Below are 57,671 nucleotides of genomic sequence, written 5' to 3'. Positions count from 1 at the left end.
GCGCAACAGTGATGCCGCCTTCAGAAGCAACGGACCAGCCAGGAATATCCTGAGAACGGATCTCAACATCTTCTGACGTAATCGGGATAACGGTGCCGTCTGCAAGTTTCAGTTCAAAGACATTGCGTTCAATGGCAGTAATATCTTCTGCACGCAATTCAGCAATTGCATTGCCGATCTCTTTCAGTTTCGCGCCGTATTCTTTTCCTAATTTTTTAAAATTAGGTTTGATCGTTTTAATAACAACGCCGGAAGTATCCTCAATATATTCAACTGCTTTGATATTCACTTCATTTTTAATCAGATCTTCTACCGCCTGGATCTGTGCTTTCAGATGCGGCTGTAAGATCGGGATGAGAATTCTGGAAAGCGGCTGACGAACCTTAATCGTTTGTGCCTTGCGGATCGAGTGTACCAGCGAAGAGATGCGTTGAGCCAGGCTCATACGTTCTTCCAGTTCTACGTCTAAAAACGCTTCATTCACTTTCGGAAAATCGGCTAAGTGAACAGATTCAACAGCATTCTTTTTACTGACCTGATTTAAGTCGCTGAATAATTTATCCATGTAAAACGGAGCAATCGGCGCACCTAATTTGGCAACCGTTTCCAGACAGGTATATAATGTCTGATACGCAGCGGTTTTATCTGCATTGTATTCGCCTTTCCAGAAACGTTTTCTATTCAGACGTACATACCAGTTACTCAAATCATCAACTACAAAATCCTGTATCGCACGCCCGGCTTTCGTCGGCTCGTAATCACTGTATGCATCTGCAACATCTTTAACCAGTGATTGCAGTTTCGATAAGATCCAGCGATCGCTTTCGGTACGTTGTGCCAATGGAATCTCTGCTTCAGCAAACGTGAAATTATCTAAGTTCGCATACAAGGCAAAGAATGAATAGGTATTCTGAAGCGTACCAAAGAAACGGCGCTGCACTTCGGTGATACCGTCTAAATTGAATTTCAAATTGTCCCATGGCGGTGCATTGGTAATCATATACCAGCGTGTTGCGTCCGGCCCATATTTATCAATCGTTTCAAACGGGTTCACTACATTGCCTACACGCTTAGACATTTTGTTTCCATTCTTGTCCAGTACCAATCCGTTTGCAATTACATTTTTGAATGCAACTTTATCATACAGCATGCCGGAGATTGCGTGCAATGTAAAGAACCAGCCACGTGTCTGATCCACACCTTCTGCAATAAAGTCTGCCGGATAATTATTGTTGAATAATTCTTTATTTTCAAACGGGTAATGCCACTGCGCATACGGCATCGCACCGGAATCAAACCACACGTCGATCAGGTCCAGCTCGCGTTTCATCGGCTTGCCGGAATCACTTACCAGAACAATGTTATCTACGTATGGCCTGTGTAAATCTTTAATATCTGTTGCCGTTTCGATGCCTGCTTTTTGTGCTTTTGCAATTTCAGTTTTCAATTCTTCAATCGAACCGATGCATTTCTCTTCAGAGCCATCTTCTGAACGCCAGATCGGCAGCGGTGTTCCCCAATAGCGAGAACGCGAAAGGTTCCAGTCAACCAGATTTTCCAGCCAGTTGCCGAAGCGACCAACGCCTGTAGATTCAGGTTTCCAGTTAATGGTTTTATTCAGTTCAACCAGACGTTCTTTTTTTGCTGTTGTTTTGATGAACCAGGAATCCAATGGATAATAAAGCACCGGCTTATCTGTTCTCCAGCAATGCGGATAACTGTGTTCGTATTTTTCAACCTTGAATGCACGGTTCGCTTCTTTCAATTTAATTGAAATACGTTCATCCACACTCAGGTATTTATCTCTGCCTTGTTTAACACGTTCCGCTTCTTTTTCTTCATCGGTTAGGTACGCTTCTTTTACATATTCGCCTGCGAAGTCCGTTACTTCTTTAGTAAACCTGCCGCGCTTATCAACCAATGGATATTCGTTTCCGCGGTCATCTTTTGTAACGATCGAAGGAATGCCGGCAAGTTTAGCTACACGCGCATCGTCTGCACCAAAGGTAGGCGCAATGTGTACAATACCTGTACCATCTTCCGTACTTACAAAGTCGCCCGCGATTACACGGAACGCCGGTGTTTCAGGCTGCAGGTACGGCATCAGCTGTTCGTATTCAATGCCAACAAGATCTTTACCTTTATAGCTTTGAAGTATTTTAAAGGGAATCAGTTTGTCTCCATCTTTATATGCTTCTAAAGAAAGGTCTTTCGCTTTTTCAGAAAAATATTTTCCGAGCAAGGCTTTCGCAAGAATTACCTGAACGGGCTTAAACGTGTATGGGTTAAATGTTGAAACCAATACATATTCAATATTCTCTCCTACAGCCAATGCACTGTTAGAAGGCAATGTCCATGGTGTTGTTGTCCATGCAAGGAAATAGGTGTTGTCTGCAAACTTCGGATTTGCTTTCAGCTTGAATTGTGCTACCGCACTTGTGTCGCGCACATCTTTGTATGTACCCGGCTGGTTTAATTCGTGTGAACTCAAACCTGTACCTGCAGCAGGCGAATACGGCTGGATCGTGTAGCCTTTATATAAAAGTTTTTTCTGATGAAATTCTTTTAACAGGTACCAAACCGATTCAATATAGTTGTTCTCAAACGTGATGTATGGCTTTTCAAGATCAACCCAATAACCCATCTTCACGGTAAGTTCATCCCACTGCGATTTGTATTTCATTACCGCTTCGCGGCACTTTTGATTATACTGCTCTACCGTAATTTTCTTCCCGATATCTTCTTTGGTAATACCAAGTTCTTTCTCAACCTGCAATTCAACAGGCAGGCCGTGTGTATCCCAGCCGCCCTTGCGTTTTACCTGAAAGCCCTGCATGGTTTTAAACCGGCAGAAAATATCCTTCACCGTACGGCCCATCACATGGTGAATACCAGGCGTGCCGTTTGCAGATGGCGGACCTTCGTAGAACGTGAATGTTGGATTGCCTTCACGTGTCTCTACAGACTTTTCAAATATTTTTTTATCATTCCAAAACTGTTGTACTTCCTTTCCAACTTCAGACAGTTCTGTTTTCTTTTCGTTATACTTCACGGCTCTCCTCGTTTCTAGGTGTTTTGATTTCTAAACGCTGAAGATCGATTTCCATATCGTCATCTTCAGTGTGTATTTTTTCGTGTTTATCTTTAATGATCGGGTACAGATTAATTTTTTCGCCGCTGCTGAATGTTAACAGCAATGCCGGCAAAACAATTAAGTTGGTGAACATAGCAAAGAACAATGTTAAAGACGTTAAAATTCCCAGGGCAATCGTTCCGCCAAAATCAGAAAATGCGAAGATCAGGAAACCGCAGAATAAAACGATCGATGTATAGATCATGCTCACGCCTTCTTCTTCCAGTGATTTTACTACTGCCTGCATTACACTTCCTTTGTAATGCTTTAATTCCTGCTTGAACTTGCTCAGGTAATGGATTGTACTGTCGATCGAAATGCCGAATGAAATGCCAAAGATCAATGCTGTACTTGGTTTCAACGGAATGTTAAACAAGCCCATAATGCCTGCTGTCATTAAGATCGGGATCATGTTCGGGATCAATGAAATGATGATGATCTTAGGATTGGTGAAAATGAATGCCATCATCAGCGAGATCAATGCAAATGCCCAAACCAGCGACTCAGATAAATCGTTGATCAGATACTGATTTCCTTTTAAGAATAATAATGTTGTGCCTGTAATATGAACCTTTTGTGTAGAGTCCGTAAATATTTCTTTTGTTTTAGGTGTGATATTTTTTTCAACCAATGCTGCCATCTTTTCTGTTCCCATATCCGCAACCTTGCAGGTAAAACGTACATACTGTCCGGTAGAATCAACAAACGAGCGCATCAATTTGTCTTCTGACTTATCATTTGTTTTCATGAACGACGACAACGAAACCATTTCCTGCTTGCTCGGTATTTCATAGAAATCCGGCAGGCCGTTATAATAAGCCTGCTTTGCACCTTTTATAATATTCAGTACGGAAAGCGGTGGCGAAACATTGTTCAGTGATTTTAAATAGGTTTCAAGCTCGTCCAGTTTTTTCAAATTTGCCGGAATCCGTATCCCTTTTTTCTTGCCTAAGTCAACCACAATCTCCAGCGGCATTACGCCTTTGAAATGCTGTTCGAAGAATGCTAAGTCCGTTTTAACTCCGCTGCTCTTCGGAAGATCATCCACCATGTAGGAAATAACCTGTATGCGGTAAATACCAACAATCGAAATAGCGATCAATAAACCGGTGATGATATATACTACGGAACGGTAACGTAGTACAACGTACTGGATCATATTGTTCACACGCCTTAAAAAACGCAGGTCCAGGTGTTTTAACTGCTTGTCGCTTGGTGCAGGCAGGTAACACAGCATGGTCGGTATTACAACCAGCGTAATCACAAACGTTGCGGCGCTTATCAAGCCAGCAACCATGCCGAATTCTTTAATGATGATGATGTTGGTGAAATATAATACCAGGAAACCAACGGCAGTATTCATGTTGGTCATAAAGGTCAGGAAGCCGATCTTCTCTACAATCCGGCTGATCGCTTTGATTTTGTTTCTGTGCTTGCGGTATTCCTGATGGTATTTATTGTACATATAAATACAATTCGGAATGCCGATCACGATGATTAATGCCGGAAGCATTCCGGTAAGCAGGGTGATCTTATAGCCAAGTAAAACGATGGTACCCATTGTCCATACAACTGTTACAACAATTACAAGGAAGGTGAAGAATACCGCGTAGAGGTTTCTGAAGAAGAAATATAAGATCAATGAGGTTACCAAAATAGATAACACCAGGAAGAACTTGAATTCTGCCTGTACATCGCGAACCATGATGGTACGTACATAAGGCAATCCTGCAAAGTGTGTTTCAACGTTTGTTTCCTTTTTAAATGTTGCTGATAAATCTAAAATATTTGAAACTACTTTTTGTCTGTTGTTTGAATTCAGTTGTTTTGAATCAATGGATACAGCGATCAATGCTGCATTGGTATTAGGATTTACAATTAAGCCTTTATAGAACAACTGGTCGTTTGCCAGCTGTATCATCGAATCAAGTTCATGCTGTGTGACAGGTTTTCGTGTAAATACCGATTTAACATCCAGTTTGGAATTCACCGTGTCTTTCGTTAACATTTTTAATGTCGGTAACGAAATAGCGTCGTTTACACCTTCCGATTTCTGGATCTGATAACACAGATCGTAAAATTTATTGAATGTTTCCAGTTTGAAAAGTTTCGGGTCCTGCACACCAATAACCATGATGTTGCCGTCTTCACCAAACATTTTATAGAATTCCTTGAAATAGACCATATCGGCATCATCCTGCGGAACAACTTTCAAAAAGTCGTATGTGATCTCAATTTTTGAGGCCTTGTACCCCATGAACACTGTAATTGAACCTGTTACAATTAAAAGGATTAACCGATACTTAATAATGAAACTACCTAACTTTACCCACATATTCTGCTTTACAAATAAGGTGGCTAATTTAAGCAAAATTGCTGATATGTGTGCTGAAAAACATGCGGAGATTATCAATTTAATGATTTGAAAATCTGCTTATTGCGTGGAAATGTACGTATTTTCTAAAAGTCGTGTTAAAAGCGCGAAATCAATTGTCGCTTTATGTTCCAAATTATCAGGTATTTTAATAATTCATTGACATAAATTTTAAGCAGTTTTTATACCCGAATGTGTCTGCGATACGTTTAGATTTCTAAAATAGACCCCGTATGATTCAGATTAAAAATCCATGCGACGCTGACTGGCAAAAAATGACTCCTGATACTGCCGGAAAATTCTGTTCCTCCTGTGAGAAAGTAGTGGTTGATTTCAGTAAGATGAGCGACACTGAAATAAAAGACTATTTTATTGTTCATTTCCAACAAAAAACATGCGGTCGGTTTTTAACGTCACAGGTTGACAGAGAATTAAAAACAGATTCGAAAAATTATTTTCATTTACTGTTTAATACATTTTCCGGAATGAGTGCTGTCCGGTCTGTTGTTCTTCTGCTGGCAAGTTCTTTGATCTGGCTAAGCAGTTGTGTTAAAAAACATTCGCCTGCAACGCTCGGAGAGCCGGCTTATACAGGTCCTGATTCAGAGAACCGGTTAATGGGAGATACTGTTATTATGGATGTTCCGGAAGATACAACCGCATTGATACCTCAGGAAGATACGCTTGAAATGCATGCTGTAGGAATTGTTGCGCCCATGATTACCGGTAAAGTCCGTATGACCGACACAATCACTCAGCGCATTAAAAAACGAAAATGATTTATTTAAAATTATAGCAAAATGCCGAGTTCAGCTACTTTCTGTTTCCATTTTTCAACATGCGTATTAAATACATTTCTATATTCCTCAATAATCAGAGCATGCCGTTCATAAAAATCGATATTCATTTCATAGTTATACATATAATCCCGGAACACCGTTTCAAAATTAAAGACATTCCCAACCAGGTCTCTGTAGTCCTTTAACAGAGCGGATGCTGAAGGGTCATCCAATATCGGTTTGATCTCGTTTTCATAAAATTCAGAAGCCGTATCGTTTACAGCAAGACCTTTCTCTAACCAGGCGTACAATAAACTATCTTCTTCGTATTTAAAAAAATCAGTTACACATTTATTTGCAAACCAATACGGGAAAATAACATTGGGTTTTACAGGTTCATCCGTTTGCATGTCAAAAAATTCCAGCTGGGTGTTATTTAAATACGACGTGTTAAATAAATACCACTCTGCATCCATCAATAAATAAATTAATTTTTTTGTTTTGATCCTGTCCAGCCAGGCTTTATAAGGCACGGGTCCTTCCGGAAAAAGTACCGGATCTATTGCCATCTTTACAACAGCACCTTCTTCTTCCACTAAGATAACAGGCGCTACATGATAGCCCCAGTCAATTTTTCCTGTCGGTGAAAGTTTATTCTGATCGGTAAACGAAATAACCCTTCTGCTGGATGCCGTATAAATGCCGGGCGTGAATGCCCAGATCTTTGCAAGCGTAATATTCTGTGCTTTTGCTAACAGACAAATGTAATGTGCAATGTTGTGACAGTTTGCCTGGTGATAGCCGAAAGGAATCCCGTCATTCTGTATCTGAGTAAACAGAATAGCTGCGGAAGCGGCACTCACTACAGTAGCCTTTCCGTCGGTAAGCAACGGATGTCGTTTGAGCGTTGAAATAATTTTTTGAAGAATCTGTTCCTGCCGGATTGCCTGAACAACTGTTGATACAAAAATACATTATTTCATGTAATTAAAATATTAAGAAATCTTTTTAAACATGTAATAACACAGATTCATATACTTTTCGCTGCGCAAGTTGTATGATTAAATGAATAAATAGGATTTAAACTTTTGCAGTTAAAAAATATTTTTCCGTGCCTGCTCAAACTCTTCCCAGATATCCGTTATTACAGATGCTGCAGGCTTCACGGCTTTCAGCTGCGCGCTCACTTGCCCGATCTCTAATTCGCCTTCGTTGAGATCGCCTTCAAAAATTCCTTTCTTCGACCTTCCTTTGCTTACTATATTTTTCAGATCTTCTGCTGAAGCACCATTCGTTTCTGCTTTTTTTATCTGTTCATAAAAATTGTTTTTTATTAACCGCACAGGTGTCAGCTGTTTCAAGGTTAAGATTGTTTCACCTTCAAGGGCTTCAACCACGCGTTGTTTAAATATATGGTGCGCGGAAGATTCTTCGCTTACAGCAAAAGCAGAACCGACCTGTACACCTTCTGCTCCTAAGGCAAATGCTGCAAGCATCGCACGCCCGGAAGCAATGCCGCCAGCAGCAATAACCGGAATACTTACTGCATCTGCTACAGATGGGATCAGACATAAGGTAGTTGTTTCTTCTCTTCCATTATGCCCACCCGCTTCAAAACCTTCTGCAACAATAGCATCAACGCCAGCCTGTTGTGCTTTCAAAGCAAACTTTGTACTTGATACTACATGCACAACCGTTATACCTGCTTCTTTTAATCTTGCTGTATAGGTAGCCGGATTGCCTGCGGAAGTAAAAACAATTTTTACTTTTTCATCCAGCAACACCTGAATATGCTGATCGATGTGCGCATACAATAAGGGTAAATTTACACCAAATGGTTTGCTGGTCGCAGTTATGCATTTCTGAATATGTTCGCGCAGCAGATCTGCCGACATAGAACCTGCACCGATCAAACCAAGTCCGCCTGCATTGCTTACAGCTGAAGCCAAACGCCAGCCGCTGCACCAAACCATTCCAGCCTGTATAATGGGATATTGAATGTTGAAGAGTTGTGTGATTCTGTTTTGCATAAAAGCTGTCAATTGATAATGACAAGTTAATTATTTTTTTATTAAGGGAAATGTACCCCGTTTATTATGCGGAATGCTTCTCTGTCGTTCATTTCCAAAGTGCCTGGTTTTGCCAATTTAATAAGCTACCTTTTCCATCAGAAGGAATACCTAAAAATTTTATTGGAATATTTGGATAGCGGTTAAACAAATCTTGAAGTTTATCTTTCATACTATTCCCGGGATTTGCTCTTTGTAACATATATTTTAATACACACAGAAAGTAAAATACGCGTTTATTATTTTCAAAAGGTTTATCGATCCAGCCACCAGTTGGCTTTAATAGCTTTTCCGGTTCAATTGCTAAATCTCTATTCCATAAACGACTATGATGTGCGCAAATATTTCTAATATAGGTTAGTGTATGAAGCCATGAAGTAAAAACAGTATGATGCACATCAAAAAAATCTGCTATGCGTTTTTTATCGATATTGTTTTTTAATCCTCTATAAAGGTGGGATAATTCACCAATCGTAAGCAATTCTAAACACATCCAGCTTGGAGGATTTGCCGGTGTATGATAATTGTCAATATAATGTTTAATAAATACTTCAGGCGTGCGCGCAGTTTTTGCTTTTGAAATGATTGATTGAAAATCTGCAAATGGATTTATTAATTGGCCAATTTTATTATAATGTGGTGTAATAAAGTGTATCTGGTTATCCTGCCAATGGCTGTCATTATAATGTAATGCCATCGTATAGATAAATTGTGTTCTTATAGCAACTTCTATACGTTCAATACAATCAAAAACCAATAAGCGTAGTTCTCTATCAAACGTATAAGTACTTAGTATTTGATCAAAATCTGTATTTTTATTAAACGTATCCTTGGTAGATTGATACGGCAAAAAATAGGCACTCAAACGATAATAACTGATCTCTTGTAAATAATTTACTGCTTTAGCTTCATCAACTATTTTTAAGCCTCTGTTTTTTAGTAAAATAATTTGATTTTGAAAATTAAGAGGTGCCTTGTTAAAAGTTTGCTTACTCATAAGATTATAAAAGAAAAAACCCCCCAAGTGTGCTTCAAAGAGAGGCATGGGAGGTGTATTGTGTTAGCTGATGAACTGTCTTATATAAGAAATAGAGCAGGCCTATTAAAAAGTACTCTTATTTTATATGACAAAGTTACGATTTTATAAAAGCAGCACAAACTATTTTCATCACTTATTTTAAAAATGCTTTTTAAGTAGTTTTTGAGGTTTTTGCTGCCATCCATTTCTAATATTGTCTTTTATTTGACATTGTTTTCCTACAAACACTTCGTCAATATATCTTCCAGGTACTCCCTGTTATTAGATAAGCGTGGTACTTTGTGTTGCCCGCCCAGCTTGCCTTTCAGCTTGAGCCATTTATAAAAAGTGCCTTCCGGAACAAAATGTATCGTTGGTAACAACAAGGCCATGTCTTTGTAGCGCTTGGCTTCATAATCGGAGTTCAGCTCTTTTAAGAACTGATCCAGCAACTGTGTAAACCGATCTTTATCACCTGGCGCTGTTTCAAATTCTATGATCCATTCGTGACCGCCTTTGTTTTCATTGTTGAAATAAATCGGGCCCGCAGTAAAATTGGCCAGTACGGCATTTGTAGCTTCACATGCTTTTGAAACAGCCATCTCTGCATTTTCAACCATCAGCTCTTCGCCGAACACATTGATATAATGTTTGGTGCGGCCGGTAATTTTTATTCTGTAAGGTGTAATCGAAGTGAAGCGCACCACATCACCTACGTTATACCGCCACAAGCCACTATTGGTAGAGATTACCAGCGCATAGGCTTCATTCAGCTGTACTTGCTCCAGCGATATTGTTTTGGGAAACTCCGCATCAATTTCATCGATCGGAATAAATTCATAATAAATACCATGATCTAAATACAGCAGCAGATCATCTCTGCTCAGATCATCCTGCACACCAAAAAATCCTTCGGATGCATTGTATGTTTCCATATAACGGACCTTATCGGATGGAAAGAATTTTTGAAAAGCCGTTTTATATGGATGAAATGAAACGGCCCCGTGAAAGAAACATTCAAAGTGCGGCCAGATCTCAAGCATGTTTTCTTTTCCGCTTTTTTCCAGCATGTACTCTAACAGCAATACTGCCCAGGTAGGCACACCGGACAAATTTGTTACATTCTCTTTCGAGCATTCTTCGGCCAACTTATCAATCTTAGCTTCCCACTCATTCATCAATGCAGTCTGAATGGATGGTGTACGCGCGTACTGTGCCCAGGTAGGCAGGTTTGCCATGATTACGGCTGAAATATCGCCGATCTTTGAATTGTCGCGGTGTGGATTGGGTGAACACGACCCTCCAACCGCTAATGATTTCCCCTGAAATAATTTGCTTTCCGGAGCATTGTCAAAATACAAGGTCAGCAAATCCATGCCACCTTTATAATGGCAATCTTTTAAGGATTCTTTCGAAACGGGAATGAATTTACTTTTTGCATTTGTAGTGCCGGAAGATTTTGAAAACCAATCGATGTCTGATTGCCACAGGATCTGCTGTTCACCTTTCAGGCAGCGCTCGATCCATGGGTAGAATGTTTCATAGGTTGAAACTGGTACCTGCTGCGCAAACTGTTCGTTGGATTGAATGTCTTTATACCCATGTGTTTTACCCCACTCAGTTAAAGCTGCCTGCTGTAACAGGTTCTTTAAAACACGTTGCTGCGTTTCAATCGGATGTTCCATGAATCCTCGGATGTTTTTCATCCGTTGATTCATGAATTGTTTAATCGCAAAATTAAAAAGTGGAATCATGTATATTAAATTAACACTTTTCTGCGGAATTGGAAATGCTGGCCTAAGTATACGCGACGAACGGTTTCGTCTTCGGCTAATTCTTCAGCTGTTCCTGAACGCAGAATTTTTCCTTCAAACAACAGATAGGCTCTGTCTGTAATGGAAAGTGTTTCGTTTACGTTGTGGTCTGTAATTAATATACCGATGTTTTTATTTTTCAGTCGGGCAACAATCGTTTGAATTTCTTCTACAGCAATAGGATCAACGCCTGCAAAGGGTTCATCCAGCAGTACAAACTTCGGATCAACGGCCAGGGCACGTGCAATTTCGGTTCTTCTGCGTTCCCCCCCGGATAATACTTTCCCTAAATTTTTACGCACATGTGTCAAAGAGAATTCTTCCATCAGTGATTCGATCTTTTCTTTTTGCTGTGATTTAGGCATGCCGGTCATTTCCAATACAGCACCAATATTATCTTCTACACTAAGTTCTCTGAATACCGATGCTTCCTGTGCCAGATAACCTAAGCCCTTTCGCGCGCGCTGATACATCGGCAGGTCTGTTATGTCTTCATCGTCCAGATATACTCTGCCTGTATTCGGTTTGATCAACCCGACGATCATATAAAAACTTGTTGTTTTACCGGCACCATTTGGCCCGAGCAATCCAACAATTTCACCCTGTTTTACATTTACAGAAACGTCGTTTACTACCAAACGGCTTTTATATTTTTTAATCAGATTGTCAGCTCCAAGTATCATATATTAATGGGTTCTGTCTTTTATAAATTGAATGTCACGAATCATGAGTTGAATCGTTTTTTTACCATTGAATTCATTTTCTTCCAGCGAATAACAAATGTCAAACGGCTCTTTATTTTTTATACGGTCATAAAAAGCATGCATTTGCCATCCGATTGCAGGGTAAGTTACAGAATCTTGCTGACGAATGTTCAATTTTAGGTGTTTGTCTTTTAAGATTCTGGATGTGCCGTCGTCCATCACATTCCTGGATACAAATATGGGCTGCATATTTTGCGGACCAAACGGCCCCATTTGCCGAACGATATTGAAGAACCGGCTATCAATCTGATTCAACGGCAATTCTAAATCAATGGAAATCATTGGTATAAGCTGCTCTTTGCGGATCGTTGCGGATACAACTTCTTCAAACTTTGTACGGAATGCTTCAATGTTTTTTTCTTCCATCGTTAAACCTGCCGCGTATTTATGTCCGCCGAACTGAATCAATAAGTCTGAACATTTATCGATCGCTTCATATAGGTCGTAATCGGGTACTGAACGCGCCGAACCTGCTACTTTACCGTTTGATTGTGTAAGGATGATGGTAGGACGGTGATAATGTTCAATGCAGCGTGAGGCCACAATTCCGATCACACCTTTATGCCAGTCATTTTTATATAAAACGGTTGAAGATGCTGTCGCTGCATTTGCATTGCTCTGAATCATTCCCAAGGCTTCACCTGTAATGGTTTCATCGAACTCTCTGCGTACTAAATTATGATCATTGATGTTGGCAGCAAAGTTTGCTGCATCGGTTTTATTTTCAGCGAGCAGTAACTCAACAGCTGCAAACGCATGGTCAATGCGGCCGGCAGCATTAATACGGGGACCGATCGTAAACACAACTGTGTTGACATCAATCGCTTTTTTCAAACCTGAAACATCAACGATGGCCTGAATACCCGGTCGTGGTGATTCATTCAGTTTTTGAAGTCCAAAATACGTTAGAATTCTATTTTCTCCCGTTATTGGAACAATGTCTGAGCAAATACTTATCGCTAGTAAATCAATCTGTTCAAATAATAATTCGGAGGAATAACCTGCGCGTGTGCATAAAGCCTGTAAAAGCTTAAAGCCAACACCACAGCCAGAAAGTTCTTTGTATGGATAAGAACAATTGTTTTGTTTCGGATCCAGGATAGCAACAGCATCCGGCAGTTCGTTGCCGGGATTGTGGTGATCACAAATGATAAAGTCAATTCCGAATGAGTTCGCGTATGCAACCATTTCAACCGCACGTATGCCGCAATCCAGACTAACGATTAATGTTGCATTTGTGTCGCGTGCATACTCAATGCCGGCTTTTGATACGCCGTAGCCTTCTTTATACCGATCGGGTATATAGTATTCGATATTTGTATAGTAATTTTTTAAGAAACCATAAAAAACAGATACGGATGTTGTACCGTCCACATCATAATCGCCATAGATCAGTATGCGTTCATTCCCGGCAATGGCTTGCATCAGTCGCGTAACAGCCTTTTCCATGTCGCGCATTAAAAACGGATCATGTAATTGCGATAAAGACGGTCTGAAAAAATTCTTTGCTTCTTCAAATGTTTCAATGTTGCGCTGCACAAGCATGGCAGAGATGTATGCATTTATATTTAATGCCTCCGCCAGCGACCGTGCCTTCTCCTGTGCAGGTAATGTTTTTGTGATCCAGCGTTTAGTAGTCGTATTCAATGTTCTTATGCTTAAAGCGGAAGGCTAAAGGCCTAATGCGTGTGTTTCTTTTATAAGGTCGAAACGCTCGACGGGGGAAATCCTTGGAGCGTTAAAAATTTAAACAGCTGATTACTATATCAAGCACTTCTGGAATTTGTCTTTTGTAATTTGGAATTTATTCGCTGTAATGAATTGCTATTCTTCCAGCAGCAGATCATCCTCACTATCCAGCTCCAGTGCTTTTATTTCACCAACCGCGCTACCTGCAATACCTCTGATGGAGCCGTACATGCCGGTAGTACTTTCAATTACTTTGTCGATCTGTTTTTCGCGTTCTTTCCACATCTTCTGCATGGCAATTTTCTCTTTGTGTAAAGCAGATTGCATACTGGAGAAAGCTTCTACAATCGCTTCCACCTGCTGACGGAATTCGTGACCGGTTAAGTATGAATACAGCATCTGCATTTTTTCTCCTCTGTTTTCTTCGGCTCCCTTTGCTTCTGTTATACGGATCAAGCCATCACGCAAGACGTGAGACAAACCGCGTACCTGCTCAAACGTACAGATCCAGATGCCGTCTTTAATACCAAACGTTGTCATTTCTTTCGGCATGACACTTGTTACCAATACAGCTAAACTAGCTTTCTGGCTGCGCAAATCTCCTTTCAATTTATCGATCCATCCTTCGCTAAACGCTTTTGTATTTTTTGCTTCGTAGATAATGCTTCCGCAGTCTCTGCCTTGTGTATTCCGTACTGTTTGAATAATATCTGCACCGCGTACACCTTTTCCTACTTCTTCAATCAGATCAAACGGGAAGCTCGCCTTTAACAGTTCCTCTAAAAATAATTCCTGCGCTTCACCCTGCAGCTGCATAGAGCCTTGTTCCGCTTTACGTTTCATTTCATCTATCTGTCTGCGCAGTTGCTCAAGCTGTGCGTCCTTCTCTCTGTTCTTTGCCTGGTTTTGTTCATCAGCAGATTTTTGAATTTCCTCTGCCATTAATTTCTTTTGCTCCAGCATCTGCTTTTCAAAAGATACTTTCATTTCCTGCTCTACATCCTTGAGTTTTTGCTCTGCACGCATCAACTCTACTTCTTTCAATTTTAATTCCTGGTTTTCTTTATTCTTTTTTTCCAGATCAGCACGCATACTCTCCATCATTGTAGCATTGTCTTTAGAAACCTGTTCGTTGATCTGCTCGCTTAACTGTTTGCGCAACTGCTGTTCAATAAGATTTTTTTCTTTAAGCAAATTGGCTTTCATTGTTTCTTCCATCTGTGCCTTTTCTGCGACCAGATTTTTTTGAAGATTCCGAAGTTTTAATTCAGCATCATCTAACTGCTTTTTCCGTTCGTCTGCATCTTTTTGAACACGAACAGTTACCTCTGCCTCAATCTGTTTGGCTAATGCTTGTTCAGCATGAAAGTTGTGTCCGCAATTCGGGCAGGTTATTTGGTTGATGGAACTCATAATCAATGGATGGAAATAGATATTAAAAATACGAAAAGATCGGCGAGAATCAGAATGCCTGTAAGTAACTTATCTTATGTAAAAAAATAAAGCCCCCCGCAGCTGCGGGGGGCTTTCAATTGTTTTTTCTAAAAGAATTATAATGTGCCTTCTAATGCATCTTTCAATTCAATGCGTTTACCATCTTTGTATGCAACAACCCAGGCATCACTTACACCCATTTCGCGTAAATATTTTTTAAAATTGTCCGCTTCCCAATAGCTTGGAAATGCACCCAGTGTATATTTTTTTGTACCATCTGCATCCACTTCGCCGCTAAAGTTTTTGTTGTTGTTGAAGTATTTGCTCAGGTCTTTATTTTTAAATGCGCCGATCTGAACTTTATATACAACACCTTTTGCTGCCATTTCATTTGCAGGAACTGTAGTACCTGATGAAGTGACTTTTTTTGCTTCCTGTGATGCTTGTGCTTCTTTTAATTTTGAATTTAAATCGGATACCTGTGCTTTTAATACATCGTTTTCCTGCTTCAGATTATTTACCTGGTTTTCAAGTGCACTTTTATCTTCAACAAGCTGCTTGTATGAAGCCGGAGTTAAGGACTTAATTTTATGCGCCCATTCTTTTTCTTCTGCCTTAGTCATTTGTGCAAATGAAGAAATTGAAATGCTCACCATCAGGGCCAGTGGTAAAAATATGTTTTTCATAAGTAGATTCAATAGTATGTATGATGTAAATTATATTTTTTATTTGAGAAAGAAAAGAGCTTTTATGTATATGAGGGTATTAAACGTTCATTCATTCATAAAACATCTTCCCAATTAAGGTTTTACAGTATATCTAGATCATATTTTTAGGATTTACCCAGGCATCAAACTGTTCGTTGGTAACATAGCCTAATGCTAATGCAGCCTGCCGGAGACTTGTGTTTTCTTTATGCGCATGTTTTGCAATTTCTGCAGACTTATCATAACCAATATGCGGATTTAAGGCTGTAACCAGCATCAACGAGTTTTCTACATTGCGTTCAATGGTGGCTGTATTAGGCTCTATTCCTTTTGCACATTTTTCATTAAATGAAACACATGCATCACCGATCAGCCGTGCAGATTGCAGAAAATTATAAATAATCACCGGTTTGAACACATTCAATTCAAACTGTCCCATAGAACCTGCAACGGACAATGTTACATCATTTCCCATTACCTGCGCGCAAACCATCGTCAAGGCTTCTACCTGTGTAGGATTCACCTTGCCCGGCATGATTGAAGATCCGGGTTCATTATCCGGAATGTGGATTTCTCCAATCCCGCTTCTGGGACCGGATGCAAGCATGCGAATGTCATTTGCAATTTTCATCAGACTCACTGCAGACGTTTTTAACGCGCCGTGCATTTCTACCAATGCGTCGTGTGTAGCAAGTGCTTCAAATTTATTGGGTGCTGATGTAAACGGAAAACCTGTGAGCGCAGCAATGTGCCCGGCAACCCGTTCCGCATATCCTTTGGGTGCATTAATTCCCGTACCAACAGCTGTTCCACCCAGCGCTAGTTCTGAAAGATGTGCCGAGGCATTGTGAATTGCTTTTAATGCATAGCTTAATTGCGCAGCATATCCGGAAAACTCCTGGCCCAATGTCAAAGGCGTTGCATCCATGAAATGCGTACGGCCTATTTTAACAACATCTTTAAACTGTTCTGTTTTTGTCCGTAACGTATGCTGCAATTGCTCTATTCCTGGAATCGTTACTTTTTTTAACATCAGGCAAGCGGCAATGTGCATAGCCGTGGGAAACGTGTCGTTTGATGACTGCGATTTATTTACATCATCATTTGGATGAATTTTTTTTGTTTCATCCAGTAAATTTCCGCCAAGCAAAACATGTGCACGGTTTGCAATCACTTCATTCACATTCATATTTGATTGTGTACCCGAACCTGTTTGCCATACAACCAACGGAAATTGATCATCCAGTTTTTTTGCCAGAATTTCATCGCAGACTTCTGCGATACTGCCTGCTTTTTCTTTATCTAAAATCCCTAATTCGAGATTTGTTTGTGCAGCTGCCTTTTTTAAGATAGCGAAGGCGTGTATGATTTCGATCGGCATGCGCGTTGAAGCATCACCGATTTTAAAATTTTCTATGGAACGTTGGGTTTGTGCACCCCAATATTTATCTGCCGGCACTTCCACCAAACCCATGGTATCTTTTTCAATTCGAATAGACATATTGATTTTTACGTTAAGTTTGTCTACCTTAATATGAAGAGTTTTTTTCAAATACGAAAGTGTTACAGCCGCAATAATTCAATACATGGAATAAACGGATCGGCTTTTCTAACGTACAAGAAATCAACCAGTAATTTTAACCGTACAATCATGATAAAAAAAATTTTAACAGGCATGCTTTGTGCCCTCTGCTGCATTATAAGCCTATGTGCTTCAGCAGCAGACACCCTTACAACAAACAGTGGAATTAAATATGTCCGCATAAAAGAAGGTGATGGCATTCATCCAAAAGCCGGACAAACAGTAAAGGTAATTTACAGTAGAAAATCTTCAACAGGGCGTGTAGTTGAAACCAATGAAGGAGGAAAACCCTTTAAATTTCAAGTGGATAACCATGAAGTAATTCCCGGATGGGATGAAGCTGTAAAACTCATGAGCAAAGGAGAAAAATGGTACTGCATCATTCCTTCTGAACTTGGGTACGGTAAAAAAGGAATTGAAGGTGTTGTCGCTCCAAATTCAACCTTATACTTTTTAATTGAAATTGTTGATATTAAATAACACATAAAAAATCCGCCTTGCTAACATAAGGCGGATTTTTTATGTTAATTTTTCTAATTGAATATGTAATTTTTCGAAATATTGTACTCGTTATTGTTTTTAATTATCCAAAATTGATTTAAATCACATTTCCCTGTAGTTTATACAACGTAATGAATTTTTTAAAAAAGTATAGGTATATATACATGCATGCACTTTTACTGGTGTTTCCTAATTTTTTATTCAATTTATTGATGTAATATATTTAACAATTGTTAATTAACAATTGTTAAATATATGGCGTTTAAACATCTAATACATAGAATTTAAAAGCACTCTGATGAGAATCTTATTATTATTAAGCATATTTTCTGCTAGCTTATTTGCCGGGAGTTTTCAGCTTCTGCAAACGATACATTAACCACTGCAAGTGGAATTAAATATGTACTAATCCAAAAAGGTGATGGTGTTCACCCTAACTCCCATCAACTTGTAAGTATCATGTACTGCATAAAATCACCGGAGGGAGAAATTATTGACTCCAACCAAATGCATGATCCTTTCAGGTTCAGAGTCGATAACACTCATGTAATTGATGGTTTGAATGAAATCGTTAAACAAATGAGCATAGGAGAATCTATCTATTGCATTATTCCTTCTGAATTAGGTCATGGAGAAAAAGGTATTAAAGGAGATGTTGCTCCAAATACTACCTTGTCTTATTATATTCAATTGCTCGCGATCAAATAAAACGCTTTAAACAGTTGCCCGGTTTTAACTTCCACATTAAAACCGGACAACTGTTTAAAGCCATTTTTTACGCTGAAAATAGATAAGCATCCCGAGCGCAATTGTTCCACATAAAACGAGCACAGCGTAATACCCATTTTGCGTATGCAGTTCAGGCATGTTGTCGAAATTCATTCCATATAAACCTGTAATGAAGGCTAAGGGCATAAAAATAGTTGATATCACTGTCAATACTTTCATTACACTATTCATGCGGTTACTTACGGAAGATAAGTAAACATCTACGATGCCGGACAAAATATCGCGTGTAGATTCTACAGTTTCAATCACTTGAATGGTGTGATCGTATACATCGCGTAAAAAGGGTTTTACATCTTCGCCGATCATAGAACATTCATCCCGCTCCAGCTTTACTATCACTTCACGCAGCGGCCATACAGACTTTCGCAGGTAAATCAGATCTCTCCTGAATTTATATAATTCTTTAAGTTTAACAGGTTCCGGGTTTGTAAGCATTTCCTGTTCAATAACTTCAAGTGTGTCGCCAACATATTCCATAATCTCGAAGTAATGATCAACAATGGTATCCAGCAAACTGTACAGCAAATAATCTGCTCCCTTCCTTCGCATTTTACCTTTGTTCTGGCGCAGCCTTTCCCTATTGGGATTAAAGACATCCCCCTCTTTATTTTTTTCCTGAAACGATAAAATTAAATTTGGCTTAATAACAAAGCTTACCTGTTCAGAAAAAATTTCATTTGTTTTGTCATCGTGCCGGATCATCTTTACAGTAAGAAAAAGACAATCGTCGTAATCATCCAGCTTTGGCCGCTGCTCTGCACTGGCAACATCTTCCATCAACAAAGGGTGCAGTCTGTATTTTTTTTCTATATCAGCCAGCTGATTGGGATTGTTTACACCATCTATGTTGTACCAGTATACCTGATTGTTATCTGCAGGTGGCACAATCATATCTTCAACCGATTCAATCTTTCCCTCGACTACTTCATTTTCATCATACCGTATGAGATAAATATCTGCAATATCATTTTCATCTGAATGATCGAAACCGCTCAACTCTCCCGGAGAAAGGCCTGGTTTTCGTGCTTTATTTTTATGTTTACGGCTCATAGTATATCTTCAAATAAACGGATTGAAACGGGCATTTTAAAAACCTCTCAGCAAAGGCCTGTTTGCTGTAAATTCACCAACATTCCAGGGGATGGATGTAAGAATAATAAGTAAGGAAATACTAAGCCAGATTGCAATCGTTTTGAATTTTTCTTTGTCAGTCGCTTTCTTTTTGCTTTTAATCAATCCGATTGAAATACATGTTACTGCTATAATCATCATCAGCGAATGCTCCATGCCAAAAAAGCGAAACTCTTTCTCATGTACGGCTTCTTTGAAATGTGTCAGGAAATACCGGATAACAGGACTGATCGCATACAACGTTATCCCGAGTAAAGCCTGGATATGAACAATGATCAGTGTAATAAGCCTGACGTTGTTATCTGCGGAAGTATAAGGTTTGTTTTTCAGCCAGCCATAACAGCTTCTGATCAGCAAATAGGAAATTGCTGCTAAAACAAGCCAGCGTAGTGTTGAATGGGTAAATACAAATATTGAATACATGTGCCTTCTAAAGTACTCTTCTAAAATAACTCAAAGTATTCATAATTCAGATTCCTGAAGCAATATTTTTACTTCAATTATTTGCAGGTATATATTCCGGACAAACCATATGAAATCTTTTCTTTAACTTACTGCTTTGAAACCATATACAACATGAAACAACGTACGTTTGTCTTATTATTTTTTATTCTGACTTTAAGTAGTTACGCCCAAACATTGAAGCTTGAGACTGTGATTCAAAAAGGTCACTCCGCCTCGGTGAAAGCTGTTGCCGTAAGCCCTGACGGCAAAATACTGGCTACAGGCAGCCGGGATAAAAGTGTAAAATTATGGGATCAGCAATCCGGTATGGAGATACGCAGTCTGATCGGCCATGACCATACCGTAAACGGCTTGGCATTCAGTCCAGATGGAAAACTGCTCGCAACCAGCAGTGCAGACGGCACAGCGCGCGTGTGGGACATTTTAACAGGAAAAGAAATTTTCACCTCTCCGAAAAATTCGAAATACATTACCGATGTCGCCTTCAATCCCGATGGCAAATCTTTTGCATATGCCGGCTATCCGGACTCTGCATCGATTTATGCGATACCCTCGGGGAAATTAATTAAACGCCTGGAAGTAAATGCAGATCAGGGATCAGGATATGGCATCAGCCTGAAGTATAGCAATGATGGTAAATGGCTGGCTATTGGTGAAGACAATAAAACAGCAAATGTATATCGTACAAGTGACTGGCATCTGGCATACACCTTTAAACCCGCTGAAGGCTGGTGCGGTGGCTGTGGAACGTATGTTGAATTTTCGCGTGATAATAAATCACTTTTTAAAATCGCGCATAACGATAAATTATCACAATATGATTTGCAAACAGGCAGTCTGATCAAAACCTTCGGCGAGCCCGTTGATTATTTACGTGGCATAACCCTTACAAAAGACGGCCAGCATGTGATTGCCGCCAGTGACAGTATGTTGTATAATTATACCATTACGTCAAAAACTGTTGTTGCCTACAAACTTTATTTATCTGAAACGGTAAATGATATTGCGCTTTCATTGGATGAAAAAGAAATTCTTGTTGCCTCTGATAATATGACTGCGTGGGCACTTGAGGCCGCTAGCGGAAAAGTGATCCGTACCTATCAGGGGGCGTTGCAGGAGCAGGATAAAGGCGGGCTTAACTATAATGCAGACAATTACTGGGAATATAATATTGCGCGTTATCTTCGACTTAAAAATGAATTGCTGCTGACAAAAGATGACAATAATTTTATAACAGGCAAAACCGGGGTAAATGCCATTCAATGGAATATCTCAACCGGGGCTCCGAATAAATTATACGAAGGACATACTAAAGCGGTGATCAGCATGGATCAATCGGCTGATGGCAGCATATTAGCCACAGCAGACGGTGCGGGTGAAGTATTTCTTTGGAACACAAAAACAGGCGCGCTGATCAATCGCATTAAACCACATACCGAACCTATTTTTGATGTGTCGTTGAGCAGAGATGGAAAATATGTAGCAACCGGTTCGTGGGATGCAAGCATTGAAGTGTATGATGTTCAGACGGGAGAAGTAAGCTCAGATATGTATCTGAAAGAAAATTCCTGCTATAGCATTTCCTTTACTCCCAACGGACTGTACCTGCTTTGCGGCAGATTAGATAAATCACTGGAATTGCGTGAACCGGATTCTAAAAAAGTTGTGCTTTCGTTTATAGGTCACACCGATGTTGTTTCATCTATTGCGTTCGGAGCAGATCCGAATAAGGCACTCACTGCCTCATGGGATGGAACCGCGCGCATCTGGGATGTAACTACAGGCATGATGCTGCAAAAATTTAAGGGAGCCAGGGGTATGTTGCACAGCGCAATTTATTCCACAGACAGTAAAAAAATTATTACCGGAGGGGATGACCGTATCATCCGCATCTGGGATATACAATCCGGCCAAGTATTAAAGACCTTAAACGGTCATCAGTCTGAGATTACTTCTTTGTCTTTAAGCAAAGATGGAAAGATGCTTGTTTCATACAGCACAGATGGTGTTGTTAAATTCTGGAATTTAGAGTCGGGACTGGAATTTTATGAGCATGTTCACATCAGTTCAAGAGAGTGGATGGCCCGAACGCCCCAAGGTTACTTCAGTGCAACAGAACAGGCGCGTGCAGATATTCATTTTGTGAAAGGAATGGATGTGTACGCTCCGGATCAGTTTTTCGAATACTACAGACCAGATCTTATTCAGCAGATTTTTCTTAACAGAGGTTCTTCACCTACCGGTATGCAAAATGTAGAAAACAGTTTGCAACTCTCACCTCCACCACTGATTAAGCTCGCATGCATACCCAATGCAGATGGTTTGCAGGCAACCTTAAATATTAAAGTGATGGATGAAGGCGGTGGCCTGAGCGAAATTCGTTTGGCGCATAATGGCAAAAATATGGCTGTAGCATTAGACCCTAAAAAGGTCGTAGAAGGAAAAGGCAATTCATATATTTATTCCGTTCCTGTATCATTGGTTCGCGGAACAAATCAGTTTAGCGGCATTGCGGTGAGTAAGGGCAAAATTGAATCCGCTGCATCGCTTGTTTCGGTTGTTTCTGATAAAGCACCCAGTGCTGCCGTTTGTCATGTATTTGCCATCGGAATTGATACCTATAAAAATCCTGCATATACATTAAACTACGCCCGTGAAGATGCTGAAGCATTTGCAGAATCAGTGAAAAGAAACGGAGCTAATCTATACCAGAAAGTAATTGTACATGGGTTGTATGATGCTGCCGCCACCAGACAAAACGTTTTAGATACACTAAAAAGTCTTGAAGCGCATATCGCTCTAAATGACGTTTTTATTTTTTATTACGCCGGACATGGCAGCATGGTAGATCAGAATTTTTATTTTATTCCTACTGAATGCACAAGTATGTATCAGGCAACTGCAAACAATGCGTTATCAGCTGAAACAATACAGGCAGGGTTTAAAAATATAAAAGCATTGAAACAGATTATTATTATGGATGCCTGCCAGTCAGGAGGGTCGGTTGAGGTGTTAGCCATGCGCGGAGCAAATGAAGAAAAAGCCTTTGCACAACTTTCAAGAGGCGCAGGTATTCACGTAATGGCTTCTGCAGGAAGCGAGCAAAACGCAAAAGAAATCCTGGAATTAAAACATGGTTTGTTCACCTATGTATTACTGGAAGCCCTGAACGGCAAAGCAGATGGTGCACCAAAAGATGGTAAAATTACTATTTATGAATTAAAATCGTATCTGGATGATCAGGTGCCGGAGCTAAATTCAAAGTATAGCGGGAAGATTCAGTTCCCATACACTTTTTCAAGAGGAAGCGATTTTCCAATTGTACTGGAGTAGCGGCAAGTTGCATTCGCTCATTATCTATATAAGGGCGAATGCAGTTTGCCCTTACAGGCAGCGATGTTACCAGTCATCCTGGGTCTTAACATAACCCTTCACCATAAATAGTTTTAAGTCTGCCAGTACTTTATCTATTTCTGTTTTTACTTGTGTTGTGGTTTCTGTTTTGTTCTGGCTTGTCATCTTTGCATATGCCTGTTCCAGCGGCAGCTGCGTTTTTGCCCCGGAAGCAATTTTGTAAAATCTAAAATCTGTAATGGTAACGCGGTATTTCCCTTCTTTTTGATTGAGCGTGATTGTATAGGCAATGTTATTTTCCGATTTATACTTGAAATCGTATGTCAGGCTAATGCTGAAATTAGCGTTATTTGCTACAGTATAATTTACTTCACTATCAATAGCCAGGGTTTCAACTTTGTAATAATGTGCCAGCCAGCGTTTGCATCTGGCATACATCTCATCGCGTGTAACACTATCCAGCGGAATTGTTTCCTGCCAGGTAACTTTGTTTGTAAGCGGATCAATCGGCAGCGCACTTTGGGCATTTACCAGAATCAGGCTGCTTAGTACGAATGTTATTGCTAAAATATATTTCATAGAATTATACGTTTATTTTTAATGATACTACAATTATTAAGTCTAATCAACTGAAACTGAAAAATAATCGACAGCTGCTTTATTTATATTACTTTTCTTCTTCCTCTTTAAACCAGCCTGCATAGGTAACATAATTATTTGCAATACGATCAATAAGCGTATTGAATTGTTCTGGAGCCAGATCTTTAACTTTTTTTGCAGGTATACCCGCATACAAAGAGCCGCTTTCAACACGTGTACCCTCCAATAAAATAGCTCCGGCAGCTATTAACGAATTTTTTTCAATGTAACAGCCATCCATAACAATTGCGCCCATACCGATTAATACATTTTCTTCCACGATACATCCGTGTACAATCGCATTATGGCCAATAGAAACGTTGTCTCCGATAATTGTTGCATGTTTTTCATACGTGCAATGTATACAAACGCCATCCTGGATGTTTACTTTGTTTCCAATCTTGATACGGTTTACATCTCCACGAACGACTGCATTAAACCAAACACTGCAAAATTCTCCCATTTCAACATTTCCAACGACTGTTGCATTATCCGCCAGCCAACAATTTTCGCCAAATTGAGGCGTTTTACCCAAAACAGATTTAATCAAAGCCATATACGTATTTAACAGTCCTGTTCTTTAAAATTAGCAATAATTAGATCGGCTTTTATAAAATTTTTGTTTTTCCGGCGGATGTTTTTTTAGACTGTTATCTATACTTTTTATTGATTAAATTGAAAATCTATTTAGGCGCTGCCTATTCAAAAAATTGTACGCATGAAAAAATTGTTTTTGTTGGATGCCATGGCACTAATATACCGTGCCCACTTTGCTTTTAGTAAAAACCCAAGAGTAACGTCTACGGGTATTAGTACCGGCGCGGTTTTTGGCTTCACAAATAGTCTGTTAGAAATTCTACTTAAAGAAAAACCTACTCATATTGGTGTTGCTTTTGATTTACAGGGTCCCACATTCAGACATGATAATTTTACAGAATACAAAGCTAACCGCCAGGAACAGCCCGAAGATATAAGCGTTGCCATTCCCTACATTTATCGCCTGCTGGAAGGGATGAATATTCCAATACTTGGTGTTCCCGGGTATGAGGCGGATGATATTGTAGGAACATTTTCTAAAATCGCACCCCCGCTTGGTTTTGATGTGTACATGATGACCATGGATAAAGATTACATGCAGCTGGTAAATGAGCATGTATTTTTATACCGTCCGGCATATATGGGTAATGATGTTGAAATTTATGACATTAATAAAGTATTGGCGAAGTTTAATATCAAGGAAGTAGATCAGGTGCGTGATATTCTTGGTCTGCAAGGCGATACCGTTGATAATATTCCAGGCATTCCAGGCATTGGTGAAAAGACTGCGCAAAAACTTATTGCAGATTTTGGCTCGGTAGAAAATCTGATCAAAAATGCAGATCAGCTTAAAGGCAAGCAAAAAGAAAATGTAATAAACTTTGCTGCTCAAGGTTTACTGTCTAAAGAGCTTGCTACCATACATTGCGAAGTACCGATTGAATTTGATGAAGAAGCTTTGCGTGTTAAAGAATATAATATTGAAGCCTTGGATCAATTGTTTGATGAACTTGAATTCAGGACGCTTAAAAAAAGATTGTTCGGCAACTCCTCTTCTGCATCTGAAACAGAAAAGAAAATGGAAACAAAAGCGACCAAAAAATCTGCTGCTGTTTCATCAACCGGACAAATGGGGCTCTTTGGCATGGAGGCTGCCGAGACTATTACTGAAGAATTTGACGAGAAGGGGGAGTCAAAGGAAACTATTGTGAGAGACACAATTGATACAGTCCTTCACGATTATTATGTGGTAGATACCGAAGCTGAGATTGTCCGTTTAACCAATCTTCTGTTGCTGCAGGAGTCTTTTTGTTTTGATACAGAAACTACCTCTCTTAACGCACTTGAAGCAGAACTTGTCGGGCTTGCTATTTCCTTCCGTGCCAAAGAAGCGTATTATATACCATTTACGTCTGATCAGATTCAGACACAACGTATCCTTGACCTTCTGCAGCCGGCTTTTGAAAAGTCATCCATTACAAAAGTCGGCCAGAATTTGAAATACGACCTGTTGGTTTTGAAAAAATATAATTTTGCCATAGCTGGTCCGTTGTTTGATACAATGCTTGCGCACTATTTGCTTGAGCCTGAAATGCGCCACGGCATGGATACACTTGCTGAAGTCTATTTAAATTATACACCCGTTTCCATTGAGCAGCTTATCGGGAAAAAAGGTGCAAAGCAAGGCACCATGCGTGATGTTGAAATTGAAGCAATAAAAGAATATGCGGCAGAAGATGCAGACATTACTTTTCAGCTTTATAAATTTTTCAGCCCGCTTGTTAAAGATCAAAATCTTAATCCATTGTTCAATGAAGTGGAAATGCCGTTAAGCGAAGTGCTTGCAGATATGGAATTGGAAGGTGTTAAAATTGACACGCAAGCATTGTCCGAATTTTCATCGCTGTTGCAGACAGAGATTACTGCCGTTGAAAAAGAAATCTATGAACATGCGGGTGTACAGTTTAATATTTCTTCTCCGAAACAATTAGGTGAAATACTCTTTGATAAATTAAAGCTCGACCCGAACGCGAAGAAAACGAAGACAGGTCAATATGCAACAGGTGAAGATGTACTTACAAAACTGGATAGTGACCACCCTATTTTGGCAAACATTTTAGATTACAGAGAATTTCAAAAACTTAAATCAACCTATGTAGATGCACTTCCTCTTTTATTGGGAAAAGATGGACGCGTGCATACATCCTTTAACCAGGCTGTTGCTGCCACTGGCAGATTAAGCTCAACCAATCCGAACCTGCAAAATATTCCTATCCGTACAGACAGAGGCAAAGAAATCAGAAGAGCATTTGTTGCACGCGACAACGACCATGTTATCTTGTCGGCCGATTATTCTCAAATCGAATTGCGTATTATGGCTGCTTTCAGCAAAGATGAAAGTATGCTGAACGCTTTTAGAAAAGGCGTTGACATTCATAGCACAACCGCAAGCAAAGTTTTCAAAGTTCCTATTGAAGACGTTACTGCTGATATGCGACGCAAAGCAAAGATGGTCAACTTCGGAATTATTTATGGTATTAGTGCTTTTGGTTTATCACAACGTTTATCGATACCCCGGAAAGAAGCGGCAGAAATAATCACCGCTTATTTTACAGAATTTCCGGCTGTTAAAGCTTATATGGATGCCTGTGTTAACTCTGCACGCGAAGTTGAATATGTTGAAACGATTTTAGGCAGAAGAAGATTCTTGCGCGACATTAACTCCCGCAACATGACCATGCGTGGGTTTGCCGAACGAAATGCAATCAATGCTCCGATTCAGGGAAGTGCTGCTGATATGATCAAAGTAGCCATGATCCGCATTCATGACTGGATGAAAAAAGAAAACCTGAAATCCAAAATGGTTCTTCAGGTGCATGATGAATTACTGTTCGATGCACACAAAGACGAAATTGACCTGTTAAAAACCCAGGTAGAAATTTTTATGAAAGAAGCAATTGCCTTAGATGTTCCTATGGAAGTCGGAATGGGAATTGGTGAAAATTGGCTTGAAGCACACTAATAAAAAATTACCCTTCTTTTGTTAAAGCAAAATTATCCAGCAGGTCATGTATATGCTGGATAATTTCATTTACAGGCATATATGTTTCAATCGTGTCTAATAACATTAATCCGTGATGCGCACTCGCATTTCTATATTCTTTTAATTTTCTGAATTCTTCTGCAATGTCTGTTTTCATATATCCACACTGGCAGCCTTTATCAATTAAAACAGAGAATTTTATTTTTGTTATTGTTTTGTACTCAGCATATAAAATATGACGTAATGTTTTTTCCAGCGTCATTATTGCAACAAGGCGCGCTACAGGTAGTAATGATGCTTTATTCAATGATGCCTGCAGTAAATCCTCAACAAGTATGCATTCCTGCTTAATTTCTTCCGCCGTAATATCTTTGAATAGTTTCATCTTATACATTTATTAGCACCTACAAAAAAAAGAGTGGTGCTATTCCAGGCACCACTCTTTTTTCTCTTGCGAGTATATTATTCTTACCAGAAGTTAGAGGGGCAGATGATTCTGCCCTGAGAGCGTAAGCGGTACCCTACCACAATCTCATGGGAGCCTCCTGTATATTTATGAATGTCGCTGGTTACATAGTCATAGGAATAGCTGATATCAAAGGTATTGTTGATGATGATCCCAACCATACCCGCTACCGCATCCCGGTTTCTGTACGATACTCCGGCCCATAAAAAATCCTTGTAACGGATCTTCGCATTGATATCAAACGATAAAGGCGCAGGCGTTAACCCTTTGATACAAACCGATGGAATGAATTTAAAATCATAACCCAGCGGGATCATATAGCCGGCCATCACAAAATAATGGTGCGCCAGCTGATAGTTAAGCGCTTCCCCTGTACGTGTAAACGTTAAGCTCGGTGCCAGCTGAGCCATAGAGGCTCCAAAGTAAAACTTATCTGAATACACCCAGCCACCAACTGTGATATCCCCTAAACCCATCTTCGACTGGCTCTGGATCAGGTTATCTCCTTGAGAGGCCGGCTGAAGCTTGTTGGCATCCAGCGAAAACTGGTTAAATCCACCCATAGCACCCAGCGATACAAATACCTTTTTGGATACTTTCAAATGGTAGGAATATGCTGCACTCAACGTGGTCGTATTGGTGGCTCCGATCGCATCGTTGGTTATAATACCGCCGATTCCATGGAAACCGTTTTTCTTGCTTCTTGAACGGTTATTGGTAACTAAATGCTTGCCGATATTGGTATGCGCACTCACATACATGGTACGCGGTGATCCTTCAAAACCTGCCCACTGCTTGCGGTAACCTGCCCGCAGATCTGCATAGTCTTCTGTTCCCGAAACGGCCGGGTTTAACAAAAACGGGTTAACCATATACTGCGTGTATTGCGGACGCTGCTGAGCAAACGCGCCAACTGCACAACAAAACATGAAACACAATAACAAATAAGACTTTTTCATTCAAGCGATCTTTTAATTGTTTTTTCTCTCTCTATCAAAACCGGTAAAAGAATATCAGCACTATCAGCACTGCAGACTGCAGGATTGATTTCTCTGCTTAATGCCTTTTACCGGTTATTATTATTATTCTATTGTTTTTTATTTATTCTGTTATTCTTTATTTCACTACCTGTATATACCCGGTGTATGCTTCTGTATAGATGGTACTGTGCAGGTCGATGATGTAGAAGTAGGTACCGTCGGGCAATACTTCCCCGTTGCGGAAGTTGGTCGCATCCCACTCCTTGGGATACCCTGTGCTCTTCCACACCAGGTTCCCCCAGCGGTTGTAGATCAGGAACTCGGCATTGGGGAAGCTCTCGATGTTCTCAATCTCCCAGGTATCGTTCACTCCATCACCGTTTACTGTTATTACATTGGGTACCTTGATCGGACGCTCCACAAACACCATTACTTCATCATCATCATGGCACTGGCCTGTGGCGTCACGAACCGTTAAGATATACATGATTGTCTTATCGGCTGTTAACTTCGGATTGGCTGAACTGGCATCATCCAGACCCGTATCCGGGCTCCAGCTGTAGATTACTCCCCCGCTGCCGTTCAGCGTTACCTGCTCTCCTTCTTTTACCGTGATATCTGAACCCGCATTGGCTACCGGCGTCTGGATTACGGTAAGCGGTACTTCCGTGGAGATCGTGCCGCATGCTGCATTGCTCTCCTCTATCGAATAAAGTCCGCTTTCAAAGGCTTTGTAGATGCTTGTGGTTGCTCCGCTTATCGCTACGCCATCCTTATACCACTGCAGCGTATTTGGAGGCGTTGCACTTCCTACTGTGGCGGTGAACTCAAACCCTTCCGGGCTGCAGATCGGAAGCGGTGTCTCATTGATCACCGGAGCCGGTGTAGCAAGGATCGCTGGTGCGATCTTATTGGAAGCGTGCGGGTTGGTACCCAGTGCGCAGCCAAGATTGGAAGTAAGTTCCACATACACCTTATCCCCGGCAGTTAAGCCTGTGCTGGTAAAGCTTGTATTGGTTGCCCCGCTTACTGCGGTGGCTACACCTGCCTGTGATTCGATGAACCACTGGTAGGTCGGATTGTTGCCACCGGCTGTGGTATTGCTTACCGTAAAGCGGACCGGTAAACCGGAACACTGTACCGCAGGCGCTCCCGTGATGCTTACCGAAGGCATGCTTGATACAACAATATTCAGGGCTACTTCATTGGAGATACCAGGACCGGCATTACAGCCGATTGAGGTCGTTACAACTACTTTTACTTTTTTGCCTGCATCGGATGCTGTGGTTGGGTTATAGCTGTATGTACTGCTGTTGGTGCCTACCGGTGCTCCGTCAAGTGTCCAGGCATACGTTAAGGTACCGGATCCCGTTGTGGTGGCCGTAAACACCATCGGCACTGAACCCTCGCATACCTGACCCGGATCGTTGATCTGGGCTGTTACTACTTCGGGGGTCGATACGGTGATGGTTACCATATTGCCGGTGACACTCCCGCATGTGCCGGACGTTTCCACGCGCTGGTAGTAGGTGGTTGCCGTTAATGCGCCCGGTGCATAGCCAGATGTGGTGGCTCCGCCAATATTGCTGAACGAACCGGCTGTGCCTGTGCTGCTGCTCTGCCACTGGTAGGTATAGCTGCCTGTACCGCCTGTTGGCGCGCTTACCTGGGTAAGCGCTGCCGGAACCAATCCTGAACAGATTATCTGATCATCCTGGATAACGCCGGCCACTAAAGCAGGGTTAACCGTGATGTCGATAATGTTGCTCATGGCTGTGTTGCATGGAGCCGGGATGCTTGTATAGGTTACAATTCTTCTGTAGGATACTTTGGTGCCTGTTTTGGCGCCGCTCGGTGTAAAGCCCGTACCGCTTACAGTGCCTGTGGCAGGGCCCCAGGCCCCGTTGTCAATGGATTCTTCCCACGTATAGGTCGGGGAAGTGCCTCCGCTGGCAGCGCTTGCTTCAGTAATCGCACCGGGAACGGTGTTGTTGCAGATCGTTAATAACGTTGTTGTGATTGTTCCCGCGCCAACTCCGGCATTTACCGTAACAGTGACCGCTGCGGACTGTGCCGGAGTGGTGCTCGCGCAGGTTGCATTGCTGGTCGCTCTTACATAAATGCTGTAGGTCTGAGGGCTTAACGCTGCTGTGGTCGTTAACGATGTTGTGCTGTACGGGTTCGCCGTGGTGGAACCTGCTCCCTGGCTGGTTTCTGAACCTGCCGCTCCGATGAACCACTCATAGGTTGGCGCTGGTGTGGAGCCTGAACCCGTTGCGCTAGCGGTAAACTGAACCGCATTACCTGAACAGATCGTGGTCTTATCTGCTGCGATGCTTACCGATAAGGTCGGTACAGGGGTAACCGTTACGGCTACCGGTGTGGAGACGGCCGGGGTTGCAGGCGCGCATGGCGCATTGCTTACCATTTCTACCGTAATGGAGTTTGGTGTGCCGATCGCTGTACCTGTGGTTGTCAGCGTTGAGCCCGACTGGCCTGTAATGACTGTGCCGTTATTTTTCCATACATAGGTAGGTGCGGCACCCCCTGCTGTCGGAACGGCTGTATAAATAATGGTCTCGGATGGACATAACGTGCTCTTGTTGGCTGATAACGATACCGACGGGGCAGGGATCGGTGTAACTGTCATCGTGATCACATTCGAATTGGCTATACCCGGAGCAACTACGCAGCCGGAGTTACTTACCATACGAACGCTTACTTCATCGCCGTTTCCAAGGTTGGAACGCGTGAACTCATCGGATCCTGCTGCAGAGCTCGCTGCCCCCTGGCTTACAGGGGCCGCATCTGTGGTCTTTTTTATAAACCACTCATAGGTCGGCGCGGTACCTCCGTTGCCCGGACTCGCTGTAAAGGTTACGCTTGTGCCGGCGCAGATCGTACCGGCTGGTGCTGCTGTAATGCTTACCGCAGGGGTTACAACCGTGGTTACAGTCATTACTATCGCTGTGGAGCTTGCTGTGGCAGGGCTCGGGCAGGTTGCCGTACTGGTTACAACAACATAATAGCTGTCGTTGTTGGCTACCGAACTGGTTGTATAGGTGGAGCCTGTTGCTGAACCTATCGCCGTACCTGAGCCTACTGCTCCTTTGTACCACTGATAAGTCGGAGGCGTACCTGCGTTGGTTGGCGTAGCGGTAAACGTTACGCTTGTGCCCGCACAGATTGTCGTTGATGGCGTGGAGATTGTTACCCCTGGCGCAACAGTCGGTGTTACGGTAACAATCACTTCGTTGGTGTTGGCTGCAGTGCATGTACCTGATGAGACAACTCTTCTGTAGTGGGTTGTCGCTGTTAAGCCTGATGGGGCATCATAGGTAGAGCCTGTGCCTGATGTGGATATTGCTGTCCAGGTTGTGAACGGTGAAACCGAGGATTCCCACTGGTAGGTAAAGGTGCCTGTACCGCCCGATGCTGCCGTTGGAACTGTAAAGGCTGCCGGGTCACCGCCTGAACAGATCGCCTGATCGGTGGCTATAGCGCCGGCAACAATGGCCGGAGTAACTGTGATACGTACCGCTGCGGTGGTCACCTGAGAACACATTCCCGAGGTAACTTTACGGCGGTAGTCTACGGTCATAGCGGTTGTACCTGTATTGGTTAATACGCCTTCATCAAAGGTCGCTGTGCTTACGGCTGGAGTAATATCGGCATACGCTGCCCCGTTGATGGATTTTTCCCATACATACGAATATGTTGTCCCGTTGCCGCCGGTAGCTGCTACGCTGGTAAAGGCTACCGGGTCGCCGCCTGTACAGATGGTCTGGGCCGATGCTATGGAACCTGCTACCAAAGCCGGCTGAACCGTGACAGTGATAACATTGGTGTTGACTGTTGTACAGGTGCCTGAGGCATCTACTCTTCTGTAATACGTGGTTGCTGTTAAGCCCGATGGAACATCGTAGGTGGCTCCTGTTGCTGAGGAAATATTGGTATACGTACCTGCAAGGGCTGAAGCGCTCTGCCACTGGTAGGTATACGTGCCTGTGCCTCCTGTCGGGGCCGCCGTTACCGTAAAGGCTGCCGGATCCCCGCCTGAACAGATCGTCTGGTCGGCCGCAACTATGCCCGCAACAATGGCTGGGTTAACCGTGATACGGATAGCGGCTGTGGTGACCTGCGGACAGGCCCCCGAGGTAACTTTACGGCGGTAGTCAACCGTCATGGCTGTTGTCCCTGCATTGGTTAATACGCCTTCATCAAAAGTAGCTGTAGTAACTGCAGGTGTGATATCGGCATACGCTGCTCCGTTGATCGATTTTTCCCATACATACGAATATGTTGTCCCGTTGCCGCCGGTAGCTGCTACGCTGGTAAAGGCTACCGGGTCGCCGCCCGTACAGATCGTCTGCGCTGCGGCTATGGAACCCGCAACTGTTGTAGCGTTCACGACTACCACTACGCTGGCCTCTGTATAACAGGATGCATTCCCTGTGTTGCCATCCTCTACACGTAAGGTATAGGTACCCGCATCCGTTAGCGCGCCCGTTAAGGCAAATGCCGGGGTAGACGTAGGTGTATTGGCCGGAAGCGCAATTACCGTTGCTGCAACCGGGGTGGTTACAGGGGTGGGTAAAACCTTGATCCACGAATACGTAAAGTTGGTGTTCTGTGCAGCAGCTGTTACTGTTGCACTGCCGATTAGATTCTGAGCCGTACCCTGACAAAGCGTTACAGTACCCGTAGACGGGGTCGTGATCGTTACCGCGGACGGTTTGGTGCAGGGACAGTTTGGTGTTAATACTACTGCAATACGTGGACATGGTATAGCAGGTAACTGGAATTTTACATCATAGGTAAATCCAGGATCAGTAGCATTTGGAGTGCCGTCTTTAACAGAACCTGTTCTGGAAACTGTTAATCCGTCAAAATTATCAACAATAGGAAATGATTGCGTACAATTTCCCATTCCCAATCCAAATTGGCCGTCGCCGGTAGAAGTTCTTACCAGAGATGTCGGTACAATAAAAAATCTTCCTGCCGGTACAGCTACACTTCCAACTGCTGAGTCTCTTTTAAACACAGTTGTGTTGGTAGTAGTTGAAGTTCCCGTGAAAGTTTTAGTTAGTGTTCCATAAACAATGGTGTTGTCCGGAATATATCCTCCCGTTCCGTTAGTAGTAAATTTTGAACCTACAATGCTGAATGTCATTGTTCCTGCAACATTCAGTGTGTTTTCAAACTTATATTGTAAATTAAAAGAGACGCCAGTAACCGTTACGGGTTTTGCGGCCGTATACTCCTGACTAAATCTGCCTATGTTTCCCTGGTCAAAATTTGTTTGCTGAAATGTAGGATCACACGCTTGAGTTCTTCTATATACCAATCCACCGCCATCTGAAGACTTGCTGTAATAAACTGTTTTATTGCCAGAGCCATCAGCTGCAATCCCTGTAAGATCCAGTGTTCCTTCTGCAGAACCTGTAGTTGTTCCTATAACAGGAGTACTTGAAGCGGTTGCATAAAAGTTGTATTTTACGGATGCCGGATCTGAAGGGTCTGGTGTCAGTTGTACCGTACCTACATTACCACAAAACGTTTTTTTAATTACTGTTGGTGTAGGAATAACTGAAATTACCACATCGTCAGTAGCATCTTCATATACATTACAACCTGCTTTTGTGCCAATATATGTTACAACTACCGTATATGTTCCGGCTACTGTTGCTGTATAAGTTAAGTTCGCAGCAACAGAGGTCAATCCCTGCTTAACGATATTGCCTGGCGTTACAGCACCTCTATACCAGGTAATTCTGTAACTTGCTCCAAGACCTGTATTGGGAACAAAACCTGAATTCAAAACCAAGGAGAATGTCGGACAAACTTTTGTATCACCGGGAGTTAAATTAACTGTTGGTGCAGGATCTCTTACACTACAGCCTGTAGGTGGAGTAATTAACGTTGCATAAGCCTGACTGGTTGTATTTCCAATTCCCAGCTGACCTACAGCATTACATCCCCAGGCATATAAATTGTTGTCTGCGGTGCCATAAAAGCCCCATGTATCGCCTCTGTTGATTAACGTAACATTGCTGTGAATAGCTGTGGCTCCAGGACCATATTTAATGTATTGAGGACCTGTAGTAGAGCCGGTTAATGTACCATTACCAATAGCACCTCCATCTGTACAACCGCCTCCGCCCCAGGCAACCGGTTTGCCATCAATCGTTACAGCCATGCCAAAACCCTGACCGCCGCCAATTGCCTTAGCTAATAAATACGTGCCATCATTACTTGCACCTGTTGTTCCACCCGCAATAACTCTGCGCGGTTCAGAAGTGGTATTTGTAGGGGCATTACCTGTAGAGTTGTTCCAATAACCATTTCCCCATGTCCAAACATAATTATTTACATCTAAAGCAATACCAAAAACGTCACCTGCCTGTAATTGCTGAATATTGTTCATTGGTGTACCATTTGCATAGTAAACAGGTCTTGCAAAACTGCTTTGTACTGTAGTACCGGCAAGAGGATTTGCTGTTCCTGCGGCATTTCTTCCCAACATTCCTTTTTGGCCAAATCCCCATGAATACACAGTACCTATCCCATCTCCATCCGGATCTGCCAGCGCATATGCAACGTTGTCACCAGCAAAAATCTGAATAACACCTTCAAGCGGAACTCCAGCCGCAGTTAATACATAATTAGCTCTGTTAACATCTGTAACAGTGCCCTGACCTAACTGACCTGCCTGAGCTAAAGGTGCGCCATCCGACTCATCTGTTCCGGAATTTCCTCCCCAGGAAACAAGTCTTCCATCCTGCAAAATAGCAAATGAGTTTACCGTACCGGAATAAACTACCGAAGCATTTATTAATATATCACCGGGCCCCCTGTTTGTAGCATTAACAGATGTATTGGCAAGAACCCTTGTTGGGATGGTTACTACACCTCCGGTAGTTCCTGTTCCAATTTGTCCTCTTCCATTTACTCCCCATGCCCAAACGTCGCCACCACAAGTTAATGCAACAAAGTGAGAGCCTGAACCAGAGTTTATCTGCTTAACGTCAGGTGCAGAGGCAAGCCCATTAAATTTTGTAATTGCTGTAGGTGAAGTAATTGGAGTGGCTGTTATAGGATTGCCTGATGCATCAAAAAGTCCTAATTGGCCTGCAACATTGCTCCCCCAAACAAAAGCCGTTTTGTTTTCACAAACAAAACTGGATACGTTATTTCCTCCGGAAATAACCAAATCCTTTTGCGCAACAGCAAAAAATGAAGTAAGCATGCAGCCAATTGACAGCAACCAGTTACGCCCTTTTGTAGATTTTAACATCATATAATATGTCCGTTTTGAAATTTTATACAAACAAAATAACTTAAAGCATTTGTCTGTATAGTATTTAACCACGAAATTACACTAATTTTTACGGATTATCACATGTGCATAAAAAAAGTTAGAAATTATTTTCCCCTCTTTATGAACATATTATGAATCTTATTAGTGATTTCTGTACATATATACTCTTGCTTAACTAAAAGGTAACAGGCCAAATCACCCTTTTTTTTACTATTTATACATCAAAAAATACTAAAAAAAATTATTTTTTCAATTAATCATTTAATTTTCAATATTTTATAAAAATGCAACCTTTTTTTATGGTTTTCGTTGGCGGCTGAGATAGATTTTTAAATTTACAGTTGTTTTTGAAAACAAGTTTCACCTATATTAATTATGAAAAACTCATTTTAGCGGGAAGGGCTGTTATATATTTCCAAAACAGCCTTTATTTGTCCATATGTAATTGACTCATCCAGTCTTTCTTTAATTGTTTTTGAAGATAACGGACCAATTTCATCAATTATCGCTGTTATTTTCTCTTGTGTATCACGATCTACTAACTGGCTTATTATTACTTCTCCTGTCTTTAAAAAGGAGCATAAATGCCCTTCAATTGTTGTAACGGCGTAATTCCGTTCATCTGCAATTTGCTGAATCGTTTTGCCTGCCAGAAACATATCCAGACTAATGCGGTGACTTTCTCCTTTTTTAGGCTTTTCTTTTACAATTTCTACTATTTCTTCGTCAAGCTTTGGTTTACCCTTTTTCAACAACTCTTTTACATCGGTTCCGGCTAATAATCCTTCTGCATAGTGTTTGGCCTGTTCTACCGTAGCTTTTTGACGTTTAATCTGCTGCAGCATCAATTGTACTTCCTTTACATACTTTTTTGTCTTCTTCTTAGGAATCATGAATGTTATGTGTTCCCAGAGAGGTGTGATGCATTCAAGTGTTAATCTACTGTCAAAATAGGCTGATGCACTGCTTACACGCTGATGCAAATGTTCATAGCCTTGTTTTTCAACTGCTGGAAGAATGCGCTCCAGTTCTCCGATAAACTTAAGCCCTACTTTGTGTAAATCTGCCAGGCATGTGTGAACAGCCTTCAGACAATCAACAGCCATCTGCTGCTCTGGAATTTGCCGCTCTCCTGCATAGATATACTGCTCATAACTTTCATGTACCAGATCATCAAACTGGAATGCTTTTTTAAGTGACTGGGCTAAAAACTTCTGTTGCTGTACTTTCAGATACCCTTCTAATTCATTTACCGGATGTGTAACTTCCAGATATTTTAAGATCCGCTCATCTACACGGATGCTGTGGGTCGAAATTTTAGAATACAGCACGAGTTCTTTTGTAGAAGTTAATCTACTCAACGCCACATATACCTGACCGGCTGCAAAGGAATCTCCTGCATCTACAATGGCGCGGTCAAAGGTTAAACCCTGGCTTTTATGAATGGTAATTGCCCAGGCCAAGCGCAATGGAAACTGAACAAACGAACCAAGTTCTTCCTCTTCAATTTTATCCTGCTCTTTGTTTGCCTGATAGCGTATGTTTTTCCAGGTTTCCCGTTCAACTTTCATTACATCGGCTCCGGAAACAGGTTTAACCATAATGTATTCATCTGCAAGTTCGGTAACTACCGCAAGCATGCCATTATAAAATTTCCGGTTATCTCCTTTGTCATTTTTAATAAACATCACCTGTGCATTCACCTTCAGCTGCAGCTGCAATTCAACCGGATAACTTCTTTCGTTAAAATCTCCGGTTACAAATGCTTTGTACTTTCTTTCTTCCGTTTTTAATTGATTAAGCTGATGCTTATTAATTGTTTCGGCTTTGTCGTTATGCGTTGTTAAGGTAATATAAGCTTCTCCGGGAGATGGGCGAAAAGTTGGTTTATAATAGGTATTTAAATGGTCTAAATCTGTTGGATGTACCCCATTTACACGGATTCTGTTTAAAATATCCAGAAATAAACCATCTTTCTGACGATATGTTTTTTGCAGTTCAATCACCAGCGGATTTAAAGCACGAAGCGCGTGTGCCTCGAAAAAAAACGGACTATCGTAATACAGCTGCATCACGCTCCATTCTTCATTTCTAACTACCGGCGGCAGCTGATAGAGATCCCCAATGAAAACCATTTGTAAACCACCAAACGGACTTTCATTTCCCCGGTAATGTCTTAATATAGTATCTATTGCATCCAGCAAATCTGCACGGACCATTGAAACTTCATCAATAATCAGTACTTCCAGTTCTTTTATCACATCGATTTTAGCAGCACTTAAATGCGTTGTTGTAAAAAGTGTTTTCTGATCACAGAAATTCTGTTCCTGCTGAAATAACGCGTTGGAAACTGTAGGCAAAAATGGTTTAAACGGCAATTGAAAAAGAGAATGTAACGTTACACCACCTGCATGGATAGCCGCAACACCGGTTGGTGCAGCAACGGCAAGTTTTTTTGGTGTATGCTCCCTAAGCTGTTTTAAAAAAGTAGTTTTTCCCGTACCTGCTTTACCTGTTACAAAAACAGATTTCGCTGTATGGGCAACAAATTGACATGCCATTTCAAACGGCACATTAATGTCTGTTTGTTCGATCGTGGGATTCATAAATATTTTTTGCCGGAGTGAAAATGTAAAGATAATGAAAAAGTACAGAGTACTCAGTACTCAGTATTCAGTATAAAATTTTCTCTAAAAATTGTTTCAATTGTTAAAAAATAAGGGATTCTGCTTATTTACAGAATCCCTTACGTATTCTTTTGTACTAAATACTCTCTACCAGGTACTTATTACTACTTTATATCCAGCAATTCAACTTCAAATATCAATGTAGAATTAGGGGGAATGCTTCCGGCACGCTGCTCTCCATAACCGCGATAGGATGGAATGTATAAAATTCCTTTTTCTCCTTTTCGCATCAATGGAATACCTTCATCCCAGCCTTCAATTACGCGGCCTTGTCCGATGATAAAATCAAACGGATCTCCCCGATCGAGTGAACTGTCAAAAATTTCTCCGTTTAATAAATGCCCGGTATAATGAACAATTACTTTGTTTCCTTTTTTAGGTTTAGCACCTGTGCCTGCCTGAACCACCTGGTAATATACACCTGTTGCCGTGTCTAACACAGCCGGAATATTATTTGTTTTGATGTATGATGCTAATGCCGCATCTTCATCTGCTTTTACTTTTTTTGCCATAATTTCTTGTTCCTCAACATATTCTGCCATTGTTAATACGTCATACATCTTTACTTCAAAACGAAGGAAGCTTCCTTTTTCAATAAAGGGCGGCATTTCAGCACCAATACCTTTTTTAAAAAGTGAATCTGCTGAAATCCAGAATGCACAACTGTCTCCTTTAGAAAGCATTCCCAGACCTTCTTCAAAGGATGCTGCATACCTTGGTTTTTGAATGGTTGTAATAACCATCCTGTCTTCCTCTATGGTACTGCGCAGAATTGAATCTTTACTGTTACGCAATACAAAATGCAGTTTTACAACATCACCTACTGCCCCGGTTTTACCCGGCACATCAAGTCTGTATTTGTATGCCAAACCTGAGGGTGTATAGGCTACATCCTTTTCATGAAATAGAGATGCCTTGCTTGGAGTCTTTTGTTTTTTCTGAGCAAAAACAGATATGCTTAGAAAACAAAAACCCAGAATGATGTATACTTTATTCATTGGTGTTTTAATTTATTTTACCTGAACTTCAAATACCAATGGTGCATTCGGCGGAATACTTCCTCCGGCACCTCTGGTACCATAAGCTAAACGGGAAGGAATTAAAATCAGTGCCTTGTCGCCGTGTTTTAATTTTAGGAAGCCTTGATCCCAGCCTTGAATAACTTGTCCGGAACCTAAACGGAATTTAAAATAATCGCCCGGGGCAGACTTATCAAATACAGAACCGTTGCTTAATAAGCTTCCGATGTAGGTTGTCTGTACGTCTTCGCCGGCTTTAAGATCTGCTTTGCTGAATGTGCTTTTTTCTAATATGACTACATATGCACCACCGGGTGTTGCCACTCCGGATAGATGGTTTTGTTTCAAATAGTTTTGAATGGCAATGCTATCCTTCGTATAAACATCTGTTTCACCTTTCGACTGCTCGGCCATCGCAATTTTTTGCTGCGCCATTACTGAATCAACAAATTGTTTTGAATAGACAGTGCCCATTTTTACAATCATTTTAACCTTGCTTTGTGGCTTCAGGTAATCCGGTCTTTTCTGATGAAATGAATTTATATACAATGAATCTGCATTCAATAAAAAAACAGCGCTGTCTCCTTCTGTCAGTAACAGAAACCCTTCTTCAATGCCGGGTTTGTGCAAAGCCTCCTGGGTAGGAATTCCTACGGGATTCGGATCGCCAAACTGACTGTCAATGATTGAGTCCTGAAGCGTTTGGAGCTGAAACCAAAAAGAAATATAACCTCCTTGTTCGGGCCGCTGGTTTCCCGGGCCTTCTTTAATTATTTTATATTCTAAACCGCTTGCGGTTTTTAGATAGCTGGGTTCGGCTTTGCCTGTAGCTGGTGTTTTTTTATTCTGTGCATATACATTAAGTATACATGCACAGAATAAAAAAAGAAAAATAGATATACGGTTCATCTATTGTGTTATTTTTTTACTTCAACTTCAAAAAGCAATGGAGAATTTGGAGGAATTGCACCTTGAGCACCTCTTGAACCATACGCTAAACGTGAAGGAATTAACAACAATGCTTTTTCACCACGCTTTAGCTTTTGAAATCCTTCGTCCCAGCCTTTAATTACCTGGCCCATACCTACAGTAAATTTGAATGGCTGACCATCACGTGATTTATCAAATTCTGTTCCTTCAATTAATAATTTACCTACATAAGATGTTTCAATTGAATCACCCGGAGCAATGAACAGATCTGTAGCATTATTTTGCTTCAGCTTAACAACGTACACACCGCCAATAGTTGGCTGGCCTTTAAGTTTATTTTTTGTTAAGTAATTCTGAATAGCAAGACTATCCTTTTTGTAAACTTCCGTTTCAGCAAGCATTTGGTTTGCCATCTGTTGTTCCTGAACTGCCATTACTGAATCAACAAAAGATTTAGAATATACTTTGCCCATGCGAACAACCATTTTCACATTGCTTCCTGATTTTATGTGCGCAGGTAATTTTTGGTGAAACGTGTTTGCATATAATGAATCTGCATTCAGTAAAAATACGGCACTATCACCCTCTGTAAGCAACATAAAACCTTCTTCAATGCTAGGTTTGTGCGCAACATCCGGTGTTGGAATTCCTACCGGATTCGGGTCTTTAAATTGAGTATCAAGCGTTGAATCTTTATCGTTTTGAATTTCAAACCAAAATGTAATAAAGCCTCCTTTTTCAGGATAATCTTCACCTGAAGAATCTTTTAAGATTTTGTATTCTAAACCGCTTTCTGTTTTTTCAAACTTGTTGCATGACGTGATGCTTGCTAACATTACTGCTCCCGCTAACAGGGATAAACTTTTCTTTAACATAGAAATTTTTCTTTACGTAGATTTTCGAGTAATTCTTCTTTATAAGTGGATACTATTTCACGGAAGTTGCGCACTGTTTCAGACAAAGATTTAAGCGATCTTCCTCCTGAAGCATTTTTGTGGCCACCTCCTTCAAAATGAGTACGGGCAAATTCATTCACATTAAAATCACCTTTGGAGCGGAAGGATATTTTTACGCCATCTTCTCGCTCGATAATCATGGCTGCAAGCACTACCTTGTCAATGGATAAAGCATAATTTACAAGGCCTTCTGTATCGCCGGTGCGTGCATCAAAACGTTTTAATTCTTCTGCACTTAAATACATAAACGCTGTATAGCAATCTGCCAATACAACTAGTTTTTCTGATAAACAAAAGCCAAGCAATCTCAGACGTTCTTCTGAATTGGTATCAAATATTAATCGATGCACACGCGAGGAATCAAGATTCCAGCTATATAGGTCTGCAATGATCTGGTGAACTTTTTTATCTGTATTTGAATGGCGGAATGATCCTGTATCTGTCATGATACCTGCATAGATACATTCAGCTATGTAGGTATCCATAAGGTCTCTTCCATTCAGGCCAATAATCAATTCATAAATTAAAACCCCTGTAGCTGCTGCTTTTATGTCTGAAATTGAAATGTCAGCAAAATCCTGTGGTTCGAGATGGTGATCTACCAATACTTTTATTGCAGGAGATTTCCCAACGAGTGCGCCCAGTTCATTTATGCGGCCAAGTGCATTAAAATCCAGACAAAAAATAATGTCGGCTGCTTCAATGTACAGCGCTGATTGCTCTTCTTTCCCCTCATTGTAAATCCAGACACTGTCATTCCCTGACATCCAGTCTAAAAAAGACGGATAATCTGAAGGTACTATAACCTGAACCTCGTGCTTTAATTTTTTTAAAAAACGGGCCAATGCCAACGAAGATCCTAATGCATCGGCATCCGGCTTGTGATGGGTGGTTATAACAATTTTCTTAGGAGAATCTAAGAGCGGCTTTAATTCAATCAGCTGTTGCTGCATCTGGTATTTATCCCGGTTAATTGCAGAGATGGGCAAAGGTCAAAAGAAATAGTAGAAAAAACAACCTGTTTGATATTCATTTTAATAATTTAGCGTATGGAATATCAAGTATTTATCTATTTTTGTTCGTATAAATAAATTAGTAGCTGTATGGGAGGTAATAGAACATTTTCAATGATCAAACCCGATGCCGTAAAAGACGGGCATAGTGGTAGTATTTTAAAAATGATTGAAGGCGCAGGGTTTAGAATTGTTGCGATTAAGTTAACGTATTTAAGTGCTGAACGTGCAGGGGAATTTTATGCTGTGCATACAGGTAAACCTTTTTATGACAGCCTGAAATCAATCATGTCTGAAAGCCCGATAATAGCTCTTATTTTAGAGAAAGAAAATGCTGTTGAAGATTTCAGAAAACTTATTGGTGCAACAAATCCTGCCAATGCAGATGCGGGTACTATACGCAAGTTGTTTGCAAAATCTCTGGAACGTAATGCCGTGCACGGTTCTGATTCGGATGAAAATGCGCAGATTGAAGGAAGTTTCTTTTTCAGTGCATTAGAGAAATTTTAATTCAAAAAATTTTATAAAGCCAAGCGCCCGGGTAAATTCTTCTCAGGCGCTTGGCTTTTTATTTTTTCTCAACTTCATACAATAATGCTGAATGTGATAAATCTGAAGGTGCTACCACATCTTCTTCCAGCGGCGGCTTGTTGCCGTATCGCTGTTTCATAATTGCCTTTACCTCGGGGGATGTCAAATCAAATTCTTTCATTTTTTTAAGTGAACACAATTCCACGTTATACCCGCGCTGATATATTTTCCATACAAGTTCAGAACAATACAATTGCTCATCGCTCCAGTTAAAATACAAATCATAATGTGTGCCAAGCATTTTTTTACCCAGTGCCTGAGCAGCCGGTATTTCTGTATCCAGTATTTCTGTGCTTCTGTTCTTTAAACGCATAACCGTATAATGACCGCCTGTGCCGTGTGCTTTCCATGTCTCCAGATCGGTTAGACGAACGGGTTCAACAGCTTCCAGTACATAAGGCTTCTTGTCAACGAAGGTAATCATACCTACATGGCTGTATTCAGAATGTGTTGCAAGCTTTACTGCTTTGCACTGATTGGATTGAGAGGATTGAAATATAATATCCCCTTCCAGGTAATCTGAAACAATATTTTGTGCTTTAATGGAAAAGTGTTGTTGTTTATTCTGTAGATATAGTGCGCTGGCCGTTAAACATACCAACAGCACAAGGATAGGAAAAAGGATTTTTTTCATAAGATAGCTTCTTTTATGTTTCTTAAACGTTAGGAGAAAGCAAATCGTATTTATTTATAAGCATAAAAAAATAAGCCTTCGCCGAATCCTGTTACGAGGCTGGCGAAGGCTTATTGGTTAAAATTCTGTTGCTTATTTTTTCTTTAATACTATTTGGCTTTGGGTAAGTTCATACATCTCATCATAATATTTTACCATCGTTGCAAACTCTTCCACCGTGAAATCAGTTTTCTTGATATTGCGTGTAACGGTTAGAACCACAGTATTATCTACAACTGTCAGCGATGATTCCATATCCATAAATCCGTTAGAAAAAGATCTGTTTGCTTTATCAAGAGAAGAAACTTTGTAGCCATCCGGAATCTGGAAAGTAATTGTTGCCGTTTTTGTTGAAGGCAGATCCAGCGCGCCGCTGTAATTGCGTTTTCTAAAATCTTCTTCTACTTTATCGTAGTCGCCCAGCAGTGCGCCTATACGGACCATATATCCATTACCTGCCTTTTTAACCAAATCATTCAAAGTAAACGATTCTTCAATTAAAAATTCCGGAGAATTTGGTGTCATTGCATAACCGCTTACCTTATATGACTTATATTCATCCATCATATAATATTCATCTTTCACCAATTCAATGTGTGCATCACGAATATTTTTGAAGTATTGCACCTGCTCTTCTTTATGTTTTCTTTTTAATTCTTCTGCCACAGAAGCCTTTAATCCTTTGTATAGTGTGGTCGAATCTGTTGCTTTGTATTTCTTAATATATTTAAGCTGATCATCATTAAAATCGCGCATGTAGTAATCCTGAATGAAGGTTCCGGTAAAACCTTTTTTTGCAGTCATTGTTCGTGTGCAGGCAATTTTATCAAAATCTTCCGTAATTGATATGTTGTATTTTTCTATCAGCTGATTATCCTTATAATCAAGTTTAGGCAATACTTCAGTGTTAAATGAAAATGTTTTAAGTTTTAAATTATAGTTTTTAACGATCATGGCTTCACCTCCCTGATACACATTCTGTAATTCGCCAAACTGCATGTAATACGATGGATACATCAGGTATTTTCCTTTCCAGCGTATGCCCCAGCTGATCTCCATCGGGCTTATCACATTTTTAATGCCTGCATTTTTATTTCCTGTTGTTAAAACAAAATCGAATGATTCTTTTTTCTTTGTAAGGATCTGCATAAAAATACTTGCGATATACAAATCATATTGTCCTCTTGGAACATACATTTCTGAATAATAAATCGGTTCTTCTGTAATTACTTTCCGGCGGATATAATACCACGACAACTCCATTAATTTATTCACGTCGGTTTTAGCTTCCGGGTTAGCGGCAATTACTTCGGATATAACTATTTTGGCAGCTGCTGCTCCAAATCCTTCCACGTTTTTTACAAGATTCGCAGCACGCACAAATTCATCGTTTGTCAATTTGCCATGAATGCGGCTATCCGCTGTTCTTACCGGAATCACCTGGTTATTATCTGCTCCTGTATATCTTGTAAGAATAAACTTAATGTGCGGAACGTATTTTTCACGCGGCAATTTCCAGTCGTTTAAAATTTTATCTCGCAGCGAATCCTGCAAAGAAAACGTGATCAAGCCATTATCTCCACCTTTTCTGTTTAGCAGCGGTGCACCATTCAACGATTCAAGATACATGTACGCATCTTTTGTTGGCACTTCTATTGTAATAAATGTTCTCACTACTGGAAAGTCTGATGCCAGGTAAATACGTGAAAATGGAATGTTTCCTGTTAGTATTCCCATAGGATTTTTTGATACCTGAGTATAATCAATAATATCTCCAGGCTCCAGATCGGGCAGCGCAAATTTGTAATACGTTTGGTTTAGCGTTACGCTGGATCTGTAATGAATAGGAATAGAAGCTGAATTGGTTTCCTTAATCCCATCTTTTAACTCCAGTGTACTTGATGTGCCGTCTGGTTTTATAATCGTTACTTCCGAAGAATTGTTGTCTCCATAACCAGACGTATAATAGGTAGAATATTTTTCTACTGCAGCTTTATCCTTCAGGTATACGCGCGTTTTAACACGTTCAACAAAATAAATAACTTCTCCTCTTTCTATAAAAAAGTTGGCGGAGTGAAATAAAACTACAACCGATTCATTTTCATATTTTTTAGGCACTTCTTTTATTTTTGCCGCTTCCGTGTCAAACCGTTGAGAGAGCTGTTCAAGCTCCTTTGCATTGCGGACAGTAACAGTTGTACGAACCTGTGCCATTGTAATATGGCTCGCGAGTAAAGCAATTGATATTAAAATAGAACGCATAGTATATGTAGAAAAAGTGATCGTTACTTAATAAGTGTTATTTGATTGGTATAATATTTTTTTAAATCCTTTTGGATCTTCACCCATTCTGCAGCCTTATCTTTTGGAATAACTCCCGACGGAAAAACAAATGATTTTTTGTATACTACTTTTGTTCCTGCAACGGTGTATTCCAGGTTTATTTTGCAGTACTCATTATTTATTTTGAATGGCGGAGGAAGCTCGCTTACTTTATATCCTGCAGGTACGGTAAGGCTAACCGTAATATCATAGTTGATGATCATGTCAAAGGTGTAGTCTGTCAGCCTGGATGTATCTTTAGAATTTCTGCCAAATGAATTGTCAAATTCTAAATTTACAAACAATTCATTTTCATCTTTAAATACCTGGTTGCTTAACTCAAATGCATATTTGGAATAAAACGGAATTTCTCTGTTAAATAAATCAGATGTTGTAACCGTTGAAACAGAAATGTTGCTGTTGGCTTTTGTATAATACTGTTTAAAATAATCCGGTTTGTTTTCTGATTTAGCAAAGTGGTATTGACGGATATAATAATTCTTTAAATCTCCTTTTGCCGTGGTTTCTGCTTCACCTGCTAATTTATCGTTTACAATTTTTATCGAAACTTTTTCATCATACTTTGAACTGTTAATATCTTCAAACGGTATTGTTTCGATTTTATATACATCTCCGTCTTCAACCATTACCGGACGTCCTTGAATTCTGTATGCGTTTTCGCCAAACGCTGCATAACTTTCTGTACAATCTAAAAAGTATGTTTTGTTGTTCATGTATAATACACAAATTGCATGGTTAAAGATGCCTAAATAAGGTAACGTACACGTGTATTTGGAATGATTGGTATGGATCCACACAAATTTTGCTGTATAACCCTGCGAACGCAGCATGGTAGCTAACAGATTTGCCACAGCTTTACAGTCTCCGTATTTTTTATCCAGAACTTCTTTTGTTGACATTGGCTTAAAGCCTGCGATCCCATATTCAAAGGCGATGTAGCGTATATTGTCCTGTACCCAATAGTATAAAGCTTTGACTTTTTCTTCATCGGTTGTTTTTCCTTTTACAATTCTATCTGCATAATCCTTTACCATTTCCTCATACGGTTCTACTTCGCTGTTCAGCTTATGTAAAAATTTGTAGAAATCGTTGTAGCTTTCAAAGCAGGTAGTTTTTGTGCCTTTAAAAGAATACGATTTCACTACCATAACAACATGCGGCAGATTCATATCGCTTCCTGTTGAACCTCTCTCACGCTGGTAAGCTTTGATATCATTTAGTTCGTAACTGATTGTTTTAATTTGTGTTTTAGGATCGGTGTCTGTTTTTTTTGTGATCCTGTACGCTTCAAAATTAAATTCAACCAGTTCTATGTCAACATTAGAGGGTGTCTGAATGGATATTACATGTTTCTTTTGCGGATGACTGGTGTGGAAATACAGCGCATCAATAAATTTATAGTCGTTATAACTTTTAACAATTTCCGTTTTCTTATACGACCCTTTATTGCTGAAGTCCAGTTCAAAATATTTGTAGCGCGCATCTGAATGGAAAATACCACCCGACTCTACGGCCTTATCAATTGCCATATTATAATTCAATACATATTTTGAACCTGACTTGCTGTAAGAAAGCATTTTGTCAATGGTTGAAAAACTATTGTATGATTCATCTACTCCGATACCTGTATTGTCTTTTAAAGAAAGGTATTCCGCATTGTTTTCTGTTCCGATTTTAAGCTGCGCACCTTTGGATTTTCCGTCAATGACTGTATAGCTGACTTTTGTTGCATTGTCTTGTATGTAGACATTTGCATCCGGATAAATTTTGCTGATATCCGTTGCTAACTTAATGGATTCAGGAGTGTTGACTTGAGCAATAAGAACATGTACACTACACAGCAGCAGTGCAGACAGAATAGATTTACTAAATTTCATTTTTTGTAAAAAGTAATGGGGTAAAACAGATAAGGGTAACGACAAAACAAGTATAATAAAAATATTATTGAATTCCAGTATAATTGGTATTAGATAAAATAATTAAAAATTTTTCACCTAATACCAATTATTTTTTACAACTATTCTATGTCGTTTGCGTATTCGTTCACCGCAGCGTGCTCTCCGTCGTATTGTGCAATCCAGAAGTTATTAAAGCCTTCTCCCAAATGAAGCTGAATTTTTTGCAATGCGAGTAATTCCAATATGGAAAGGAAGTTATAGATCACAGCCATTTTCACCGGAATGTCGTTGATTATTTCCGTGAATGATATACGTTGGCCGCGGCTCACTTTGTTGATGATGTATTCCTTTTGTAATTCAATAGAATAAGGGTATTGAACAACATGGTGCACAGGTTTTGTCTTTTCTTCTTTCCAGCGGACAATGACCTTTTCAAACACTTTTAATAATTTATATAAATCTATATCCTGCAGTTCTGTCTCAACGTTGCTTACTTCAGACAATAGCTTTAACTCTTTGGCTATATTTCCACGTTTTTCACGCTTCAGCGAAGTTTCTTCCAGTTCAGAAAATTCTGCAATAACCGACTTATATTTCTTGTATTCCAGCAAGTGCGATACCAACTCTTCTCTTGGATCTATTTCATTGCCCTGCGGATCAATATCCGGTCTGGGCAACAACGTTTTTGCTTTAATACGCATCAGTGTAGCCGCAACCAGTATGAATTCGCTGGCAATATCAACATTCATCTTTTCCAGACGATGAATGTATTCTAAAAAGTCGTTGGTGATCTTAGAAATCGGAATGTCATAAATATCCAGTTCATCCCGTTCAATAAAGAACAAGAGCAGGTCAAAGGGACCAGCAAACAGAGGTAACTGTATTTCAAAACTCGCTTCTTTCGACATTGCTTCTTTGGATGAGGTGGCCTGTATAATTCAATCAATTTCTACTTCAAATATACCTATTCATAAAGGGAACAACTATATTGAATATCAGCATCTTTTGCACGTTATGCGTTGATAATTGCGTTAATTAATGTTGATAGTATGTGCATAAACCTTTTCAGGCAGAAAATTGTTTTCCTACAAGAATACCAAAAACATGTATCCTCTTCGTTAAGAGAGGCAATCAACCCTGTTTGTTTGCTATTGGTTAAACAAATATTGTTTATCTTTGTTTTGATATAAAATAAGAAAAGGCTACCTGTGATTCAACCTGGAGAACTATTACGTACGATTCATTCCCCCGAAGAGCTGAGAAAACTCGATGAAACTCAACTCATTCAGGTAAGTGAAGAGTTACGTCAATTTATTGTAGACAATGTCTCAGTATATGGCGGGCATTTTGCCGCGAGCCTAGGTGTGGTTGAACTGACCGTTGCCTTACATTATGTATTTAATACACCTGTAGATCAGCTTGTGTGGGATGTTGGCCACCAGGCATACGGGCATAAAATATTAACCGGCCGTATGGAAAATTTCCATACAAACCGAACCTATAACGGACTTTCGGGTTTTCCGAAACGTTCCGAAAGCCCATATGATACGTTTGGTGTCGGACACTCTTCAACCTCTATATCGGCAGCACTGGGTATGGCTGTAGCCAGTCAGTATCAAAAAGACAACCGCCAGCACATTGCCGTAATCGGTGACGGTGCATTAACAGGCGGAATGGCTTTTGAAGCGATGAATCATGCCGGTGTTACCAATTCAAATTTGCTGATCGTGCTTAACGACAATTGCATGGCAATTGATCCGAATGTGGGTGCGCTGAAAGATTATCTGGTTGACATCACAACTTCCCGCACGTACAACCGTGTGCGGGATGAAGTATGGAACATGCTTGGAAAAATAAGTAAGTTCGGACCCAATGCGCAGGCAATAGCTTCTAAAGTTGAAAGCGGGTTAAAAGCATCGTTGCTTAAGCAAAGCAACTTATTTGAATCGCTGCATATACGTTATTTCGGTCCGGTAGATGGCCATGACCTGAACCACCTGGTACAGGTGCTGAATGATTTAAAAGATATTCCCGGACCAAAGATCTTACACACCCTGACCGTTAAAGGCAAGGGGTATGCGCTTGCCGAAAAAGATCAGGTTAAATGGCACGCGCCGGGAAAATTTGATAAAGTAACGGGACAAATTCACGTTAAGACCTACGATACACCTCAGGCTCCTAAATACCAGGATGTTTTTGGAAATACCATTATTGAACTGGCGGAAAAGAATGATAAGATCATGGGTATTACGCCTGCCATGCCTTCAGGATGTTCGCTGAATTTAATGATGGAAAAAATGCCCGACCGGGCATTTGATGTAGGCATTGCCGAACAGCATGCCGTTACTTTTTCTGCCGGTTTAGCCACACAGGGATTAATTCCTTTCTGTAATATTTATTCAACATTCATGCAGCGCGCATACGATCAGGTAATCCATGATGTGTGTATTCAGAATTTGCATGTTATTTTCTGCCTGGATCGTGCGGGCTTTGCCGGTGTCGACGGACCAACACACCACGGCGCCTATGATCTTGCTTTTTTCCGCTGCATACCAAACTTAGTGGTTTCTGCTCCGATGAATGAACAGGAACTGCGGAACTTAATGTATACAGCTCAACTGCAAAAAAATAAAGGGCCTTTCTCTATCCGTTACCCACGCGGCCAGGGTGTAATGCCCAACTGGAAAACACCTTTTGAAGAAATTACGATTGGCAAGGGCAGAAAAGTAAGTGACGGAGATGATGTTGCCATCCTCAGCATAGGCCATATCGGTAATTATGTTATTGAAGCAAAAGCATTACTGCGCGAAGAAGAATTATCTCCTGCCCATTTTGATATGCGTTTTGTTAAACCAATTGATGAAGAAATGCTTCACCTGGTGTTTAAGAAATTTAAAAAAATAATTACGGTGGAAGATGGCTGCTTAATGGGTGGCTTTGGTTCGGCCGTATTGGAATTTATGGCAGATAACAACTATGCGGCGCAAGTAATCCGGCTGGGTATTCCCGACCGTATTGTTGAACATGGTGAGCAGGCTGAACTGCACAAAGAATGCGGCTTCGACCCGCAAAGCATTGCCAGAACCGTTCGTAACCTTTCCGGTGTTGTATTAAAATAATTCTTTTCAAAACATATACATAACAAGCCGGTGGTCTATTCCCCGGCTTTTTTATTACCTGATTAATCGCTTTAGGCAGATTCGTTTCTGCCTGGCACCTACTAGTATGAGTAAAGCCATTACATTCACAGATAAAGGAAACGGAGCTGCACTGGTTTTTGTTCATGGGTTTTGTGAAAGCAAAGAAATGTGGAATGATTTTATAGAATCCTTAACTGTTTCCAATCGTGTGATATGCCTTGATTTGCCTGGCTTTGGAGAATCACTGCTCGACAAAGAATCTGTGAGTATGGAATGGTTTGCCGAAGAAGTGCGTCGATTGCTGCTTCAATTAAATATTGCATCTTTTACCTACATCGGTCATTCACTGGGCGGGTATGTTGGTTTGGCCTATGCAGAAAAATACGCAGCGACGCTCAGCGGCCTCTGTCTGTTTCATTCTACAGCTTATGCTGATTCTGAAGAACGCAAATCGAACCGTGATAAGACTATTGCCTTCATTCAAAAATACAATGCCGACCTGTTTACCCAATCGTTTATAGAGCCGTTATTTTTATTGCAAAACCGTTTGGCAATGAAAGAAGAAATAGCCATGCTAAAACGGATAGCGAAGCAATCTTCCGGGCATGGCATCATTGCTACAACCCTTGCTATGAGAGATCGCCCGGATCGTACTGCCGTATTAGCTTCTTTATCTGTACCTGTTTTATTGATTGGAGGAAAAAATGATGCAACCATTCCGATCGATAAATTAAAAGAGCAAGCCTCGCTTTCAGGGCACATTCAATGTGCTGAGATTGAAAATTGCGGACACATGGGTATGTTTGAACAAAAAGAAAAAACGCTCGACGTTATAAAAAACTTTATTAAACACTGTTCGATCGGTAAATACTGACCTGAAACAGCAGACGCTCTGACGGAAAAAACCGCAGAGCACCTGTTCAGATAGTACAGTCTGACGTTTTTTTCCTGTCAGAGCGTTGACCTTATACGGAATGAATCAATACCCCTGTCATAGCAATTGAACCGTTCGTTGTAACATCATTAAAAAACGAAATGGTGTCGTTGTTTTTCTTTAATGCCAGCGTGTAAAGCAACGGTAAATAATGCTCTGGTGTTGGTATTGCATATTTATAATTTTCCAGCGATTGGTATTGGATCAGTTTTGAATAATCGCTTCCTGAAATAATGTCTTTCACATTTGCATTGAAGGCGCTTGCCCAGTCATACGCTGTATCGTTCCATTGCATCATGCGCAGGTTGTGTACGATGTTTCCGCTGCCAATGATCAATACACCCCGCTTGCGAAGTTCATACAGATCCTGTGCAAGGGCAAACTGCTCTTCCGGTTTTTTACGCACATCCAGGCTCATCTGATAAACAGGAATAGTTGCTTCCGGATACATCGGCATCAATACAGACCATGTACCGTGATCCAGACCCCAGGCCTGATCTTCATGAACTTCCCATTTTGCCAGTAACTCTTTTGTTATCCGCGCGAACTCGGGGGAACCGGGTGCCGGATATTCTGCTTCATGCAATTCCCTGGGGAAGCCTCCGAAGTCATGTATGGTTGCCGGGTTAGGCATGGCAGTAACTTTTGTACCTACAGTTTCCCAATGTGCCGAAACAACCATGATCGCTTTGGGCGTTGGTAATTTAGCTGCTAACTCTTTCCAGGTTGCATTAAATTTATTCTGTTCAATAGCATTCATTGGACTTCCATGACCAACAAACAATACAGGCATAATCCCATTAACCTTGGGCTCATTGTCCCAGGCTCGGGCAAATTGATGTAAACCAATCATTGCGGTACCGGCAAGCGCGGCGTTTTTAATGAATTTTCTCCGTTGCATAATCTCTATGCGTTCTATTTTTTAACGAACTGTTTCTGATTTTACAGCAAATGTTCTCTTTCGGTTATTTTGTTCCGGCAGCTTTTACATGTTTCTGCAGTTGCTTTTCAATTGATTCATACGTTGCATACCCTTCGGTAAGTGCTGTATATCCATTTTCCTGTTTAAGCAGCAAGGTGGGAAAACCAGTCACACCAAGAGCTGCAGCACGTTTAAATTCTTCATGTGCCTGATTGAAGTAAACCGAATCTTTCATGCGTTTCAAAAATGCTGCGCGATCGATGCCATAAGACGTTGCAAGATCTGCATACAACACATCCTGATTCAGATCTTTTCCTTCTTTGTAAAAAGATGTCTGTATCGCATGGCCATATTCTACCGCACGTTCCGCTGTAAATGATTTATACACACACAATGCAATCGATGGTTTTTCAGAAGATGTCACATAGGAGCCTTCTTTTAATAAAGTAATATAGGGTTGGCCAAACTCAATGCCTGTCATACGCTGTAACCTTGGAATAGCATCCAGAATATATTCCGACATATTTCCTATCGGTGCTATTCTATTTCCCATGACCATTCCTCCGCTGATTATCTCTACGTCAACTGTACCCTTATAATTTTTTTCAATCTTTTCAACTACCGGCCCAAACCCGTAGCACCAACCACATAACGGATCGTATACATAGAGCAGTTTCATTTTTTCTGAGTCCTTTTGTTTCTGAACACACGTACTTCCTGAACCTGTAAAAAGTATTGCCAGCAGAATGATATAGAATTTTATGTTATTCATAGTTTCAACGCTACTTTGCATTTGATGTTATAACATCTAATTGGTTTAATTAATTCAGTATTTAAACTAAAACCCTTTAAATTACTAACAGCGTAGATTTTATTCAAATTTTCGAATTTATAACTAATTATTTTCCAATACGTTTAAAAGAAGGCTGTTGTTTTTATAGGGCTTGTTATATGATTACTGGCATATTTATTGAACATCCGTAAACATAACCGATATCAGAGATAGTATGAAAAAAATCATTTATTCCATTTTACTGGCATCCTTTCCCCTATTGATTTTTAGCTGCAAAAAAACAGAAGAAGAAAAACCTGTTTACCAGCAAAAAACAAAAGCAGATGATGCTTCTGCCAGAAGCGAAATGCAGCGTGCCTATGATGATATAGAGACCGTCTACAATTCAACTGAATATGAGAATGCATCTACCTCTTCTCTCCGAACTTCAGGAACCGTATTGCCTTGCGGTAAAGTAACATTCGACAAGAAAAATTTTACCATTGATTATTCGCAAAGTGGTTCCAATTGCAATCCGTACCGTGTAATAAGCGGTTCTATTGATGTTACACTTATAAGCGGCACTACTTTTTCGGATCAGAATGCAAAACTTAAAGTAGTTTTTACCAATTATAAAGTGTTGTACACAAATTCAAATCAATCTGTAATCTACAACGGTACTGCCTACATCACCAACGCAAGCGGCGGTTCGCTGATCACCCTGTTCACCAATACACCAAATGCCGAGGTGATTCACAAAGTGCGTGGCGATATGACCTTAACCTTTGATACCACAGGTACAAATACAGCAGTTGCATTTACACGTTCGTGGAAAATTTTCCGTAAACGTACTTTCCAGAATACACCTGGTACTGAAACCGGTATTACATTTAAACTTGAGGGTGATACAAGCTTTGCTTCTGCTGATTATTTCAACAATGGCTCAGGCGGTAATTTTACGAACGTAAGTGAGATCGGGCTGAACACTGAAAATGAAAAATTTATCTGTGATGTAACGACTCCGTTCAAATGGTATGATTGCGGACCTGATTATTATGGACCTTATGTGCTGAAACAAGGTAAAGTGGAATATACGTCGTACACGGCAAAACCAGTATATGTAGCATTAGGTTATACAAAGTTTTACTGGAGTGGTGAAGCCGGTTACAGATATGATAATGCTGTTTATACGTATGATGGAAGCTGTAACTCCGCCGGGTATAAAATAGACTTCTCTTTGCGGAAAGCTTCTGATAATTCGGCCATTTATTCAGCCAGTTCTTATATACCTTATTAATTAATTGTGTTGAACCGAATAAAAAAAACCTCCCGGCGAATTTGCCGGGAGGTTTTTTTATATTGCTCTAATCTACTTTTTTAAAGCTCAGTATTGATCCATCGCGATGTTTTAACTTCAAACGTCTTTCTTCAAAACTATAGTAATACCGTTTGTTTGCCAAAGCACCCATAAATAGAGGCTCCAGCGGTACATGCACACAGCTTTTAAGGGTAGAAATTTCGCTGTTTAACTGTATCTGATTTTGAATGGTATAAAATGTAGCGGTAATTTCATTACACCCACTAAAACCATAAATCTTTCCGCCATCTAAATGAAATTCCAGCCTGGGTGCGCCCAGCGGAAAATTTTCAGCAGATACTTTTACATTACTCATACTGTCTAATACCCATATATCATGGATGATTGGATTGACTACATAAAAACCGCCGCCTGCATAAATTACTGTTGTCTTGTTGGTATGGTCTTCTACTTCTATGCGTACACTTAGTGGCACATACGTACCTTGTATTTCATCCAGGTATTTTTCATCCCGTATCATAACGGTGATTGATTTTTTTAATCCTGGTTGAGAAGGATTGGATACAATTGTTTTCGAATGATATTTGACAACCGGGTTATCCTGGGCTTCGGTTGTCTTTGCAGATGAAAAAACCATTTCTTCTCCATCGTATTTAAAGGTAATGGTACTGTCTGTTTTTACCCACAACTCCCATTTGCTGCCGGTATTGTACCCGTAAAACGCAGTTTTGTTTTTTGTTAAATCCAATTGAAAATTAACATGTTGATATGGACTTAACAGACTTTCCTTTGTATGCTGTATCAGTTGAGCTTTAACAATTGTATCCTCTGTATGCATCTTTGCCAATTTCTTTTTCTGGCTGGTACAACTGGCTATCAAAATAATACTGCATAAAAATCCAATGAATACCGATTTTCTCATAACAAGTTTTGTTGATTGTATGACCAATGTAGAAAGGTTTTCGTATCATTACAAATAGAATTAATCGTAATACGTTTATGAAAAAGCCGGACATACTTGTTTCTGTTCCTTCTGATATTGGCGCGCAGCGCATGGGCACTTCACTTGCCGTGGATGCGCTGTTGGTAGCAGATGCAGAAAGAGCTCAACCAGTATTAAAACAATTTTCTAAAAAAACACTTTCAAGTTTTCCTGAAAAAAGAGGCGAAACAGGCCCGTATGTACAGGGAAAATATGCAAAACTCTTGTCTGAATTAAATAACAATACAGCGAAAGAAATTTCTGCGATCGTAAAAAAACAATATCCGTTGGTTATCAGTGGTGACCATAGTAACGCTATTGGTATTATGGCCGGTATCCGTGAAGCAATCGGTGCAGATAAAAAGTTAGGCGTGATTTGGGTAGACGCACATGCCGATCTGCATACACCTTATACTACCCCTTCCGGTAATTTACACGGCATGTCGCTATCAGCATCTATGGGGTATGATAATATTGAACTTTCCAGAAGTACGATTGATGCGGGCTTGAAACCTTTCTGGGAAGAATTGAAACATTGCGGAGCAAGCCGCCTTACACCAAAGATTGGTCCGGAAGATATTTTCTTTATTGGTCTGCGCGATTTCGAAATTCAGGAATATCATTTGATCCGTGATTATAAATTAAATCATTACAGCCCGTATGATGTAAAAGCAAAAGGTTTAACCTATATCCTGGATCAGGCAGTAACCTATTTTGCGGATTACGATGCGGTGTATGTTTCTTTCGATGTTGATGTGCTTGACACAAGTGTTTCTACCGGTACGGGTACACCTGTGTATAACGGGCTGCTCTTGCCTGAAGCGAAGCAGGTTGTCGATACCTTAAAACGTTTGAAGAATATCCGTTTATGGGAATTTACCGAAATAAATCCATTGCTTGATAA

At 40.5% G+C, this 57,671-nt stretch carries 40 protein-coding genes (2 of these 40 cut by a window edge); 10 read left to right on the top strand and 30 right to left on the bottom strand.

Going from position 1 to position 57,671, the window contains the following annotated elements; genetic code table 11:
• Both ileS and CHU_RS17845 read right to left on the bottom strand, forming a co-directional pair.
• Positions 1-3,052 carry the 5' portion of an isoleucine--tRNA ligase gene (ileS, locus tag CHU_RS17850; RefSeq protein WP_011587014.1) on the bottom strand. 281 nt of this gene lie to the left of the window's left edge, so only the first 3,052 of its 3,333 coding nucleotides appear in the window; the start codon lies at positions 3,050-3,052; the stop codon falls past the left edge of the window.
• The gene (locus CHU_RS17845) at positions 3,042-5,390 is read right to left on the bottom strand and encodes an efflux RND transporter permease subunit (RefSeq protein WP_238379311.1); all 2,349 of its coding nucleotides are present in this window, start codon (positions 5,388-5,390) and stop codon (positions 3,042-3,044) included. Before CHU_RS17845 ends, ileS begins: the two co-directional genes overlap by 11 nt.
• Positions 5,391-5,740: 350 nt before the next feature.
• Here CHU_RS17845 and CHU_RS17840 point away from each other — a divergent pair, with 350 nt between their 5' ends.
• The gene (locus tag CHU_RS17840) at positions 5,741-6,286 is read left to right on the top strand and encodes a hypothetical protein (protein ID WP_011587012.1); all 546 of its coding nucleotides are present in this window, start codon (positions 5,741-5,743) and stop codon (positions 6,284-6,286) included.
• A gap of 11 nt (positions 6,287-6,297) precedes the next feature.
• Here CHU_RS17840 and CHU_RS17835 read toward each other — a convergent pair whose 3' ends face one another.
• The 9 genes from CHU_RS17835 to fumC all read right to left on the bottom strand — a co-directional run bounded on the left by CHU_RS17835 (position 6,298) and on the right by fumC (position 17,282).
• Complete coding sequence (locus CHU_RS17835; protein WP_011587011.1) at positions 6,298-7,176, bottom strand: protein-glutamine glutaminase family protein; 879 nt, start codon at positions 7,174-7,176, stop codon at positions 6,298-6,300.
• 204 nt (positions 7,177-7,380) lie between these two features.
• Entirely contained in the window at positions 7,381-8,316 is a 936-nt protein-coding gene (locus CHU_RS17830) for an NAD(P)H-dependent flavin oxidoreductase (protein WP_011587010.1), read from the bottom strand.
• An 88-nt stretch (positions 8,317-8,404) separates the two neighbouring features.
• Complete coding sequence (locus CHU_RS17825) at positions 8,405-9,352, bottom strand: Abi family protein (RefSeq protein ID WP_011587009.1); 948 nt, start codon at positions 9,350-9,352, stop codon at positions 8,405-8,407.
• A gap of 260 nt (positions 9,353-9,612) precedes the next feature.
• Entirely contained in the window at positions 9,613-11,127 is a 1,515-nt protein-coding gene (locus CHU_RS17820) for a GH3 auxin-responsive promoter family protein (RefSeq protein ID WP_011587008.1), read from the bottom strand.
• Positions 11,128-11,132: 5 nt separating this feature from the next.
• On the bottom strand, positions 11,133-11,870 hold the full coding sequence (lptB, locus tag CHU_RS17815) for an LPS export ABC transporter ATP-binding protein (protein ID WP_011587007.1): 738 nt from the start codon (positions 11,868-11,870) through the stop codon (positions 11,133-11,135).
• Between the two features lie 3 nt (positions 11,871-11,873).
• Positions 11,874-13,598: a single-stranded-DNA-specific exonuclease RecJ gene (gene recJ / locus CHU_RS17810; RefSeq protein WP_011587006.1), complete on the bottom strand. Its 1,725-nt coding sequence runs from the start codon at positions 13,596-13,598 to the stop codon at positions 11,874-11,876.
• Positions 13,599-13,775: 177 nt separating this feature from the next.
• A complete protein-coding gene (locus tag CHU_RS17805) occupies positions 13,776-15,053 on the bottom strand; it encodes a DUF2130 domain-containing protein (RefSeq protein WP_041932488.1) in 1,278 nt (425 codons plus the stop codon).
• A gap of 137 nt (positions 15,054-15,190) precedes the next feature.
• Complete coding sequence (locus CHU_RS17800) at positions 15,191-15,760, bottom strand: ezrin/radixin/moesin family protein (RefSeq protein ID WP_041932487.1); 570 nt, start codon at positions 15,758-15,760, stop codon at positions 15,191-15,193.
• 133 nt (positions 15,761-15,893) lie between these two features.
• Complete coding sequence (fumC, locus tag CHU_RS17795) at positions 15,894-17,282, bottom strand: class II fumarate hydratase (RefSeq protein WP_011587003.1); 1,389 nt, start codon at positions 17,280-17,282, stop codon at positions 15,894-15,896.
• A gap of 150 nt (positions 17,283-17,432) precedes the next feature.
• Between fumC and CHU_RS17790 the strand changes: the two genes are divergently transcribed.
• A complete protein-coding gene (locus tag CHU_RS17790; RefSeq protein ID WP_011587002.1) occupies positions 17,433-17,843 on the top strand; it encodes an FKBP-type peptidyl-prolyl cis-trans isomerase in 411 nt (136 codons plus the stop codon).
• A 360-nt stretch (positions 17,844-18,203) separates the two neighbouring features.
• Positions 18,204-18,572, top strand: a complete 369-nt coding sequence (locus tag CHU_RS17785; protein ID WP_049755593.1) for an FKBP-type peptidyl-prolyl cis-trans isomerase — start codon at positions 18,204-18,206, stop codon at positions 18,570-18,572.
• A 54-nt stretch (positions 18,573-18,626) separates the two neighbouring features.
• Here the strand turns inward: CHU_RS17785 and corA are convergent, their stop codons facing one another.
• On the bottom strand, positions 18,627-19,703 hold the full coding sequence (corA, locus tag CHU_RS17780; protein ID WP_011587000.1) for a magnesium/cobalt transporter CorA: 1,077 nt from the start codon (positions 19,701-19,703) through the stop codon (positions 18,627-18,629).
• Between the two features lie 36 nt (positions 19,704-19,739).
• Entirely contained in the window at positions 19,740-20,207 is a 468-nt protein-coding gene (locus CHU_RS17775) for a hypothetical protein (protein WP_011586999.1), read from the bottom strand.
• Positions 20,208-20,360: 153 nt separating this feature from the next.
• On the opposite strand from CHU_RS17775, the gene CHU_RS17770 reads away from it, so the two are divergent.
• On the top strand, positions 20,361-23,582 hold the full coding sequence (locus CHU_RS17770) for a caspase family protein (protein ID WP_143144063.1): 3,222 nt from the start codon (positions 20,361-20,363) through the stop codon (positions 23,580-23,582).
• A 66-nt stretch (positions 23,583-23,648) separates the two neighbouring features.
• Here the strand turns inward: CHU_RS17770 and CHU_RS17765 are convergent, their stop codons facing one another.
• Together CHU_RS17765 and CHU_RS17760 are read right to left on the bottom strand one after the other, a co-directional pair.
• Complete coding sequence (locus CHU_RS17765; protein WP_011586997.1) at positions 23,649-24,182, bottom strand: DUF4468 domain-containing protein; 534 nt, start codon at positions 24,180-24,182, stop codon at positions 23,649-23,651.
• A gap of 88 nt (positions 24,183-24,270) precedes the next feature.
• Positions 24,271-24,798, bottom strand: a complete 528-nt coding sequence (locus CHU_RS17760; RefSeq protein WP_011586996.1) for a gamma carbonic anhydrase family protein — start codon at positions 24,796-24,798, stop codon at positions 24,271-24,273.
• Between the two features lie 162 nt (positions 24,799-24,960).
• Between CHU_RS17760 and polA the strand changes: the two genes are divergently transcribed.
• Positions 24,961-27,801: a DNA polymerase I gene (gene polA, locus CHU_RS17755; RefSeq protein WP_011586995.1), complete on the top strand. Its 2,841-nt coding sequence runs from the start codon at positions 24,961-24,963 to the stop codon at positions 27,799-27,801.
• A gap of 7 nt (positions 27,802-27,808) precedes the next feature.
• On the opposite strand, the gene CHU_RS17750 is transcribed toward polA, so the two are convergent.
• The 8 genes from CHU_RS17750 to CHU_RS17715 all read right to left on the bottom strand — a co-directional run bounded on the left by CHU_RS17750 (position 27,809) and on the right by CHU_RS17715 (position 43,134).
• Complete coding sequence (locus CHU_RS17750; RefSeq protein ID WP_238379310.1) at positions 27,809-28,207, bottom strand: hypothetical protein; 399 nt, start codon at positions 28,205-28,207, stop codon at positions 27,809-27,811.
• Positions 28,208-28,290: 83 nt separating this feature from the next.
• Entirely contained in the window at positions 28,291-29,247 is a 957-nt protein-coding gene (locus CHU_RS17745) for a PorP/SprF family type IX secretion system membrane protein (protein ID WP_011586993.1), read from the bottom strand.
• A gap of 157 nt (positions 29,248-29,404) precedes the next feature.
• Entirely contained in the window at positions 29,405-36,568 is a 7,164-nt protein-coding gene (locus CHU_RS17740) for a T9SS C-terminal target domain-containing protein (RefSeq protein WP_041932486.1), read from the bottom strand.
• Between the two features lie 410 nt (positions 36,569-36,978).
• Complete coding sequence (locus CHU_RS17735; protein WP_011586991.1) at positions 36,979-39,195, bottom strand: helix-turn-helix domain-containing protein; 2,217 nt, start codon at positions 39,193-39,195, stop codon at positions 36,979-36,981.
• Positions 39,196-39,380: 185 nt separating this feature from the next.
• Positions 39,381-40,274 (bottom strand): FKBP-type peptidyl-prolyl cis-trans isomerase, encoded by an 894-nt coding sequence (locus tag CHU_RS17730; RefSeq protein WP_011586990.1) that lies wholly within the window; start codon positions 40,272-40,274, stop codon positions 39,381-39,383.
• A 12-nt stretch (positions 40,275-40,286) separates the two neighbouring features.
• Positions 40,287-41,204 (bottom strand): FKBP-type peptidyl-prolyl cis-trans isomerase, encoded by a 918-nt coding sequence (locus CHU_RS17725; RefSeq protein WP_011586989.1) that lies wholly within the window; start codon positions 41,202-41,204, stop codon positions 40,287-40,289.
• A gap of 8 nt (positions 41,205-41,212) precedes the next feature.
• Positions 41,213-42,100, bottom strand: a complete 888-nt coding sequence (locus tag CHU_RS17720) for an FKBP-type peptidyl-prolyl cis-trans isomerase (protein WP_011586988.1) — start codon at positions 42,098-42,100, stop codon at positions 41,213-41,215.
• A complete protein-coding gene (locus CHU_RS17715; protein ID WP_011586987.1) occupies positions 42,094-43,134 on the bottom strand; it encodes a DHH family phosphoesterase in 1,041 nt (346 codons plus the stop codon). Before CHU_RS17715 ends, CHU_RS17720 begins: the two co-directional genes overlap by 7 nt.
• A gap of 150 nt (positions 43,135-43,284) precedes the next feature.
• Between CHU_RS17715 and CHU_RS17710 the strand changes: the two genes are divergently transcribed.
• Positions 43,285-43,704, top strand: a complete 420-nt coding sequence (locus tag CHU_RS17710) for a nucleoside-diphosphate kinase (protein WP_011586986.1) — start codon at positions 43,285-43,287, stop codon at positions 43,702-43,704.
• Positions 43,705-43,762: 58 nt separating this feature from the next.
• On the opposite strand, the gene CHU_RS17705 is transcribed toward CHU_RS17710, so the two are convergent.
• The 4 genes from CHU_RS17705 to CHU_RS17690 form a co-directional block, all read right to left on the bottom strand.
• Positions 43,763-44,419 carry a YiiX family permuted papain-like enzyme gene (locus CHU_RS17705; RefSeq protein ID WP_011586985.1) on the bottom strand — a complete coding sequence of 219 codons (657 nt, stop codon included), beginning with the start codon at positions 44,417-44,419 and terminating at the stop codon, positions 43,763-43,765.
• 132 nt (positions 44,420-44,551) lie between these two features.
• Positions 44,552-46,720 (bottom strand): DUF3857 domain-containing protein, encoded by a 2,169-nt coding sequence (locus CHU_RS17700; RefSeq protein WP_011586984.1) that lies wholly within the window; start codon positions 46,718-46,720, stop codon positions 44,552-44,554.
• A 23-nt stretch (positions 46,721-46,743) separates the two neighbouring features.
• On the bottom strand, positions 46,744-48,678 hold the full coding sequence (locus CHU_RS17695; protein WP_041932484.1) for a transglutaminase-like domain-containing protein: 1,935 nt from the start codon (positions 48,676-48,678) through the stop codon (positions 46,744-46,746).
• A 140-nt stretch (positions 48,679-48,818) separates the two neighbouring features.
• Positions 48,819-49,607, bottom strand: coding sequence for a segregation and condensation protein A (locus CHU_RS17690; protein WP_011586982.1), 789 nt, complete (start codon positions 49,605-49,607; stop codon positions 48,819-48,821).
• 300 nt (positions 49,608-49,907) lie between these two features.
• Between CHU_RS17690 and dxs the strand changes: the two genes are divergently transcribed.
• Positions 49,908-51,818 (top strand): 1-deoxy-D-xylulose-5-phosphate synthase, encoded by a 1,911-nt coding sequence (gene dxs, locus CHU_RS17685; RefSeq protein ID WP_011586981.1) that lies wholly within the window; start codon positions 49,908-49,910, stop codon positions 51,816-51,818.
• A 106-nt stretch (positions 51,819-51,924) separates the two neighbouring features.
• Positions 51,925-52,713 (top strand): alpha/beta fold hydrolase, encoded by a 789-nt coding sequence (locus CHU_RS17680; protein ID WP_011586980.1) that lies wholly within the window; start codon positions 51,925-51,927, stop codon positions 52,711-52,713.
• Between the two features lie 91 nt (positions 52,714-52,804).
• Here the strand turns inward: CHU_RS17680 and ygiD are convergent, their stop codons facing one another.
• On the bottom strand, positions 52,805-53,674 hold the full coding sequence (gene ygiD / locus CHU_RS17675) for a 4,5-DOPA dioxygenase extradiol (protein ID WP_011586979.1): 870 nt from the start codon (positions 53,672-53,674) through the stop codon (positions 52,805-52,807).
• A 64-nt stretch (positions 53,675-53,738) separates the two neighbouring features.
• The gene (locus CHU_RS17670; protein WP_011586978.1) at positions 53,739-54,467 is read right to left on the bottom strand and encodes a DsbA family protein; all 729 of its coding nucleotides are present in this window, start codon (positions 54,465-54,467) and stop codon (positions 53,739-53,741) included.
• 235 nt (positions 54,468-54,702) lie between these two features.
• On the opposite strand from CHU_RS17670, the gene CHU_RS17665 reads away from it, so the two are divergent.
• On the top strand, positions 54,703-55,764 hold the full coding sequence (locus CHU_RS17665) for a hypothetical protein (RefSeq protein WP_011586977.1): 1,062 nt from the start codon (positions 54,703-54,705) through the stop codon (positions 55,762-55,764).
• A 67-nt stretch (positions 55,765-55,831) separates the two neighbouring features.
• On the opposite strand, the gene CHU_RS17660 is transcribed toward CHU_RS17665, so the two are convergent.
• A complete protein-coding gene (locus tag CHU_RS17660; protein WP_041932483.1) occupies positions 55,832-56,707 on the bottom strand; it encodes an META domain-containing protein in 876 nt (291 codons plus the stop codon).
• A 77-nt stretch (positions 56,708-56,784) separates the two neighbouring features.
• Here CHU_RS17660 and CHU_RS17655 point away from each other — a divergent pair, with 77 nt between their 5' ends.
• Positions 56,785-57,671, top strand: partial view of an arginase gene (locus CHU_RS17655; RefSeq protein WP_011586974.1) — the 5' portion only. Its footprint extends 58 nt past the window's final position; the window shows 887 of its 945 coding nt (coding positions 1-887); it begins with the start codon at positions 56,785-56,787; the stop codon falls past the right edge of the window.

Origin of the sequence: Cytophaga hutchinsonii ATCC 33406 (genome assembly GCF_000014145.1) — a bacterium.
GTDB classification, from domain to species: Bacteria; Bacteroidota; Bacteroidia; order Cytophagales; family Cytophagaceae; genus Cytophaga; species Cytophaga hutchinsonii.
Note: the sequence above shows the minus strand (reverse complement) of the source record. Positions and strands in the feature narration are given on the sequence as shown.

Coding starts and splice junctions, on each gene's coding strand:
- CHU_RS17845 (WP_238379311.1), bottom strand. CDS start 5,390: ATGGGGTACAAGGCCTCAAAAATTGAGATCACATACGACTTTTTGAAA.
- CHU_RS17840 (WP_011587012.1), top strand. CDS start 5,741: ATGATTCAGATTAAAAATCCATGCGACGCTGACTGGCAAAAAATGACT.
- CHU_RS17830 (WP_011587010.1), bottom strand. CDS start 8,316: ATGCAAAACAGAATCACACAACTCTTCAACATTCAATATCCCATTATA.
- CHU_RS17825 (WP_011587009.1), bottom strand. CDS start 9,352: ATGAGTAAGCAAACTTTTAACAAGGCACCTCTTAATTTTCAAAATCAA.
- CHU_RS17820 (WP_011587008.1), bottom strand. CDS start 11,127: ATGATTCCACTTTTTAATTTTGCGATTAAACAATTCATGAATCAACGG.
- lptB (WP_011587007.1), bottom strand. CDS start 11,870: ATGATACTTGGAGCTGACAATCTGATTAAAAAATATAAAAGCCGTTTG.
- CHU_RS17805 (WP_041932488.1), bottom strand. CDS start 15,053: ATGAGTTCCATCAACCAAATAACCTGCCCGAATTGCGGACACAACTTT.
- CHU_RS17800 (WP_041932487.1), bottom strand. CDS start 15,760: ATGAAAAACATATTTTTACCACTGGCCCTGATGGTGAGCATTTCAATT.
- fumC (WP_011587003.1), bottom strand. CDS start 17,282: ATGTCTATTCGAATTGAAAAAGATACCATGGGTTTGGTGGAAGTGCCG.
- CHU_RS17790 (WP_011587002.1), top strand. CDS start 17,433: ATGATAAAAAAAATTTTAACAGGCATGCTTTGTGCCCTCTGCTGCATT.
- corA (WP_011587000.1), bottom strand. CDS start 19,703: ATGAGCCGTAAACATAAAAATAAAGCACGAAAACCAGGCCTTTCTCCG.
- CHU_RS17775 (WP_011586999.1), bottom strand. CDS start 20,207: ATGTATTCAATATTTGTATTTACCCATTCAACACTACGCTGGCTTGTT.
- CHU_RS17770 (WP_143144063.1), top strand. CDS start 20,361: ATGAAACAACGTACGTTTGTCTTATTATTTTTTATTCTGACTTTAAGT.
- CHU_RS17765 (WP_011586997.1), bottom strand. CDS start 24,182: ATGAAATATATTTTAGCAATAACATTCGTACTAAGCAGCCTGATTCTG.
- CHU_RS17760 (WP_011586996.1), bottom strand. CDS start 24,798: ATGGCTTTGATTAAATCTGTTTTGGGTAAAACGCCTCAATTTGGCGAA.
- polA (WP_011586995.1), top strand. CDS start 24,961: ATGAAAAAATTGTTTTTGTTGGATGCCATGGCACTAATATACCGTGCC.
- CHU_RS17750 (WP_238379310.1), bottom strand. CDS start 28,207: ATGAAACTATTCAAAGATATTACGGCGGAAGAAATTAAGCAGGAATGC.
- CHU_RS17745 (WP_011586993.1), bottom strand. CDS start 29,247: ATGAAAAAGTCTTATTTGTTATTGTGTTTCATGTTTTGTTGTGCAGTT.
- CHU_RS17740 (WP_041932486.1), bottom strand. CDS start 36,568: ATGATGTTAAAATCTACAAAAGGGCGTAACTGGTTGCTGTCAATTGGC.
- CHU_RS17735 (WP_011586991.1), bottom strand. CDS start 39,195: ATGAATCCCACGATCGAACAAACAGACATTAATGTGCCGTTTGAAATG.
- CHU_RS17730 (WP_011586990.1), bottom strand. CDS start 40,274: ATGAATAAAGTATACATCATTCTGGGTTTTTGTTTTCTAAGCATATCT.
- CHU_RS17725 (WP_011586989.1), bottom strand. CDS start 41,204: ATGAACCGTATATCTATTTTTCTTTTTTTATTCTGTGCATGTATACTT.
- CHU_RS17720 (WP_011586988.1), bottom strand. CDS start 42,100: ATGTTAAAGAAAAGTTTATCCCTGTTAGCGGGAGCAGTAATGTTAGCA.
- CHU_RS17715 (WP_011586987.1), bottom strand. CDS start 43,134: ATGCAGCAACAGCTGATTGAATTAAAGCCGCTCTTAGATTCTCCTAAG.
- CHU_RS17710 (WP_011586986.1), top strand. CDS start 43,285: ATGGGAGGTAATAGAACATTTTCAATGATCAAACCCGATGCCGTAAAA.
- CHU_RS17705 (WP_011586985.1), bottom strand. CDS start 44,419: ATGAAAAAAATCCTTTTTCCTATCCTTGTGCTGTTGGTATGTTTAACG.
- CHU_RS17700 (WP_011586984.1), bottom strand. CDS start 46,720: ATGCGTTCTATTTTAATATCAATTGCTTTACTCGCGAGCCATATTACA.
- CHU_RS17695 (WP_041932484.1), bottom strand. CDS start 48,678: ATGAAATTTAGTAAATCTATTCTGTCTGCACTGCTGCTGTGTAGTGTA.
- CHU_RS17690 (WP_011586982.1), bottom strand. CDS start 49,607: ATGTCGAAAGAAGCGAGTTTTGAAATACAGTTACCTCTGTTTGCTGGT.
- CHU_RS17680 (WP_011586980.1), top strand. CDS start 51,925: ATGAGTAAAGCCATTACATTCACAGATAAAGGAAACGGAGCTGCACTG.
- ygiD (WP_011586979.1), bottom strand. CDS start 53,674: ATGCAACGGAGAAAATTCATTAAAAACGCCGCGCTTGCCGGTACCGCA.
- CHU_RS17670 (WP_011586978.1), bottom strand. CDS start 54,467: ATGAATAACATAAAATTCTATATCATTCTGCTGGCAATACTTTTTACA.
- CHU_RS17665 (WP_011586977.1), top strand. CDS start 54,703: ATGAAAAAAATCATTTATTCCATTTTACTGGCATCCTTTCCCCTATTG.
- CHU_RS17660 (WP_041932483.1), bottom strand. CDS start 56,707: ATGAGAAAATCGGTATTCATTGGATTTTTATGCAGTATTATTTTGATA.